This window comes from Streptomyces sp. NPDC007917, from assembly GCF_042959105.1.
Lineage (GTDB): Bacteria > Actinomycetota > Actinomycetes > Streptomycetales > Streptomycetaceae > Streptomyces.
Genome location: NZ_JBIBKK010000042.1, coordinates 1 through 54934, shown reverse-complemented (window position 1 = coordinate 54934; position 54934 = coordinate 1). Strand labels below are relative to the sequence as shown.

General features: G+C 67.3%; 57 protein-coding genes and 12 pseudogenes (1 of these 69 cut by a window edge). 37 read left to right on the top strand and 32 right to left on the bottom strand.

Annotation, left to right across the window (positions count from 1 at the left end):
- Both ACFZDL_RS44750 and ACFZDL_RS44745 read left to right on the top strand, forming a co-directional pair.
- Positions 1–248 carry the 3' end of a hypothetical protein gene (locus ACFZDL_RS44750; RefSeq protein WP_353596909.1) on the top strand. The gene continues 481 nt to the left of window position 1, outside the view, so only the last 248 of its 729 coding nucleotides appear in the window; the start codon falls outside the window, past its left edge; the stop codon is at positions 246–248.
- Positions 249–407: 159 nt separating this feature from the next.
- Positions 408–809, top strand: a complete 402-nt coding sequence (locus ACFZDL_RS44745; protein WP_391194314.1) for an IS5 family transposase — start codon at positions 408–410, stop codon at positions 807–809.
- Positions 810–933: 124 nt separating this feature from the next.
- Here the strand turns inward: ACFZDL_RS44745 and ACFZDL_RS44740 are convergent, their stop codons facing one another.
- The 3 genes from ACFZDL_RS44740 to ACFZDL_RS44730 all read right to left on the bottom strand — a co-directional run bounded on the left by ACFZDL_RS44740 (position 934) and on the right by ACFZDL_RS44730 (position 4603).
- Entirely contained in the window at positions 934–2304 is a 1371-nt protein-coding gene (locus ACFZDL_RS44740; RefSeq protein WP_353596920.1) for an FAD-linked oxidase C-terminal domain-containing protein, read from the bottom strand.
- A 221-nt stretch (positions 2305–2525) separates the two neighbouring features.
- Positions 2526–3380, bottom strand: coding sequence for an alpha/beta hydrolase-fold protein (locus tag ACFZDL_RS44735; protein WP_353596908.1), 855 nt, complete (start codon positions 3378–3380; stop codon positions 2526–2528).
- Positions 3377–4603, bottom strand: coding sequence for an amidohydrolase family protein (locus tag ACFZDL_RS44730; RefSeq protein ID WP_353596907.1), 1227 nt, complete (start codon positions 4601–4603; stop codon positions 3377–3379). The genes ACFZDL_RS44735 and ACFZDL_RS44730 overlap by 4 nt, the downstream gene beginning before the upstream one ends.
- Before the next feature lie 84 nt (positions 4604–4687).
- On the opposite strand from ACFZDL_RS44730, the gene ACFZDL_RS44725 reads away from it, so the two are divergent.
- The 5 genes and pseudogenes from ACFZDL_RS44725 to ACFZDL_RS44705 all read left to right on the top strand — a co-directional run bounded on the left by ACFZDL_RS44725 (position 4688) and on the right by ACFZDL_RS44705 (position 8165).
- Positions 4688–5290, top strand: a complete 603-nt coding sequence (locus tag ACFZDL_RS44725; RefSeq protein WP_353596906.1) for a TetR/AcrR family transcriptional regulator — start codon at positions 4688–4690, stop codon at positions 5288–5290.
- Between the two features lie 165 nt (positions 5291–5455).
- Positions 5456–5674, top strand: coding sequence for a hypothetical protein (locus ACFZDL_RS44720; RefSeq protein ID WP_353596905.1), 219 nt, complete (start codon positions 5456–5458; stop codon positions 5672–5674).
- A gap of 42 nt (positions 5675–5716) precedes the next feature.
- Complete coding sequence (locus ACFZDL_RS44715) at positions 5717–6805, top strand: integrase core domain-containing protein (protein WP_353596904.1); 1089 nt, start codon at positions 5717–5719, stop codon at positions 6803–6805.
- Positions 6806–6835: 30 nt separating this feature from the next.
- Positions 6836–7609: pseudogene (locus ACFZDL_RS44710) on the top strand (transposase); the annotation flags it as partial.
- Positions 7610–7655: 46 nt separating this feature from the next.
- On the top strand, positions 7656–8165 hold the full coding sequence (locus ACFZDL_RS44705; protein WP_353596903.1) for a hypothetical protein: 510 nt from the start codon (positions 7656–7658) through the stop codon (positions 8163–8165).
- A 477-nt stretch (positions 8166–8642) separates the two neighbouring features.
- On the opposite strand, the gene ACFZDL_RS44700 is transcribed toward ACFZDL_RS44705, so the two are convergent.
- Complete coding sequence (locus ACFZDL_RS44700; protein WP_353596919.1) at positions 8643–10379, bottom strand: helicase-related protein; 1737 nt, start codon at positions 10377–10379, stop codon at positions 8643–8645.
- Positions 10380–10469: 90 nt separating this feature from the next.
- On the opposite strand from ACFZDL_RS44700, the gene ACFZDL_RS44695 reads away from it, so the two are divergent.
- Positions 10470–10631 (top strand): hypothetical protein, encoded by a 162-nt coding sequence (locus ACFZDL_RS44695; RefSeq protein ID WP_353596902.1) that lies wholly within the window; start codon positions 10470–10472, stop codon positions 10629–10631.
- Between the two features lie 1044 nt (positions 10632–11675).
- On the opposite strand, the gene ACFZDL_RS44690 is transcribed toward ACFZDL_RS44695, so the two are convergent.
- Complete coding sequence (locus ACFZDL_RS44690) at positions 11676–11978, bottom strand: peptidase inhibitor family I36 protein (RefSeq protein WP_353596918.1); 303 nt, start codon at positions 11976–11978, stop codon at positions 11676–11678.
- A 355-nt stretch (positions 11979–12333) separates the two neighbouring features.
- On the opposite strand from ACFZDL_RS44690, the gene ACFZDL_RS44685 reads away from it, so the two are divergent.
- The 7 genes from ACFZDL_RS44685 (at position 12334) to ACFZDL_RS44655 (ending at position 15762) form a co-directional block, all read left to right on the top strand.
- On the top strand, positions 12334–12900 hold the full coding sequence (locus ACFZDL_RS44685) for a DUF1524 domain-containing protein (protein ID WP_353596901.1): 567 nt from the start codon (positions 12334–12336) through the stop codon (positions 12898–12900).
- A 219-nt stretch (positions 12901–13119) separates the two neighbouring features.
- Positions 13120–14370 (top strand): helix-turn-helix transcriptional regulator, encoded by a 1251-nt coding sequence (locus ACFZDL_RS44680; protein ID WP_353596900.1) that lies wholly within the window; start codon positions 13120–13122, stop codon positions 14368–14370.
- A gap of 95 nt (positions 14371–14465) precedes the next feature.
- A complete protein-coding gene (locus ACFZDL_RS44675) occupies positions 14466–14906 on the top strand; it encodes a hypothetical protein (RefSeq protein WP_353596899.1) in 441 nt (146 codons plus the stop codon).
- Positions 14903–15100 carry a hypothetical protein gene (locus ACFZDL_RS44670; RefSeq protein WP_353596898.1) on the top strand — a complete coding sequence of 66 codons (198 nt, stop codon included), beginning with the start codon at positions 14903–14905 and terminating at the stop codon, positions 15098–15100. Before ACFZDL_RS44675 ends, ACFZDL_RS44670 begins: the two co-directional genes overlap by 4 nt.
- On the top strand, positions 15097–15264 hold the full coding sequence (locus tag ACFZDL_RS44665; protein WP_353596897.1) for a hypothetical protein: 168 nt from the start codon (positions 15097–15099) through the stop codon (positions 15262–15264). Before ACFZDL_RS44670 ends, ACFZDL_RS44665 begins: the two co-directional genes overlap by 4 nt.
- Positions 15261–15404 carry a hypothetical protein gene (locus tag ACFZDL_RS44660; protein ID WP_353596896.1) on the top strand — a complete coding sequence of 48 codons (144 nt, stop codon included), beginning with the start codon at positions 15261–15263 and terminating at the stop codon, positions 15402–15404. The genes ACFZDL_RS44665 and ACFZDL_RS44660 overlap by 4 nt, the downstream gene beginning before the upstream one ends.
- Positions 15405–15588: 184 nt before the next feature.
- Positions 15589–15762: a hypothetical protein gene (locus ACFZDL_RS44655; RefSeq protein WP_353596922.1), complete on the top strand. Its 174-nt coding sequence runs from the start codon at positions 15589–15591 to the stop codon at positions 15760–15762.
- An 884-nt stretch (positions 15763–16646) separates the two neighbouring features.
- Here ACFZDL_RS44655 and ACFZDL_RS44650 read toward each other — a convergent pair.
- Positions 16647–17726 (bottom strand): annotated as a pseudogene (locus ACFZDL_RS44650) (DUF3223 domain-containing protein); the annotation flags it as partial.
- Between ACFZDL_RS44650 and ACFZDL_RS44645 the strand changes: the two are divergent.
- Both ACFZDL_RS44645 and ACFZDL_RS44640 read left to right on the top strand, forming a co-directional pair.
- A complete protein-coding gene (locus ACFZDL_RS44645) occupies positions 17707–18306 on the top strand; it encodes a hypothetical protein (protein WP_353596895.1) in 600 nt (199 codons plus the stop codon). The pseudogene ACFZDL_RS44650 and the gene ACFZDL_RS44645 sit on opposite strands and share 20 nt — an antisense overlap.
- Positions 18307–18484: 178 nt before the next feature.
- Positions 18485–18946 (top strand): annotated as a pseudogene (locus tag ACFZDL_RS44640) (ATP-binding protein); the annotation flags it as partial.
- Between the two features lie 28 nt (positions 18947–18974).
- On the opposite strand, the gene ACFZDL_RS44635 reads toward ACFZDL_RS44640, so the two are convergent.
- Positions 18975–20045, bottom strand: a complete 1071-nt coding sequence (locus ACFZDL_RS44635; protein ID WP_353596917.1) for a M20 family metallopeptidase — start codon at positions 20043–20045, stop codon at positions 18975–18977.
- Between the two features lie 656 nt (positions 20046–20701).
- Complete coding sequence (locus tag ACFZDL_RS44630; RefSeq protein ID WP_353596894.1) at positions 20702–22057, bottom strand: caspase family protein; 1356 nt, start codon at positions 22055–22057, stop codon at positions 20702–20704.
- An 850-nt stretch (positions 22058–22907) separates the two neighbouring features.
- On the opposite strand from ACFZDL_RS44630, the gene ACFZDL_RS44625 reads away from it, so the two are divergent.
- Positions 22908–23999, top strand: coding sequence for an integrase core domain-containing protein (locus ACFZDL_RS44625; protein WP_353596893.1), 1092 nt, complete (start codon positions 22908–22910; stop codon positions 23997–23999).
- Between the two features lie 278 nt (positions 24000–24277).
- Here ACFZDL_RS44625 and ACFZDL_RS44620 read toward each other — a convergent pair whose 3' ends face one another.
- Both ACFZDL_RS44620 and ACFZDL_RS44615 read right to left on the bottom strand, forming a co-directional pair.
- A complete protein-coding gene (locus ACFZDL_RS44620) occupies positions 24278–24463 on the bottom strand; it encodes a hypothetical protein (protein ID WP_353596892.1) in 186 nt (61 codons plus the stop codon).
- A complete protein-coding gene (locus tag ACFZDL_RS44615; protein WP_353596891.1) occupies positions 24460–24831 on the bottom strand; it encodes a VOC family protein in 372 nt (123 codons plus the stop codon). The genes ACFZDL_RS44620 and ACFZDL_RS44615 overlap by 4 nt, the downstream gene beginning before the upstream one ends.
- 81 nt (positions 24832–24912) lie before the next feature.
- Here ACFZDL_RS44615 and ACFZDL_RS44610 point away from each other — a divergent pair.
- Positions 24913–25251 (top strand): annotated as a pseudogene (locus ACFZDL_RS44610) (transposase family protein); the annotation flags it as partial.
- Positions 25252–25275: 24 nt separating this feature from the next.
- Here the strand turns inward: ACFZDL_RS44610 and ACFZDL_RS44605 are convergent.
- The 9 genes and pseudogenes from ACFZDL_RS44605 to ACFZDL_RS44565 form a co-directional block, all read right to left on the bottom strand.
- Positions 25276–26364: an integrase core domain-containing protein gene (locus tag ACFZDL_RS44605; protein WP_391194295.1), complete on the bottom strand. Its 1089-nt coding sequence runs from the start codon at positions 26362–26364 to the stop codon at positions 25276–25278.
- Positions 26365–26462: 98 nt separating this feature from the next.
- Positions 26463–26714: pseudogene (locus tag ACFZDL_RS44600) on the bottom strand (transposase); the annotation flags it as partial.
- 40 nt (positions 26715–26754) lie between these two features.
- Positions 26755–27660, bottom strand: a complete 906-nt coding sequence (locus tag ACFZDL_RS44595) for a hypothetical protein (protein ID WP_353597294.1) — start codon at positions 27658–27660, stop codon at positions 26755–26757.
- 99 nt (positions 27661–27759) lie between these two features.
- The gene (locus ACFZDL_RS44590; protein WP_353597295.1) at positions 27760–28692 is read right to left on the bottom strand and encodes a hypothetical protein; all 933 of its coding nucleotides are present in this window, start codon (positions 28690–28692) and stop codon (positions 27760–27762) included.
- Positions 28693–28794: 102 nt separating this feature from the next.
- Positions 28795–28983 (bottom strand): hypothetical protein, encoded by a 189-nt coding sequence (locus ACFZDL_RS44585; RefSeq protein ID WP_353597296.1) that lies wholly within the window; start codon positions 28981–28983, stop codon positions 28795–28797.
- 32 nt (positions 28984–29015) lie between these two features.
- Positions 29016–29441: a hypothetical protein gene (locus ACFZDL_RS44580; protein ID WP_353597297.1), complete on the bottom strand. Its 426-nt coding sequence runs from the start codon at positions 29439–29441 to the stop codon at positions 29016–29018.
- Between the two features lie 58 nt (positions 29442–29499).
- Complete coding sequence (locus ACFZDL_RS44575; RefSeq protein WP_353597298.1) at positions 29500–29913, bottom strand: hypothetical protein; 414 nt, start codon at positions 29911–29913, stop codon at positions 29500–29502.
- 294 nt (positions 29914–30207) lie between these two features.
- Positions 30208–30780: a transposase gene (locus ACFZDL_RS44570; protein ID WP_353597299.1), complete on the bottom strand. Its 573-nt coding sequence runs from the start codon at positions 30778–30780 to the stop codon at positions 30208–30210.
- 40 nt (positions 30781–30820) lie between these two features.
- Positions 30821–31027 (bottom strand): annotated as a pseudogene (locus ACFZDL_RS44565) (winged helix-turn-helix domain-containing protein); the annotation flags it as partial.
- Positions 31028–31321: 294 nt separating this feature from the next.
- On the opposite strand from ACFZDL_RS44565, the pseudogene ACFZDL_RS44560 reads away from it, so the two are divergent.
- Positions 31322–32171: pseudogene (locus ACFZDL_RS44560) on the top strand (IS5 family transposase).
- Here the strand turns inward: ACFZDL_RS44560 and ACFZDL_RS44555 are convergent.
- Positions 32129–32539 carry an Imm10 family immunity protein gene (locus ACFZDL_RS44555; protein ID WP_353597172.1) on the bottom strand — a complete coding sequence of 137 codons (411 nt, stop codon included), beginning with the start codon at positions 32537–32539 and terminating at the stop codon, positions 32129–32131. The pseudogene ACFZDL_RS44560 and the gene ACFZDL_RS44555 overlap by 43 nt on opposite strands.
- A gap of 61 nt (positions 32540–32600) precedes the next feature.
- Between ACFZDL_RS44555 and ACFZDL_RS44550 the strand changes: the two are divergent.
- Positions 32601–32894: pseudogene (locus ACFZDL_RS44550) on the top strand (hypothetical protein); the annotation flags it as partial.
- Positions 32895–32947: 53 nt separating this feature from the next.
- On the top strand, positions 32948–33508 hold the full coding sequence (locus tag ACFZDL_RS44545) for a hypothetical protein (RefSeq protein ID WP_353597171.1): 561 nt from the start codon (positions 32948–32950) through the stop codon (positions 33506–33508).
- 2 nt (positions 33509–33510) lie between these two features.
- Here the strand turns inward: ACFZDL_RS44545 and ACFZDL_RS44540 are convergent, their stop codons facing one another.
- The 4 genes and pseudogenes from ACFZDL_RS44540 to ACFZDL_RS44525 form a co-directional block, all read right to left on the bottom strand.
- The gene (locus ACFZDL_RS44540; RefSeq protein WP_353597170.1) at positions 33511–33891 is read right to left on the bottom strand and encodes a GNAT family N-acetyltransferase; all 381 of its coding nucleotides are present in this window, start codon (positions 33889–33891) and stop codon (positions 33511–33513) included.
- A 64-nt stretch (positions 33892–33955) separates the two neighbouring features.
- Positions 33956–34210, bottom strand: a complete 255-nt coding sequence (locus tag ACFZDL_RS44535) for a hypothetical protein (RefSeq protein ID WP_353597169.1) — start codon at positions 34208–34210, stop codon at positions 33956–33958.
- Positions 34211–34588: 378 nt separating this feature from the next.
- Positions 34589–35065: pseudogene (locus tag ACFZDL_RS44530) on the bottom strand (IS5 family transposase); the annotation flags it as partial.
- Between the two features lie 865 nt (positions 35066–35930).
- Positions 35931–38312, bottom strand: a complete 2382-nt coding sequence (locus tag ACFZDL_RS44525; RefSeq protein ID WP_353597168.1) for a hypothetical protein — start codon at positions 38310–38312, stop codon at positions 35931–35933.
- Positions 38313–38629: 317 nt separating this feature from the next.
- Here ACFZDL_RS44525 and ACFZDL_RS44520 point away from each other — a divergent pair, with 317 nt between their 5' ends.
- Positions 38630–40111: a hypothetical protein gene (locus ACFZDL_RS44520; RefSeq protein WP_353597167.1), complete on the top strand. Its 1482-nt coding sequence runs from the start codon at positions 38630–38632 to the stop codon at positions 40109–40111.
- Positions 40112–40149: 38 nt separating this feature from the next.
- Here ACFZDL_RS44520 and ACFZDL_RS44515 read toward each other — a convergent pair whose 3' ends face one another.
- The 3 genes from ACFZDL_RS44515 to ACFZDL_RS44505 form a co-directional block, all read right to left on the bottom strand.
- On the bottom strand, positions 40150–41235 hold the full coding sequence (locus ACFZDL_RS44515) for a hypothetical protein (protein WP_353597166.1): 1086 nt from the start codon (positions 41233–41235) through the stop codon (positions 40150–40152).
- Positions 41236–42604: 1369 nt separating this feature from the next.
- Positions 42605–44083, bottom strand: a complete 1479-nt coding sequence (locus ACFZDL_RS44510) for an ATP-binding protein (protein ID WP_353597165.1) — start codon at positions 44081–44083, stop codon at positions 42605–42607.
- A 308-nt stretch (positions 44084–44391) separates the two neighbouring features.
- Positions 44392–44661 carry a hypothetical protein gene (locus ACFZDL_RS44505; protein WP_353597164.1) on the bottom strand — a complete coding sequence of 90 codons (270 nt, stop codon included), beginning with the start codon at positions 44659–44661 and terminating at the stop codon, positions 44392–44394.
- A gap of 185 nt (positions 44662–44846) precedes the next feature.
- Between ACFZDL_RS44505 and ACFZDL_RS44500 the strand changes: the two genes are divergently transcribed.
- The gene (locus tag ACFZDL_RS44500) at positions 44847–45482 is read left to right on the top strand and encodes an integrase core domain-containing protein (protein WP_353597163.1); all 636 of its coding nucleotides are present in this window, start codon (positions 44847–44849) and stop codon (positions 45480–45482) included.
- A gap of 23 nt (positions 45483–45505) precedes the next feature.
- Positions 45506–45637 (top strand): annotated as a pseudogene (locus ACFZDL_RS44495) (integrase); the annotation flags it as partial.
- Positions 45638–45683: 46 nt separating this feature from the next.
- On the opposite strand, the gene ACFZDL_RS44490 reads toward ACFZDL_RS44495, so the two are convergent.
- The 3 genes from ACFZDL_RS44490 to ACFZDL_RS44480 all read right to left on the bottom strand — a co-directional run bounded on the left by ACFZDL_RS44490 (position 45684) and on the right by ACFZDL_RS44480 (position 47068).
- On the bottom strand, positions 45684–45875 hold the full coding sequence (locus tag ACFZDL_RS44490) for an acyl carrier protein (protein ID WP_353597162.1): 192 nt from the start codon (positions 45873–45875) through the stop codon (positions 45684–45686).
- 201 nt (positions 45876–46076) lie between these two features.
- Entirely contained in the window at positions 46077–46535 is a 459-nt protein-coding gene (locus ACFZDL_RS44485) for a hypothetical protein (protein ID WP_353597161.1), read from the bottom strand.
- The gene (locus tag ACFZDL_RS44480) at positions 46526–47068 is read right to left on the bottom strand and encodes a sigma-70 family RNA polymerase sigma factor (protein WP_353597160.1); all 543 of its coding nucleotides are present in this window, start codon (positions 47066–47068) and stop codon (positions 46526–46528) included. Before ACFZDL_RS44480 ends, ACFZDL_RS44485 begins: the two co-directional genes overlap by 10 nt.
- 152 nt (positions 47069–47220) lie before the next feature.
- Here ACFZDL_RS44480 and ACFZDL_RS44475 point away from each other — a divergent pair, with 152 nt between their 5' ends.
- The 7 genes from ACFZDL_RS44475 (at position 47221) to ACFZDL_RS44445 (ending at position 50878) form a co-directional block, all read left to right on the top strand.
- The gene (locus ACFZDL_RS44475; RefSeq protein ID WP_391194309.1) at positions 47221–47691 is read left to right on the top strand and encodes an Asp23/Gls24 family envelope stress response protein; all 471 of its coding nucleotides are present in this window, start codon (positions 47221–47223) and stop codon (positions 47689–47691) included.
- Entirely contained in the window at positions 47688–48041 is a 354-nt protein-coding gene (locus tag ACFZDL_RS44470; protein ID WP_353597158.1) for a hypothetical protein, read from the top strand. The genes ACFZDL_RS44475 and ACFZDL_RS44470 overlap by 4 nt, the downstream gene beginning before the upstream one ends.
- Positions 48038–48280, top strand: coding sequence for a hypothetical protein (locus ACFZDL_RS44465; protein ID WP_353597157.1), 243 nt, complete (start codon positions 48038–48040; stop codon positions 48278–48280). The genes ACFZDL_RS44470 and ACFZDL_RS44465 overlap by 4 nt, the downstream gene beginning before the upstream one ends.
- 43 nt (positions 48281–48323) lie before the next feature.
- Complete coding sequence (locus ACFZDL_RS44460; protein ID WP_353597156.1) at positions 48324–48515, top strand: hypothetical protein; 192 nt, start codon at positions 48324–48326, stop codon at positions 48513–48515.
- Entirely contained in the window at positions 48512–49504 is a 993-nt protein-coding gene (locus ACFZDL_RS44455; protein WP_353597155.1) for a DUF6286 domain-containing Asp23/Gls24 family envelope stress response protein, read from the top strand. Before ACFZDL_RS44460 ends, ACFZDL_RS44455 begins: the two co-directional genes overlap by 4 nt.
- Positions 49505–49508: 4 nt before the next feature.
- Positions 49509–50075 (top strand): hypothetical protein, encoded by a 567-nt coding sequence (locus tag ACFZDL_RS44450; protein WP_353597154.1) that lies wholly within the window; start codon positions 49509–49511, stop codon positions 50073–50075.
- A 659-nt stretch (positions 50076–50734) separates the two neighbouring features.
- Positions 50735–50878 (top strand): hypothetical protein, encoded by a 144-nt coding sequence (locus tag ACFZDL_RS44445; RefSeq protein WP_353597153.1) that lies wholly within the window; start codon positions 50735–50737, stop codon positions 50876–50878.
- 168 nt (positions 50879–51046) lie between these two features.
- Here the strand turns inward: ACFZDL_RS44445 and ACFZDL_RS44440 are convergent, their stop codons facing one another.
- Complete coding sequence (locus ACFZDL_RS44440; RefSeq protein ID WP_353597152.1) at positions 51047–51220, bottom strand: CsbD family protein; 174 nt, start codon at positions 51218–51220, stop codon at positions 51047–51049.
- 198 nt (positions 51221–51418) lie between these two features.
- Between ACFZDL_RS44440 and ACFZDL_RS44435 the strand changes: the two genes are divergently transcribed.
- Positions 51419–51574, top strand: coding sequence for a DUF6131 family protein (locus ACFZDL_RS44435; protein WP_353597151.1), 156 nt, complete (start codon positions 51419–51421; stop codon positions 51572–51574).
- A gap of 234 nt (positions 51575–51808) precedes the next feature.
- Positions 51809–52143: pseudogene (locus ACFZDL_RS44430) on the top strand (FAD-dependent oxidoreductase); the annotation flags it as partial.
- Positions 52144–52313: 170 nt separating this feature from the next.
- Here the strand turns inward: ACFZDL_RS44430 and ACFZDL_RS44425 are convergent.
- Positions 52314–53202 (bottom strand): annotated as a pseudogene (locus ACFZDL_RS44425) (integrase core domain-containing protein).
- 225 nt (positions 53203–53427) lie between these two features.
- Here ACFZDL_RS44425 and ACFZDL_RS44420 point away from each other — a divergent pair.
- From ACFZDL_RS44420 to ACFZDL_RS44410, 3 genes are all read left to right on the top strand, one after another.
- On the top strand, positions 53428–53850 hold the full coding sequence (locus tag ACFZDL_RS44420) for a hypothetical protein (RefSeq protein WP_353597150.1): 423 nt from the start codon (positions 53428–53430) through the stop codon (positions 53848–53850).
- A 154-nt stretch (positions 53851–54004) separates the two neighbouring features.
- On the top strand, positions 54005–54334 hold the full coding sequence (locus ACFZDL_RS44415; RefSeq protein ID WP_353597149.1) for a hypothetical protein: 330 nt from the start codon (positions 54005–54007) through the stop codon (positions 54332–54334).
- Positions 54335–54597: 263 nt separating this feature from the next.
- Complete coding sequence (locus ACFZDL_RS44410; RefSeq protein WP_391194278.1) at positions 54598–54843, top strand: transposase; 246 nt, start codon at positions 54598–54600, stop codon at positions 54841–54843.
- The last annotated feature ends 91 nt before the right edge of the window (positions 54844–54934 follow it).

Sequence of the window (54934 nt, the reverse complement as noted above, 5' to 3'; positions counted from 1 at the left end):
TCACGCCACAGGCGCTGCCCAGCACCGAGCGCCGCGCCCGTTACTACGTCGATGTTGCCGCCGCCTACGCCCGGTGGGGACGCCGCCAGCAATGCCTTGATGCCCTGCTGGCTGCGGAGTACCACGCTCCCCAGGAGGTCTATGGGCGTCCTGCGGTTCGCAGGCTCGTCTCGGGCCTGCTGGTCTGCGGCCGCACCACGTCAGAACTCCGGGGCCTGGCCGCACGAACCGGCATCCTCATCCGGTAGGGGCGCCGCGCGGCGCACACGCGGCAGGCAGTCGCCCACGGGTCCAGGTAGTGGGCAGTGCTGACCGGCTCGGGTCGGGCAGCCTCCAGGGCGGCCAGCAGGTCCCTTATCGGCTAGTGGGGGAGGCGGTGGCGGCGGCCTCGGCCAGCGCGTTGCGTACTGATCACCGAGCGGACCGGTCTGCCCATCTCCGTCGGGATGTCCGGCGCTAACGTTCACGACAGCCAGGCCCCGTTCCCTCTGGTGAAGGGCATACCTCCGATTCGATCCCGCCGTGGACCTCGCCGCCGCAAGCCCGGCAAGCTCCACGCCGACAAGGGCTACGACTACTGCCACCTGCGGCAATGGCTCTGCGGCCGAGGCATCCGACACCGTATCGCCCGCAAAGGCATCGAGACCTCACAGCGCCTCGGCCGACATCGCTGGACCATCGAACGCACGATGGCCTGGCTCGCGGGATGCCGTCGACTCCACCGCCGCTACGAACGCAAGGCCGAACACTTCCTCGCCTTCACCAGCATCGCCTGCACCCTCATCTGCTACCGCAGACTCGCCACATGAGGTGGCCCTTAAGCTGGAACCCTCCGACGCGCAAGGCACGTCGCTGACGCGGGAGTACCGTGCGTGGAACTCCGGCTCTGGGAGCTCTGTCGTGCGCGGCCCGGTCTTGTACTTGGCCAAGGGGTCATGCCTGCCCGAAAACTTTGCCAGGGTTGAGAATCCCGGCCGGGTCGAGAGCACGCTTCACCGCGCGATGCATCTCCAGGACGGCCGGGCCGAGTTCACGGGTGAGGCCGGGCCGCTTGAGCAGTCCCACACCGTGCTCACCAGTCACCGTCCCACCCAATTCGAGGGCGTCCGCGATGATGTCGTCGAACGCCGCGCGGGCCCGGACCTGAGCCGCCGCGTCACCGCGTTCCGTCACCAGCAGCGGATGCAAGTTGCCGTCGCCGACGTGCGCGATGTTAGCGATCGTGATCCGGTGCCTCTCCGCGGTCCGGTCGATGCGGGCCAGCATCTCCGCCACCGCCCCGATGGGCACACAGACGTCCTCCGTGAGTACCGGCCCCAGCCGCTCGAGCGCGGGGAAGGCCAGCCGGCGGGCCGCGAAGAGCATCTTGGCCTCTTCCTCTGTCTCCGACCGGTCCGCCCAAGTAGAGCCAGCCCCGCGGAAGCAGTCGACCATCCGGCGGGCGCCTTCCTCGGCGGCGCGGCCGTCATCGTCGAAACGGGCCAGGAGGACCACGTTCGCCTCGGCGGAGAGTCCCATGTTCTTCCAGGCGTCGACCGCGCGCAGACAGTGCCGGTCGACGAGTTCCAGCGCGGCCGGCCGCAGCCCGGCGGCAGCCGTCGCACGCACCGCGTCACCGGCCTGCCCGACGCTGTCGAAGTAGCCGACGGCGGTCACGCCGACCGGAGGCAGGCGTCGCAGCCGGACCGTGATCTCGGTGACGACACCAAGAGTGCCCTCGGCACCCACCATGAGGCCCACAAGGTCGTAGCCGGCGACCCCCTTCGACGTACGGCGCCCGAGCCGGACCACCTCGCCCGTGCCGGTCACGACCTCCAAACCGAGGACATAGTCGCGAGTGACGCCGTACTTGACGCAGCACACTCCGCCGGCGTTCGTCGCGACATTTCCTCCAATGGTCGACCAGGGCGAACTAGCGGGGTCAGGCGGGTACCACAGGCCGAGCGTCGCTACGTGGGCGCGCAGGTCGTCGTTGACCACACCGGGCTGCACGACGGCCAGGCGCTCCAGCTCGTCGACCTCCAGCACCCGATCCATGTCGTCCAGCGCGAGGATCACGCCGCCTTCGACGGCATTGGCGCCCCCCGACAATCCAGTACCGGCGCCGCGTGCGACCAACGGGACTCCTTGCTCCAGGCACGCACGAACCACGGTCCGGACCTCGTCGGTGCTCTTGGCGCGCACGACGGCCACCGCTCGGCCAACAGACGCCCACACCGCTTGGTCGTGGGAGAGACCGGCGACGATGTCCGGATCAGTCACCACCCGGCAGGCGGGCAGCCGTCGCCTGAGTACTTCGGCGATACCCACGGCAGGGGGCGTCGTGCTGACGAAGTCCCGCTCGGCCACCCACACACCTCCAGAGAAGTTGACTCACATATGAATGCGACACAGATGGCACCACGCCACCGGGCAGCGGGTTCATGGTCGGGTGCGGCGTGTGGTGCCAGGCACTCGGGGCGGCGGCACTGGCCAGGAGCGCTGCCGCCCGGCGCGGCGGTCAGGCAGAGCCGCGGCGTCCAGGCTTACTGGGCACGGCAGGTCCTGAGGTAGCTGAGGAACGATGCCTGTAGCCCGGTCACGTGCGTTTCGTGCATGAGTGCGCTGGTGACGGATCCGCTGCGTGAGGTGAGGCGGTGAAGGAACGTGGCCGCGTTCTTCGCGAGATTCTGGTAGACCGCCAGGTCCCCGAGCAGCTCTCGGTCGTTGAAGGTCACGTGAAGCTTGGTAGCAGGCAGCGTGTCACCCATTGCTTGAAGACGAGCGAAGACCTGACTGTCTGCATTGACAATGCCGGGGCTGCCCGCGCCGATGCTCTCGAAGAAGGTGCTACTGGTGAGCCAGGCGTAGAGACTGAAGAGTCCGCCGTAGGAGTAGCCGAAGAGGCCGTGACCGCTCGGGGCTGTGCCGTAGTCGCGTTCGATCCGCGGGTGCAGGTCGTCGGTAAGGAAGTTCAGGAACATATCCCCGCGGCTGTCGCTCAATTCAGCGAGGTAGGCGTCGGCTTGCTCGCGAGTCATCGTCCCCGCTTCGATTCCCATCTCCACCGCATCGATGTACTCCTGCGCGATGGGTTCGCCGGGGGGCACGAGGTCGCGGTTGCGCAACCGCGACCAGTGCTCTGCTTCCTCGCCTGCGTAACCCACGCTGACTTGGACGTAGGGCTGAATCGACTGCATGGGGTCCAGTTGCGTGACGATGAGTGGGGCGGTCATGCCCACGGCCCAGTTGCCGTCGAGCACGTACACGACAGGCGCTTGCGCCGCGGCAGGGTCGTAGCCCGGTGGCGTGGTGACCCAGACGCCGTAGTCGTGCCCACCGCTGGAGCGCATCTCGAAGTAGTCGGTGTGGGGGAGGCAGCCCTGCCACATGGTGCTCATCTGAGGTCCTTTACGATTCGGCCAGCCTGGATCACGAGGACGGCGTTGGTGGGGTCGGAGAACAGTTCCGGGTCTTCGAGCGGGTTGCCGTTCCACAGAACGAGGTCTGCCTGCGCGCCGGGAGTGATGACGCCCACCTGGCCGGACAGGCCGAGGATCTCGGCGTTGGTCCGGGTCGCCGCCACGAGCGCTTCCATCGGCGTCTCGAGGGCTGCGCGCAGGCTGAGTTCTTTGCCGCGACGGTCCTGGGCCGGGCCGATGAGATCGGAACCCAGCCCGATCCGTACTCCTGCGTGCTTGGCGGCAGCGAGCGCCTTCGTCATCTGCTCGTGTACGCCCTTGGCTCGGTCGCGGGTCGACTCGGCGAGACCGGCTCCGGCGGTGTCGTGCAGCAGTTGCTCGACAACAGCGAACGTGGGCACGAAGGCGACCTCGCGAGCGGCCATCAGGGTCGCTGTGGATTCGTCGAGGCTGATGCCGTGCTCGACACAGCGCACCCCGGCCTCGACCGCGTTTCGTATGCCCTCGTTGTTGTGGGCGTGGACTGTCACGTAGGTGTTCCGTGCCGCAGCTTCTTGAACGGCGACAGCGATCTCTTCGACGGTGAACTGGGTGTCGGTCAGTCGATCATGTGCGCCCACCACTCCGCCGGTCACGCAAAGCTTCAGGAAGGAGGCTCCGCGACGGAAGGCTTCGCGGACGTTGTGCCGCAGCTCGTCCGCGTTGCCCGCCATCATGGAGAGGGCGCACAGGCCCGGGATGTGGTGGCTGCTCCACAGCTCGGTGGGTTCCCATTCGGCTCCGTAGTAGCCGTGCCCGCCGATCTGGCACTGAACAGGTCCGCACGACAGGACGCGCGGCCCTCTGACCTTGCCCTTCGCGATCGCGGTGACAACACCGCCGTCGATCCCGCCGGTGTCGCGAACGGTGGTGAAGCCGGCGTCGAGCGTCGCGCCGGCCGTGGCGAAGATGTCCGCCGCGATCTCGGCGGCGCTTATCTGGAACGAGAAGTGCGGCTGGATCGGGCTCGACAGGCCCAGGTGGACGTGAGCGTCGATCAGGCCGGGCGTCATCGTCAATCCCTCGGCATCGAGACGCTCGCCGTGCGCGCTGGAGGCACCGAGTTGGGTGATGCGGCCGTTCTCAATAGTGATGTCGAGGTTGCTGGGATCGCGCCCCGATCCGTCGATGACCGCCGCGCCGACTACATGAGCAGGTCCCATAGTCGATCCTCCGCCGTTGCGAGCTGACTGCGATCATGTGTGAAGCAACACGGAACCGCGTCTTTCTTTTCCAATGGATAAACTGTGGGAGTGATCCTGTCAACCTCGGAACGCAAGGGCAGCGCGCGCGAGCGACTCCTGGCACGGCTTCTCGACGCCTTCGGCGAGGCCCTTCCCCCGCCGGAGATGTCGCTCCGTGAGATCGCCGCCCGGATCGAGACCAGCCACGCCCTGTTGCGATACCACTTCGGATCACTCCCGGGCGTCTTGGCCGCCATGCTCAAGGCGCAGCGATCGCGTGACAACGAGGCACTTTTGGAGGCCGCCCAGCAGGGCACCTTCAACGATTTCGTTGTGGCGATCTGGCGTGCGTACACCCGGCCGGAGCAGCTGTCGCGTGTCCGCGGCTTCTTCTACGTCGTCGGACTGGCCGCGTACGGCCCCGAGGACTTCGCGGAGTTCGTAGAGTCGATCGGCGACCTGACCGTGATGCTGTCCTCACTCGCGGAACGCGAAGGGCTCGAACCGAAGGAAGCGCGGGAGGTGGCCACCGTCACCGTTGCCGCGATTCGCGGCCTCCTCTTGCAGGAAGTCCTGACTCCCGGAACCCGCTCGGAGGATGCGGTCACCTTGATCCTGCGCATGAGAGAGGGCCGATCCGTTCCACGATCACGTCCGGAGCATTGAGCAGGCCCTCGGCCCTTGCCGCCGCCTCACCTGATCCCTCGGACCCTGTCTGCGGACGCGCTGACAAGCAGGATCGACCATTGGTTGCTTTACCTTTCCACGTGCTAACCGAATCTTCGGTTTGCGCGAAGGGAGGGCTGCTCGTCATAGCTACAGGGCGGCAGTATGTGCGACGAGGACCGTGCTTCGCGACTGCTCGGAATTGACATGCTGGACGTGGGTAAGGCCAGCGCACAGCTGCACATGACCATGACGGCGAGCGTGATCAACAACCCTGGGATGGCGCACGGCGGCTACATCTTCCTGCTGGCAGAGTCGGTCTTCGCTCACGCCTGCGACAGCCACGGCCTGTGCCGTTCAGAAATGCGTCGCTGCAGGTCGTAGGCGGTCTGGCGGGATCTGAGGGCTCGTTGGGACCATGTGCAGGTGATCGTCTCATTGGTGTATCAGGTCACGCGGAAGCTTCTGTCGGTCCCAGCGGTGCTGCTGCGTCGGCGGATGGCCACGGACACTGAGTTGCTCGTGCTCCGGCATGAGAACGCGGTGCTGCGCAGGCAACTTTCGAGTCCGGTGCGGTATGAGTGGGCGGACCGGTTGTGGTTCGCGGCGTTGTCTTCGCTGATACCTCGGCGTCGCTGGGCGCAGGTGTTCCCCGTGACACCGGGGACCTTGCTCGGCTGGCATCGGCGTCTTGTTGCACGCAGGTGGGACTACAGTGCGTGCCGGAGCAAGCCGGGTCGGCCAGCGACGGCGGAAGTTGTGAAGGAGTTGGTGCTGCGGCTGGCGCGGGAGAACCCGCGCTGGGGCTGCCGCAGGATCCAGGGGGAGATCGCCCGGCTGGGCCACAGGATCGGCGCGTCCACGGTCTGGAAGATCTTGACGGCAGCCGGAGTCGACCCTGCTCCCCGCCGCGGCGGGCCTACATGGCGTGAGTTCCTGACATCCCAGGCCGAGGCCATCATCGCCTGCGACTTCCTGCACATCGATCTGGTGGATCTTCGCCGCGTCTATGCACTGATCTTCCTCGAGCACGGCACACGCCGCCTCCACATCGCCGGGGTGACCGCGCATCCGACCGCACAGTGGACGACCCAACAGGCCCGCAACCTTGCGCTTGAAGTGGGCGTGCGCCTGGAGTCGTTGTGCTTTGTGATCCGCGACCGGGACGACAAATACACCGACTCCTTCGACGCGGTTTTCGAAGCTGAGGGCATCAAAACCCTCAAGACCGCCCCGCAGTCCCCGCGGATGAACGCACACTGCGAGAGAGTTATCGGGACGCTACGGCGCGAGGCCCTCGACCACCTGTTGCTCTGGAGCGAGCGCCACGCTCTCCACGTTCTCAGCACCTACGCCGGACACTACAACGGGCATCGACCGCATCAGGCCCGAGAGCAACTACCTCCACTCGCCGATCACCACACTGCACCGCTGAGCGACTTGAAAACCCCAGGACGGCTACTCCAGACCCGTATCCTTGGTGGCCTGATCAATGAGTACAGATACGCGGCATGACCAGCAGTGACGCGTTTCTGAACGGCACACGGCCGTCCGCCCAAGCACGGCAGCGAGTTCGTCTTCGGCGACCCGGCCACCTGGGGTGATGAGCAGGTCGTGACGGTCACCGGCACCCGTCTCTACGGAAAGGTCATCGCGCAGGCGTGGGACCGGCTGCACCCGCGGCTAACCCGACGGGCGGCCTGGAGCGACTACGAGGGGCCGCTGCCCATCATCGAGGGAACCGTCATCCGCCTGGTCGTCGAGCACCTGCCGTCGGGCGGGGTGAACAAGCCGGTGTGGCTGTGGTGGTCGGGCACGGACGCCACCATGGCCGATGTCGACCGCTGCTGGCAGTCCTTCCTCCGGCGCTTCGACGTCGAGCACACATTTCGCCTGTTCAAACAGACGCTGGGCTGGACGAAGCCGCGGCTGCGGAGCTCGCAGGCGGCCGACCGCTGGACCTGGCTGGTGATCGTCGCGCACACCCAGCTCCGGCTCGCCCGTCCACTCGCCGTCGACCTACGGCGGCCCTGGGAGAAGGCGACCGAGCCGAACAAGCTCACGCCCGCTCGGGTCCGCCGGGGGTTCCGGAACCTGTGGACGAAGGCCGGCTCTCCGGCTGGTGCACCGAAACCCTCTCGGCCCGGGCCTGGAAGGCCACAAGGCTCGAAGAACCGCCGTCCGGCCACCCGTCACGACGTGGGTCGCGTCCTCGCCACCGGCGAGGTCTACAGCCGTCCCGCCCACCACAAGAAGGGCACCAAACCCCGACGTACCAGCGGTCTGGTGCTTGACAGTGAGGCAGCGAGCAGTGGGTGATGTGACGGCAAGCGGCTTCGAGGGGGGATCTGTGGATCTTGGCTCTGTGATCATCGCGGTGGCAGGTGTGGCCGGAACACTGGGGGGATCGTTCCTCACCCAACGCGCCTCCGAACGGGCAAAACGTCGCGAGATAGAGCTTCTTCGGGACCAAGAGGAGGTTCGCGAGAACCTGCTCCTCCGACGCACTTGCTACGTGGAACTCAACCGGGATGCACGTCAGTTCACAACAGCGCTCAATCGCCATCTGCACGTCATGCGAGAACGCAGTGTCGAGGAGACCGACAGCGAGGCACTCGATGAGGCAAAAGGAGCCCATCGCGACAGATACTCCGAAGCGCAGATGATCGCCCCCGACGAGGTGCTCGCACGCGCGAGTGAAGTCAATCAGGCCCTGAACAAGGTCTATGGCCAGGTCAAACGCCTTGAGCGACAAGAACCCGAACCTGGGGAGACGGTGGCCACCGCTGTCCAGGCCCAGGCAGAGATCTGGGACATGCTCCGGGTCATGAGGACCGCGATGCGCCATGATCTCGGGGTGACCGCCCAAGAGTGATGACGCGTCGATGGATAGCACCACCCAGCCGGCCGTGCATCGAAGCAGACGTTAAATCACAAGCTAACAGGTCGTAGAGATCATCGGGTGGTTTCCGTTCCATATCGCCTCCTCAGACGCGTGAGTGGATAGCCTTCGACGCGGCAGGACCCCGCTGACGCGGGGGTGAGCCATGGGAGGTGGGCAAAGGTCCCGCTCAAAGGCACCTGCTCTCCCCGCGCAAGCGGGGGCCCGAGTCGTCCCGTCCCGAGCTCGCGGGCGGGACGGCCATGCTGAACATTAGAAGTGGGAAGTGGGTAAAACAGACCGGTCGCGGAGATTGACCACTATCGCTCACTGATGCCGAGATCAATGAGCAGCAATGACCGATCGCCGACCGAACACGACCACTCTCCGCCCGTCCCGAGACGGAATCGCAACACCACCAACGACGCCAGCATCGGCCGGCCAGACCACGCGTCCAACGCGGCATGCCGCTCATCCCGCCCCACCAGCCACCGCTCGGGCAGCGGCAACCGTATGCCGCATCACCTCAGCCACCTGCTCAACAGACAACCGCCGCCGATCCGCCCCAGGCAGCCTCCGCACCCCCTCCGGATCCAGCGTCAACAACCCATCAGGCTGCTCGTATACACACACCGCGCGCTCAGAATCGGCACCCAGCCGCGTCGTCACCAACGCCTCATCCACCAGCTCCCCAGTACCGCTGAGGAGCGACAGGTCTCGCAGCGACGAGGCATACGGCGACGGGACGGCCGTCAGATTCGCCAATTGCTTCTCCGCCGCCTCGCCCGCGACCCGCCGGACATCCCGGCGTATCAGTTCCTCCCGGGCCGCCTGGTCCAGCCGCTCACCGAAATCCTCCGCATAGACCTCATCCACGACCTGCTGCACGTCACCGGGAACCGCGATCCCCTCCCCCGCCCGCTCAACCAGCAGCTGACGCGTCCGAATCAGCAGCGACGCGTCATACACCTCACCCCAACTCCGCGGCGGCTCCATACCGCCCTCCCCAAGCGGATCCAGCACCACCAACCGCGGATCAGCCCCCACCCACCCCGGCCGCCCACCACGCTCATGACGCAAACACCGACCAGCCCGCTGCAGCAACTGCGCCAACGGCGCCAAATCACTCACCACAAGATCGAAATCCAAATCCAGCGACTGCTCCACCACCTGCGTCGCCACCAAAACCGAACGCACCGGCCGCCCCACCCCAACACCCCCCGGCTTCCCGAACGCCCTCTCACACTCCCCCGTAATCTCCTCACGCCGCCACGCCGGAAACCGCGCATGCAACAACCGCAGCCCACCCTCCTCCCCCGCCAGATCAGGAAACGCCGACCGCAGAAAACGAAACGTACGCTGCGCCTCATCCACCGTGGTGCAGCACACCAGCACACAGCCGCCCCGCTCCACCACCGGCGTCAGATACTCGACCAGGGCCGCGCGACGAGAGCCCACCACCACACGGGCGCCCGCCGGCTCTCGCACATCCCACGACACCGGCTCAACCACCACCCGCAACGTCCGCGGCCGATCACTGCCCACCGCCCGAGGCCGCGAGACCTCACCAGACGCCGCATCCACAAACAGCCAGCCCGGATAACACGACTCCACCCCCACCGGCTCCCGAAACCCACACCCCCGCCGATACGCCTCCACCAGCGACGACGCCACCCGCCCCGACAACGTCGCCGACAACAACACCACCGGCACCCGCAACGCCCCCAGCCACTCCAGCAAACGCACCAGCAATGTATGCATCCACGGCCCATACGCATGCGCCTCATCCACCACCAACACCTTGTTCGCCAACCCCAGCAACCGCAGCACGTTGAACCGCACCGGCAACACACCCGTCAGCACCTGATCCACCGTCCCCACCCCCAGCGGCGCCAACAACCCCCGACGCCCACCGCTCAGCCACCGCCCCGCCTCCAGACTCGTCACCCCATCAGCGACCACGGCACCGCGATCACCCTCATCAGACCCACCATGGCGGCTCAACCAAGCCATGCTGTGCAACAACACCAACGCCCGATCCCCACCCACATTCACCCGGGCAAACTCCTCCACCCGCGACAACATCGCATCCGCCGTCGCCATCGTCGGCAACGCCACAAACACACCCCCCACCCCCGACACCCGCCCCAACACCGACGCCGCATGCAACGCCGCCTCCGTCTTCCCATCCCCCGTCGGCGCCGTCACCAGCAGCAACCCCGAACCCCGCTCCCCCACCAACCCCGGCAAACCCCGCTCCAAACTCGTCTGCAGCGCATTCGCCGAGAACGTGCCGCGGTGGCCACGATCGCCTCGGCCGTCGCCGCATTCGGGTACGAGGCGGCGCCGACGCACGTGGCCGCGATCAACGCGGCGATGCTCAGCATGCTGATGTTCGTGACCCGCGGGCAGGTCTCCCCAGCCCTGCCCGGTCGCCCGGCCGGACCGACTGCTGTCTGATCTCTGAGGGGTGATTCATGGCTGACGAGCCGACGCTGGGCGAGGTGCAGCGACGCATGGAACAGGGGTTCATCGACCTCAAGGACGACATGCGGGAGCTCGGCGCACGGCTCGACAGCAAGGTCGACCAGCAGGTATACGACCTGCGGCATGAGGCGCTCGCCCAGCGCGTGGCCACTCTGGAGACGCTGCGAGAGAAAGACGCCGAGCGCATCGTCGCCACGCGCAGATGGCTGATCGGAGCGGTGGTGGTGCCGTTGATCGGCGTGCTGCTTCCCATCGTCCTCATGCTCACGCGGGGGGGGTGGGGTCATGAAGCGCGGGCAGCTGCGCACGGAGGAGCGGCGCCGCCGGCGCGGGGATGCCCTTGCGGTGGCGGGAGCCCTGCTGCTGGGCGCTGTGTTGGCGTGGATCGTGCTCACGGTGCAGCAGCAAGGCGCCGATCTACGGGCGTCCAACAAGGATCGAGACGCGTTGGCTCGCCAGGTGCAGGACCTGGGTGGCACGCCCGTGGCTGGCAGGCCGGGTAGCCGCGGCGATGTCGGGCCCTCCGGGCCGCCTGGCCCTCGAGGCAGGCCCGGCTCGCCGGGGCCGACCGGACCACCGGGTGAGGATGGAACGGACGGGAAGCCGGGCAAGGCGGGGAAGTCCGGCCCGTCGGGGTCTCCGGGTCCGACCGGTGCGGCCGGGAGTGCTGGCCCGGCTGGCGAGCAGGGGGCGCAGGGTGAGCCTGGTCCGGCTGGCCCGCAGGGACCGGCCGGACCGCCGGGTGCGGACGGGCAGGACGGCCGGGATGGGGTCGATGGCCGGGACGGCCAGACCTGCCCGGATGGATACTCCTTGCAGGCGCCGAGCTGGGACCCTGACGCGCTGGTGTGCCGCCGCGACGGTGCGCCCCAGCCGAGCGAGCCGACGCCAACGCCGACGACGCCAGCCGTGTTGGCGCCGGACCGCCGTCGCCCCTGAGCGGCCGGAACTCAGACACTCGGAGGCTGTTCCACAGGTTCCGCCTACGGAACCTGCAGCAGGGCTGCCCTTATGGCATCAGCGCGCCTTGTAACTGTGAGCCACATAGCCATGGGTCGTGGCATCCGCAGACGACCCCTTGCTCACGAAGTACCGCCCCGTGCAATTCGAGCCTTCGTAGAACGCATAGAACACAGGGGTACTCACCTTGAATGAGCGAATGGTAAGACCGTGGTAGCACACCCCAGGATTGCCTCCCGAGACGCTTAGTGTCCCCTCGTAGTTCTTCTGCGTCCACGTGCAGACATTGGGGTTACTTATCGGGCAGTCGGCCTTGTCGGACGTCGACACAGGTGCAGCAGTTGCGGGAGCAATGCACATTCCCATGAGCACGGCAGACACGGCAGCCGCACCGGCGGCCCTACGAAATTTGAACGCTCGCACTTCTCTCCTTCCTGAGCTTCTTCCTTCCTCGATCCTGGCGGACCTTGGGAGGCGTGTCGTTGACCCTGAGTGGCCTAATCTTTGACGTTCCGTCTCCATCGGTTGCAGGTGGTTGAGTCGTTCGAGAGCGCCGTTTGGCGTGGCAGGTGACGATGTCACCCAATGGCTGTCGCGGCTGGGTCATATGTCCGGTCTTCGAAGACTCGCGTGTACGTCGGTCGAGTGGTCCTCGGGTGGCGGCCGCTACGGTGCCGGTCCCCTACGGAGGAGCGGCATAAGACTGAAGGCACTGATGGTCGGCGGCGTGGTAGTGGCGGCTCTCGTCGGCTCGGTTCCGTCAGCGTCGGCGGCGCCGGGTGACACGGTGACAACGACGCTCACCCAGGCGATCACCGACCTGCCCGTCGCGGACGAGTCCCGGGATGGCTACGACCGGAGCAAGTTCAAACACTGGGTGGACGCCGACCACGATGGATGCAGCACCCGATCTGAGGTGCTTCTGGCCGAGGCCGTCGAGCCGCCCACCGTGAGCGCCGGGTGCAGGCTTTCCGGAGGGAGGTGGCTGTCGTGGTACGACGGCAAGCCGGTGGATGGTCCCTCCGGTCTGGACATTGATCACAAGGTGCCTCTGGCTGAGGCATGGGACTCGGGAGCGGGAGCCTGGACCGCCCAGGAACGGCAGGACTACGCGAACGACTTGGACGACCCGCGGGCGTTGGATGCGGTGACTGCGCAGCAGAACAGGCAGAAGGCCGACAAAGATGTGTCGGAGTGGCTGCCAGCAGACGCCGGGGTCCACTGCTTGCCGGTATATCGCGGACTGGGCTGTGGTGAAGACCCGGTGGCAGCTGTCGGCTGACGCGGCCGAGGTGGCGGCGCTCCGGCGGGTCGCGGCTGGTTGTCCCGATATGGAGATCACGGTCGTGCTGGCTCGCTGACGCTCTACCCGGCGCCCCCTCGTCTGGCCTCCGGGCCGGGCGAGGGGGCTTTCGTCATGCTCGGGAGTGAACGCCCTCACATGACAAGGACCCTGCCCCATACCCTGGCAGTGACGAGCTGGACAGAGAGGGGCAAGGCCATGCCATCTGATGCTACCCCGGACCCACAGGAGCACCCGCTGGTCTTCGGCCAGCGCATGGAAGTCCTCCGCCTCCGGCGGGGAATGAGCCGTACGGTCCTCGCCGGACTCCTTGGCAAGTCCCCGAGCTGGGTGAAGCAGATCGAAAACGGCACCCTCCACACCCCCGGACTCCCAATGATCTTGCGTATCGCCGAGGTCCTACGCGTCCGTAACCTCGGCGAGCTCACTGGCGACCAAACCATGCACATCGACCTCTTCATCGGCCCAGGACACGCCAAGCTGCCCGCGGTGCGGGCAGCGATCGATACATTCCCTTTGGCCGCTGATCGCGAGGCCCCATCCGCGGCGCATCTGAGCGCACGTCTCGAAAGCGCCTGGTCCGCCCGTCATTCCGCACCCAACCACCGCGAGGTGATCGGCAGTCTCCTGCCAAACCTCATCCTGGACGCACAGCTCGCGGTACGGCAGGCGGACCGCGCTGCCGACCGGCGAGCAGCGCAAGCGGTGCTGTCCGAGGTCTACAGCCTCAGCCAGTTCTTCATCGCCTACCAGCCCGACTCCGCTCTCTTGTGGCGCGTGGCCGAACGTGGCATGGTCGCCGCCCAGGAGAGCGAGGACCCGCACGCCATCGGCGTAGCCGCATGGCTCACCGCTCAAGCCCACCGCGACAGCGGCCCCGGCCACTACGACGCAGCCGACGCGATCACCATGGAAACACTGCGCTACCTCACTCCGCTGCTCCCTGACGCGCCGGATGACGTTCGAGCAATCGCCGGTGCCCTGCAGTTCGAAGCCGGATACACCGCCGCCCGCCGCGGCGACACTGGCACCGCCTGGGGCTACTGGGACACCGCCCGCAAGATGGCCAAGAAGCTGCCTGCCGACTACTACCACCCCGTGACCTCGTTCTCCCGAGCCATCATGGGCGCGCATGCGGTCACGGTCGCCGTCGAGCTGCACGCGGGCGGGGAGTCGGTACGGCAGGCTGCGAAGGCGGACGCCAAGACGATTCCGTCACGGCCTCGACGTGCCCGGCACCGGATCGAGGAGGCCCGGGGCTATCAGTTGAACGGACAGTCAGAGACTGCACTGGCGACGTTGGATAAGGCGTACGAGGCAGCGCCGGAGACGATCCGCTACAACGGCTATGCGCGCCGCATCATCTTGGAAGAGACGGAGTCGAAGTCTCCTGAGCATCGACGACGCGCCGCCGAACTGGCGGTGAAGATCGGAGTATTGGCCGGCTGAACCGGCGTTCGAGGGGCAGAATCTCTGCCCCTTCTCTACCCCCGGTGTTTTTACGGTCAGTTGTCATCTGACCACCGAGGACATCGGGGGCTCCCTTGGAGACGACTAACGACACCCGCGCCGCCCTGCCGTGGACGCCGCCCGCCGGCCGTAGCGCGGAGCTGCAGCCCGCGGGCAAATCGTGGGACGTCGTGCGCGTCCCCTTCTCCATCGGCATCGGAAAACGCACCCTCGACCTCCTGGGCGAGGCGACGGGCGCGGTCATCGAGAACCCGATCGACAGGGTGCTCTACTGGCTCATCGCACCGGGCGCCGCTGCCGAGTGGGACATGGGCCTGCTGCCCTCCGTCCAGGTGTGGGGCGCGACCGCCTACGTCGAAGTGCCCCCTGTGGGGTGCGAGACGGGTCCGGGCGTGCGCTGGCGCGTACCGCTCAGGAACGGCGGCCAGCACCTGACCAACCCCGCGGCCCTCTTCGCCGCGCTGGAGACCGCGACCCGCGAAGCGCTCGGCCCCCGCGCGGAGGTCCAGCGGTGACCTCCCAGATCTGCGCCCGCTGCGACAAACCCACCAGCGAGCCGGTCGTCGTCGCGATCGAGCACGGGGCGAGCGCCGGCGGCCGCACTGCCTACGCCTGCCCCGGCTGCGCGCCCAGCTTCCCGAAGCAGCGCGACATCCTCGCCGAGCTCGCGGCCATGCGCCGCGCCCGACAGCAGGGCTGGGTCCGGTGACGCCCCCCGACTCGGGCGCCGAGGCGAAGTGGCGCGCTGCCATCGAGCACGCCGCGGGCTGCCTGGCCTGCAAGACGCCCGGCGGCGCTTGCAGTCAGGGAGAGCAGCTGCTGCTGGCCTACGAGGCGACCACGCGGCAGATCCATGCGGAGGAGGCCGGATGAGGCATCGCCGACCGTCCTCGACCGAGCGGGCCGCCTGGTGCGCCTTCCGGGTTGTCCGCTCCGGTCTGGTCCTCACCGTGGCAGCCGCGCTCCTGGCAATGACCGTCGCCCTGTGCGTACTGGGCGGCCCTGCCCGATAGACCGGTGGGTCGCTGGCGTCCGGTCCCTCCGTGCCGGACAGCAGCCGCGAGCCAGCGGCCCACCCTCTCAGCCCCTCTGGTCGGCTACTCGGACGTCGGCCACACGGAGGCGGGACTTCGGCACCGGCCAGGCATCCGCGCCGGAGCCCCGCCGAAACGCACCACACCATCGAGAAAGGCACGCATGACCAGCAGGCGACACACCATCTCCGCGGCCACGAACAGCAGGGATGTGCGCCCGTCCAGCGACGCGGCGACCCGCCAGGGGGACCTGGCCGACCGGCACGTACGGCAGACCACGCACGTCTGCGACGACATGTGCGAAGCCCCCTGCATCCACCTCGACGGCAACCCGTAAGCCCCCACCCCGGCCGCCCATAGGGTGAGGACAGTGCTCTCCGCGCAGGCGGAGGTGAGCCGCAGGCCGCGCAGCAGCGTTACCGCCGGTTGGGGTGCTCTCCGCGAGAGCGGAGGTGAGCCGCTGGACGGCATGCCGACGGTCCCGTCCCACCTCGCGCGAGCGGAGATGAGCCGGGCGTCGACATGGCCGCCGCCTTCCTCACCGGGTGCGCTCCGCACGAGTGGAGGTGACCCGCGGCAGATCAAGGTCACATGCCTTGAAGGCAAGGGCTCTCCGCGCGAGCGGAGGTGAGCCGGACCAGGGAGTCCGCGCGAGCGCCGGTCCGACACCGAGGTGTCGGGTTCGGTGCCGGGCTGGCCAGGGCCGCGGGCAGCAGGGATACGGATCGCCGGGCTCCTCATCCGCGACCATGCGATTGGAGCGAACTTGGAGTCGCGGACAGGGCATGGGAGTTTCACCTGCGAGGGCGGCGCTGGTTCTCCTGCGACGACAGAAGTCCGAGCACGGCGCGCTCCTGGTGGGTGGCTGAACCATCGTTCGGCCAGGTCGCGGTCCTTGAACCTTCCGAGTCCAGGCTCTGTCGACGGAGTCAGTTCGATCGCTTCCCATCCGCCGACTGTCTTGGCGAATTCCTCGGCGATTCCCACGAACGAGGGTCCCCGGAAGTAGCTGACGGCGGTGTTGCTGCTGTTCAGCGGCGTACAGGACTGGTCCGAGACCAGGGAGCCGACCGCCCTCCGAGACTCGAAGTAGGCGTTGATGGCCGACTTGACCTCGTCCCGCATCACGTTCATGACCTGCTGGCGGTAGGTCGGCGGCTTCAGGCATGTCTGGTAGGAAAAATCTATGCGACTCCCGTCCGTGCGGATCACCTCGAAGCCGGGGTACGGCCCGCGCTGTGGCGGGGCGATCGCAAAGACTGCAACGCCCGGGCCGATCTTGTCGTCCGCTTCATGGTGCATGTCGAGGAGGTCCAGCAGGAGCAGATGGTCGTCTTCCTGGTCCACGATGCTCCCCACGGTGTACCGGTACAGCACCTCGCGTACAGCCTCTTTCGCCTCACCCTTCGTCCGGTACCGACGATGTCCAATCCAGAACTCAGTCACGAACCATTCCTTCCGTTCGGTCTTCCCGGCCCCGCTGCCCGACGCTGCGCCGACCAGGATGGCGCGGCCCGCCTCGGTGTGTTGCTGGGCAGGGTGCCCGACGCGCGAAGCTTCCGAACCAGACGATGTCGGCAACACCGTGGGAGACAACGTGGGCGGTGTCCGTGCTCTCCGCGCGAGCGGAGGTGAGCCGACGGCACTTGGGGAACGCTCGCTTCTAACGTCCTCTCCGCGCGCGGAGGTGAGCCGGGGCTCAAGAAGACCGGTGCCACGTCGACCACGTCCTCTCCGCTCGAGCGGAGGTGAGCCGGCGATGAACAGCCGGTCGATGCTGCCGCCGGTGTGCTCTCTGCGCAAGCGGAGGTGAGCCGCGGTTGGACACCGTCGAGCTGGAAGAGGCGACGTCCTCTCTGCGTGAGCAGAGGTGAGCCGTCCTTGAACCCGCTCCCCATGTCCCGCGCGGCGCCCTCTCCGCGCGAGCGGAGGTGAGCCGCCTGCCCGGCCGCAGCGGTGGTCATCGGACCGGTGCTCTTCAGCGCGAGCGGAGGTGAGCTGGCTGTGTCGGTGATGTCCCGTCTCAAAGGGTCTGGTTCCCAGTACAGGCTGTGACCTGCGGTGACCAGATCGTTTGAGACGCGCTGCGAGTCGACTTCTCAGACGATATGGGTCGGCGGCGGATGCTCGTCCTCGTCTCAGCAGATCTGGTTCGGCTCGGACGTGCTGAACTGAACCAGCTCTGGGTGGCCAGCCGCTCTTGGTCAGCCGCGGAAGATCACGGCGAGACGTCTCCAGCGATCTGGTCGACTCAGGCCAGGGCGGCCCATACCCTCTCGATGTGTCCGCATCCCGAAGCATCGACTCCTGGCAGCAGGTGGAGTCCCGGCAGGACTTCGCTGCCTACCTCCGCTTCTTGGCCTTCGACTGCGAGCAGGCGTGCAGCGGCCAGGACGCAGAGCCGCCGACGGTCAACCGTTGGACCAACCAGACCATCAACGGTCTCCTGTGGGGGTGGGTCCGCCTGCTCGGTGACCGCCTCGACGGCACCGACCTGCTTCACGAAGAAGCACCCGGTCGACCCGGCTGGCAAGGACTGGCATACCAACTGGACACCGTTCGCACCACATCGCCGGGCTTCGACTGCATGCTCACGGCCCCCGGAACTGAGCCGGACGAGGTCGACACACCCCGCGACCTGCGGAGGTACGTGGCGACGCTCGCCACTGACTTCGCTCGGGACGAAAAGGAGAGCCAGGCAAAGTTCGACCGTGGTCAATGGGCAGGCGATGGAGGCAGCTGGGCGCACAGCACCCTTTACGACTGGCTCGACGCCTGGGCCGCGTGGGTGGGTGCCAACTCGCCATTCCACGCGCAACTCGAACCCGTCACCTGGAGATCCGTAGCCCTACAACTCTCAGCCGCGCGGATCTACGAGTAGGCCGTGCTCTCCGCGTAGGCGGAGGTGAGCCGCAACCGGGAGCGAGGAGAAAGCGTACATGGCCGTGCTCTCCTCAGTTCATGGGAAGGCTTGCAGGCTGCCGCGTTCAGGAGAAGACCATGGGGGCCCCTTCGCGCACACAGACCTCAAGGACCGCCACCAGACTCGAGGCATCCTCGAGGAGATCGTCCTGATCGGCGACTCCGGCACCGGCAAGTCCCACCTGCTGATCGCGCTCGGCACTGAAGCCGCGATGCACGGCTTCCGCGTCCGCTACGTGCTGGCCACCAAACTCGTCAACGAACTCGTCGAGGCGGCCGACGAGAAGCAGCTGACGAAGACGATCGCCCGCTACGGCCGTGTCGATCTTTTGTGCATTGATGAGCTCGGCTACATGGAGCTTGACCGAAGGGGCGCTGAGCTGCTGTTTCAGGTTCTGACTGAGCGCGAGGAGAAGAACAGCGTCGCCATCGCTTCGAACGAAAGTTTCAGCGGGTGGACGAAGACTTTCACCGATCCGCGGCTCTGCGCGGCCATCGTCGACCGGCTGACCTTCAACGGCGCCATCATCCAGACCGGCACAGAGTCCTACCGCCTCGCCCACACCAAGGCCCAGGCCGAGCAAACCAAGGTGAGCTGAGTGACTAGGCTCAGGTGGGGAACGCGCGTCAAGGTTTATGCTGCGTCCGGATCGCACTCACCAGGCCCGCGACAAGACTTGCTCGCTCGGCCATGGTCTCGACGAGAAGGTATTCGTGGTCCGCGTGGGCACCTCCTCCAACGGCCCCGAGGCCGTCGAGCGTCGGCACGCCTAGAGCGGCCGTAAAGTTGCCATCACTTCCACCACCGACTGCCCTGCCCTCGATGCCCGGCTGCAGGCTCCGTGCAAGGGCCATGAGCTGCATCGACGCCGACTCGGGCATGGGGGGGCGACCGACACTTCCCTGTACGGAGATGACGGCTCCGTCGACATGGGGGGTCAGGGCGGCGAACGCCGACTCGACGCGCTCCTTTTCCTCGGGCGACTCAACGCGGACATCCACGAACACGGTCGCCCCAGCGGGAACGACGTTGTCCTGGGTGCCAGCAGAAGCGACGGTCGGCGTGACGGTCGTACCGATCTCGGGCCGCGATAGGGCCACGATGTCCAGTACCTGATGCGCCACTTCGACCAGGGCATTCACACCAGCTGCGGGTTCCAGACCCGCGTGCGAGGCCCGCCCGGTGATGGAGACCTCGAAGGTGCCGCAGCCCTTTCGGCCCGTCTTCAGGGCCCCTCCGTCGGCCGCCCCCTCGAACACCAGCACGACACCGCAGGCGAGAGCACGCTCCTCGATCAGGGCCCGCGAGGCCCGGGAGCCGACCTCCTCGTCGGCGGTCACCAGGATCTCCACGCCCGACAAATCGTCGAGCAGCGCCAGTCCGTGGATGGCCTGCACCAGACCACCCAGCATGTCGAACACACCCGGGCCGGTCACCCGGCCGTCCTCCACCCTGAAGGGGCGGCGCTCCAGGGTGCCGAGCGGAAAGACAGTGTCGTGGTGCCCGAGGATCAGCACCTTCGGTTCCCCGCCGCCCGACCAGTGCACATGCGGCCCGGCCTCGCTCGGGACGAGCACGGCCCTGCCCCCCAAGCGGTTCTCGATGACACCGGCGACTGCTCGGGCCGACGCGTCCAGCGCATCGAGATGGCGGGAGGGCGACTCTGTCTCGACAAGTGTCCTTAGGTCGTCGAGCATCGCGTCGACACTGGGGACGGTCGTGTACGTGATCACAGGAAAAGCCTAGTCGCCGCCCGCTCCGTGAAAGCACAAGGCTAAGGGGGGCGGCCCACAGCTCCAGAGCGACATCAAAAGTCACTGACATTGATCTTGAAGCTCACCGCAGAACGACTCCCGAAGTCACACCGAAACGACTCCCTCAGAAACCGACACAGCCACGGGCCTGAACCTGGAGGCCGACGATCTGTTTCAGACGTCCTCGGGCACCTTCTACCCCTTGGAGCTGGTCAGAGCCATCACGGTGACGTGGCTCTTCTCCGGCCTCAGAAGTCCGCTCGCCCTCGACGAAGCAGCAATCAGGCATGAACCCTCATGCCGCCCTCTCAGAGGTCGCTCAAGTCCGCAGCATGTGCAGTTCGTTTGCGGTGTCATGCAGTATGCGCATTCCCAACCCTGGCAAGTCCGGTATCCGCACGGCTGTCGTCTCCGTGCTGGCAGCCAGGGTCTTGGCGGCCGTGGTGGCGGCCGCCTGGGCATGGCCAGGCCAGGAGCTACCCCGTTGGTTTTTCGGCGGGTACTACTGGGAGCCGGTACCGGGAATCACGCTGTGGGCGTTCACCGTGGAGCTGGGCGAGCCGCCCGCATAAGCGGGTCGTGCCCAGGCGGCGTTCGCGTCAGGCCAGGGCGCTGAGGCGTGGATCGAGGTCGAGGAGTTGGCTGTTGGTGCGATAGCGGGCAGGGGCGAAGCCGAGCACGGCCTCACGCAGGAGGACCGGGTCGGCGTCGAACTCGTTCAGGGTGCCAAGCGCGTGGTAGCCCAGGTTGTCGAGCTCTCCTCTGCCCAGCGACGACACCAGCCACAGGGAGGCGCCTGGCCGCGGCCTCACCAGCAGGATGTTCTCGTACGTCTTCTTACCGTCCCCGTAGCCCAGCTCGGCACGGTGGAGGAGTCCGACATACATGACATCTTCCCAGGGGATGTCGGTGCGGTCCCCCGTAGCCGGATCGGAGGAGAGAGACAGCCCGGTGGCGTTCACCGTCAGGTGTGGGCGGTGGTCGAGGGTGGTGTGGCAAACGCCCGCCATGAGCAGCGTGAACAGGGGGATGATCAGGGCGTATGGCCCACCCTTCAGCGGCACCCACGCGGCGTAGGTCATCGGAGGAGTGGCCGCCACCAGCCCCCCGGCAAGCAGCCTGCACAGCCGTCGGACCCAGTGCCTGACCGGTGGCCTGCCGAAGGCGGCCTCCCCCGGAACAGCGAGCTCGGGCGCCCCGGCCGCCGGCTCCACAGCCGTCCGTACGGGCGCGCGGACCAGCGTCAAGGTGCCGGCCGCGTTCACCGCCCGGCGCTGCGGGCGGGGCAGGCCCCGGCCGGCCAACTCGGCGTCGATGAACGCGTGGATCCCATCGAGCGTGAGCGGCTCCGGGCCGGTCAGCGCTCGCAGCAACGCGCCCGTAAACGCGGTGTGCGGCTCCCCGGGCGGGGCGAACGACGGCGCCGTGTGCGTGGTGGAGGTCAGCGTGTACGTACCCGAGAGCTCCAATTGACCAGCGACGATACTGCGCCGCGACGCCATCGCCGCCACCGCCCGCCCGGAGAAACAGCAGTCCAGAATGAGCACCCGCGCCTTCGCCCGAGCCCGCCCGACGAGACGCAGGATCAGCTCCACAGGGATGGCGCTGAAGCCGACATTGTCGGGGTCGGTGTCGGTCAGCGACAGGTACAGCCGCCCGTCCTCGTCGAGGAGGCCATGGCCCGCGTAATAGACCAGCAGCAGGTCAGTGGCCTCCTGCGCCGCAGTGGCCAGGGCAGCACCGACAGCGGGTGTGGCCACCGGCTCACCGTCGCCCAACACGCGGCAGTGCGACGGGAGGAGGAGGCCACGATCCGGGTCGGTGAGCGCGGCGCGAAGCCCTGCGAGATTGCCACGCACGGCAGGGAGCGAGGTCAACTCGGCGGACTGGTACTCGGCGGTCCCGAGGAGCACAACGCGCGATAACTCGCCGTCCGGCCACCAGACGTCCGTCACGCCGATCATCCTGCCACAGGGCGATGAACCGGCGGAAGGCCACAGCGGCCCGCTGCTCGCCCCCCCCCAGCCGGTCGCCACCCGCATCCGGCTGTGCCGCACAGCCGGGCAAATGGCGGGTATGACCGCGATCGTGCTCCATGACCTCAGCGGCCGACGACAAGCCCGCGCCTGGTTCGCCACGGCCACCCGCGCGGCTCGCGAATCCAGAGACTGCCAGCTGCACGCCTGGATCCTCGCTCGCGAAGCGATGGTGCCCCTGAACTACGGCGCGCCCCAAGCGGCGGCCGACCTCGCCGAGCAAGCCCGCCGCGACTCTGGCAGCAGCCATCGTCGCCCGCGCCTACGCCCTTGCCCGCCAACCCGACCAGGCCCACAACGCGCTGGCGGACGCAGATCGGCTCACGGAACAGCTCAGCGGCGACCAGCGTGCCGACACGTGGTTCGGGCACTGCGAGGGCGAGGTCGGTGCGGCCGGCGCGCAGGGCGAGCAGGCACAGCAGGTCGAGGGCTGCTCGGTCGGCGAAGCCCGCCTCGGTCGCCCACCGCTCCGGGCAGGCGTCGGCGGCCTCCTGAACGCGCCAGACCATGGCGATGATGTCGCCGATCAGATGGGCGGGCAGGGCCGGGCGCCCACAAGGGAGCTCGAAGGTGCGAGTGTCACCACCTGGTGATAAACGTCGACCCGCACCCGAACGAAGCCTTCACCGGCCGCGGCCCTGCGGGAACTGTGCGGGTGCCGATAAATCATCCACGCAGGTCGGGAGACTGATCACGGATCTTCGGTTCTCCTCGACGTTCACCCCAGGGTCTTCACCTGCGCAGGACCCCGGCGGCATCATGATCTGTCGTGCTGCTGCGTCTGGCCTACCTCGCCGCGACCAACGCCCTGGCGTTCCTACGTCTCCTGCCGATGAGCGACAGAGAAAAGGATGTCGAGATCCTGGTACTCCGGCACCAGCTGCTGATCCTGCAACGCCGGGTCGGCAAGCCGACCTTCACCGCCACAGACCGTGCCATCCTCGCCGGGCTGCTCCACCACCTCCCCAAAGACAGACTGCGGCACCTTCTGCTGCTGGTCCGCCCCGACACGGTCCTGCGCTGGCATCGTGAACTGCCCAGGCGGCGCCATGCCGCGACCTGCGTACCCAGACGATGCGGACGCCCACGCACCATCCGGTCGATCCGCGCCCTGGTCCTGCGCCTGGCCAGGGAGAACGCCTCGTGGGGGTATCGCCGGATCCACGGCGAACTCGCAGCCCTGGGGATCAAGATCGCCGCCTCCACCGTCTGGGAAATCCTCCGCCAGCACGGCATCCCTCCCGCACCCGAACGGCAGAGCACCACCTGGGCCAACTTCCTCCGCAGCCAGGCCAAAGCTCTACTCGCCTGCGATCTCTTCGAAGTCCGCACGCTGACCGGTGCGCGCCTGTACGCCTTCGCCGCCATCGAGCACACCACCAGGCGCATCCGGATCCTCGGCGCCACCCCACACCCCACCGCGGACTGGATCATGCAGCTCGGGCGCAACCTCCTCATGCACCTCGATGACGCAGACAGCAAGGCGAAGTTCCTGATCCGAGACCGCGACTCGAAGTTCACAGCCGCCTTCGACACCCTGATGGCCGATGCCGGCGTGAAGGTCGTCACCACCGGCATTCGCATACCGCGGATGAACTCGCTCATGGAGCGCTGGATACAGACCTGCCGCACCGAACTCCTGGACCGGACCCTGATCTGGAACCAGAGCCACCTCATGCACACCCTGCGCGAGTACGAGACCTTCTACAACGAACACCGCCCGCACAGGGCACTCGAACAAGCCGCCCCATGCCGCCCGCTACCCGCACCCATCACCCAACAAGCCCAACTCACCCACCTCGAAGTCAGCCGCAGAGACCGACTCGGCGGAGTCCTCCACCAGTACCAGCACGCCGCCTGAGCTGCGCAGATGATTTGTCGGCACCCGCACTGTCAGCCGGCGGGCACCAGCGCGGTGTCGTACTGCTCGACGGCCCAGGTGCGGGTCGAGCGTGCCCGTGATCATCCGGGTGAGGCGGCCGAGGATCTGCTGGAACTGCTTCTTCTCATACTCAATCCAGTCCGCGGGATCCTCGGAGAACATGTATCCGTGCCGGCGGTGCCAGATGATCGGTGTGAGGTGCTCGGCGGCCCCGACGTCCCGCAGGTGCCGGATGCCTCGGGTGACCTGCCACTTGGTCAGGCGGGTCGCGGCGCCATGAAAACCGCACCGGTCAGGAAAACCAATCCCATGACCAGCAGCAGCCAGTTCGACAGCAACGCCCTAATCAGGTACCATCCTTCTTGCGGATACATGATCTTCGGCTTGTGAGCTAAAGGTTGTCCCGCAATGAGCGAGCCGAGGTGCAGGGAACCGGTCGTCACGCGTCCTGGTAGAGGTTGACGATGTTGCCGTCGGGGTCGCGCAGCCACACCGAGCGGCGTCCCCAGGGCTGGGTTATCGGCGGCTTGAGGATCTCGATGCCCCGAGCCCGCAGCCGTTCGTGGCGTGCGTCCACGTCGGCGACCTGGAACTCCAGGGTGAAGCCTCCGCTCGCAGCGGCGGCCATCGATCCGGGCACCATCGACTCCATGCCCTGGGTGGAGAAGAACGACAGGGCGGCACCGGGGACCGTCACGCGGGCGAAGGGGGCGCTGCCTTCGACATCTGCGTCCAGGAGCGCGGCATAGAAGGCGGCGAGGGCCGGGACGTCGTCGGTGATCAGGGCGGTACCGGTGAAGTGTGGCTGCATCCGGGCATCGTAGGTCGAGGGTCGGACATCGGGCCCTGCAAGGAGAAGAAGCCTGCCGGTCATGGGTGACATGATCTTGTCGTGTCTGGTGTGATCACGGCGTCGGAGCCTTCCTGGACAGCCCCGTTCACCGGGCTGAGCCCACGCCAGTTCGGCAAGCTCATCACCGCGCTGCGTCGCGAAGGCGCGGACCCGGTTCGCAAGGGCCGGCCGTGGAGTCTGCCGCTGGAGGACCGGGTCCTGCTGGTCGCCGCGTACTGGCGCACCAACCTCACGCTGCGGCAGCTGGCACCGCTGTTCGGGGTGTCGAAGTCGGCCGCCGACCGCATCATCGACCACATCGGCCCTTCGCTCGCGCTCCAGCAGCGCAAACGCTTCCGCAAGGACACCGTCCTGATCGTGGACGGAACTCTGATCCCTGTGGGTGCCGGAAACGCTGTCAACCTATGCAACCTGCTTGTATTCGCGGATGAGGCCACCAAGTCGATCACGCCGGCAGACCGATGTGGAGGCGCTGGCTGGCCGCGGTTCAGGTGTGATCAGCGGGTCTGGTGGCCGTTGGCCGAGGGATCGGTGTGGCCGGTGTCTGTTGTAGTGCTCCGCGTACTCATTGACGACGAGGCGGAGATGTCGCTGTCCGGTGATCAGGATGCGGTCGGTGGCCTCGCGGCGACATGATCCGATCCAACGTTCTGCGATTGAGTTCATCCGGGGTGCCTGGGGCAGTGTCGGGAGGACCCGCACGCCGACCGCTTGGAAGACGGCGTCGAAGCTGTCGGTGAAGTACGCGCCGCGGTCCCGGATGAGGAACCTGATCGACTCCGCGCGGTCGCCGAGGTCCATAAGGTAGTTGCATGCCTGCTGAGCTATCCACGGGCCGGTCGGGTGTCGGGTGATGCCGGCGATGTGCACCCGCCGGGTGCCGTGGTCGATGAAGAACAGCACGAACCAGCGCCGCAAGAAGGCGGTGTCGATGGGGAAGAGGTCGGTGGCCACGATCGCGGAGGCCTGGGCCTTGAGGAAGGTAGCCCAGGAGCGGTCCGTGCGCTGCGGCGACGGGTCGATCCCGGCCTCCTTCAGGATCGACCAGACGGTCGAGGCGGCGACTTTGCGTCCCAGGCCGAGGAGTTCTCCTTGGATGCGGCGGTATCCCCATGCGGGGTTCTCCCGCGCCAAACGCACGACCAACTGCCGCAGCGCCTCTGGTTTCGGTGGTCGACCGGGACGACGGGAGGGATAGGTCCATTTCCAGGCGATGAGCCGTGCGTGCCAGCGCAGAACCGATCGCGGAGTGACCAGCAAGGCCACCTGGGTACGCCGTTCCTTGCTCACGATCCGGAGCAGAGCTGCCATGACGGCCCTGTCGCTCCAGGAGAACCGAGGCCGAAGCCGGTTGCGCTGCGCGATGGCGAGCTGATGCCGGAGCATCAAGATCTCGACATCCTTCGCCGCACTCGAGCGGGCCAGGAGGACAAGCCATCGGAACGTCTGACAGGCGAGCAGGTAGATCAGCCGTATCACCACGCCCCGCATGTTGCCCCAGAACAGCCTGCAGCCACCCGAGCTCTGGCAAACTCGAACCAGCAGGTCAACCTGGGTGACATACTTTCCGGCACCCACACGGTGGAGCCGGCCCACACACGGTCCCGGCTCCACTGGGCGAAACGTCGGTAGACGGTGGGCCAGGCAGGGCCGAAGACCGGCGGCAGCTGTCGCCAGGTACAGCCCGAGGTAGCCACGAAGATGATCGCGGCCAATGCTTCGCGGTCACCTGCTCGAGCTCGCCCACCGCCCTGAGGGCGCTTGACCTCTGAAGGCGGCACTACCCGCCGGAACAGCACCCACAACTCGTCTGGAACCAACCGCTCAACCAGCTCTCCCACGAAGCATTCAACGACCCGCAGGCACCAAAAGAAACGGCGTCTAAACGCCGGTGATCGTTATGAGCCGAGGAGATGTACTGCTCTGAAATGGGCTCCTCGCGCCGGAAGCCTTCACCTCGTCCAGCCCTGTCAGGTACAGATCGCAAAGATTGCAGTGCAGGATGTCCATGCTGGTGGGGACGGTGCCCTTCTCGGAGGGTAGGAGCCGGACCGTGGCGGGACCCCTGCATGCGGGGCAGTCGACTGTGGCCACGTGGTAGTAATGACCACCTGTGGGAAGTTCGTCCAGCCACCTCGTGTCCAGACTTGGATCGAACCTTGAAAGGTGCAGCTCAGACGCTGTCAGCACTTGCGTCATAGCGTCTTCGGGCAGGTCCTTGAATCTGTCCTCGAAGAAATGCCGGGCCTGCTTGATCCGAATCTCGACGTCCCGCTGGATCTTGTCCCGCTGCTTGTCGACCGCCACGTTCACGGCGCTTGTCCAACGCCACCAGAACTGCTCGATGGACAAGCCGACGTCGTTCAGCAGGATCGCGATGGTCTCGGCGAGTGTAGGCAGGAGCGCCTTGGCCTCGTCACCGCCACTCGTGTGAGCGGTGCCGTTGCGGAGTTCAATCAGCTTGTCGAGCTGAGAGCTTGAGGGGAGAACCTTCAGGGTGCGTAGCCGCTTGACGGCGTCCCTGGCGCCCACCGTTTTGATCTTGTCCAGCTCCATGTCCAAGTGGCCACCGAAGTAGAGCAGCAGGTCAGGGTTCGTCCTGTTGCCCATCTCCAAGAGGTAGACCGGGTTTCTCTTGACCAGAGCGGCCTTGGCGAGCCGCTCTATGGCGACGCCTCCATGGAGGGCGAACTCGTCGTACTCGCGGCGCCCGTGATCCTCCATGGCCTTGAAGGCGGCCTTCTTGGCGCCCGCGAGGAAGCTCTCGAAGGAGAGGGAATCGTCCATGGTGGGACGGTAGCTGCCTCAGTACTACAGGGCGATCGGTTTCAGAGCCCCAAGCCCCGGCTCCCCGGCCGGGGCCTGGGAGCGGGTGTCGAAAGGGGGTCAATCCTCCGCTGTGCTTCCTTCACCTGTTGGATCGAAGTGCCAGCGAAGTTCCTCTTCCACGGTGAGCAGCGCATGGCCGAGTTCGTCCACCAGGCGCAAACTCTCAGGGATGCCCGCTGCTGAAAGCTCGTGGCGCTCCAAAGCGAACCGGCACACGAGGCAGAGGAAGCCTTCGGCGAAGGACTTTCCGGGTTCGTCACGCTTGATGTAGTACGGCGGTCCGGCGATGACGAGGGCCAGGTTCTCGCAGGCAGGACACAGCCTGGGCACGAAGACCTTGGGGCCGTGCTTCTCGGAGACCTGAAGCCCGTACTCCACGGACGGCCGCGTGTCCACGTAGCTGTCCAGTGCCTCTTCCGGGAGACCGTCGAAGCGCTTCTTGAGTAGACGCCGGGCCTGTTCGATACGACGTGCGACGTCCCGCTCCACCTTCTCCTGCGCATCGTTGAGCGTGATGCTGACGAGATTGGACCAGGAGCCCCAGTACAGATCCTGTTCTTGGACCAAGTGGTCCAAGAGCTGGTTGGTCACTCGGCAGAAGACGGTGAGACCGTCGAATGCTTCGTCGGCTGAGGCCATCAGATGGGCGACGCCGTTCCGCAGTTCGATCAACTGGTCAAGATCGGCGTCCTGCCGGGGCAGAACAGCCATGTCTCGTAGGCGACTGATGGCCTGGCTGGCGCCCACGGTTCTGAGCTTCGTCGCCTGGCGGACTCCGGTGAGGTGAAACAGCGTGTCGTCCTTGCCCTTCATCTCCATCAGAAGAAATGGGCTCTTCCTCACCAGCGCGGCCTTCGCCAGTCGCTCAATACTCACGCCAGCGTGGAGGAGGAAGACCTCCTCGTCCCCCAGGCCGTGCGCCTCGTGCGCAGACCACGCGAACTTGCGAGCACCGCGAAGGAGGCTCTCGAAGGAGAGCGAACCATCCATGCCAGGACGGTAACCTCCCCTGTATTACAGGGCGATGGAATTTAAGAAGACCCGGCCTCGGGACGAACCACACCCAGGAACTCCCGGAGCCGGGGGCTTGTGTCAGGAGCCGTGCATGTGGCCGTCCTCCGCGTCGTGCGGGTGCGTGTGGCCGTGCTCCTCGGCCGGGGCGAGCTGGGCCCGCAGGGAGGCGTTCTCGGCCTCCAGGGCCGCGATGTGGCGCCGGGCGAAGTGCAGGTCCAGGACGGTGTCCTTGAACTCCGCGATGAGCTGGTCAGGGGTCATCTGCATGACGTACTCCAGGGTGTGGTTCGGGGTGTGGATCAGGTGATGGAGCTGTAGATCGGCACGAAGCCGAGGCTCGCCCCAGAGGCGTCGAAGACCTCCATCTTGCGGACGAGCGTGCCGACCGACGTGGTGGCCGCCGCGCTGTTACCGACGCCGAGTCCGATGACGGTGATCAGCATGTCGTCGGTCTTCAGCTTGTTGGCGGCCGAGCGATAGAGGTTGGTATCCCGGCTGCCGACGCCATCACCCCACTCGGCCTTGCCGTCCGCGTACACAACCAGGCGCCGGTTGGCGTCGCCGGTGACGTTGGCCTGGAAGGCCCGGTCCGTGGCGGCCGTCATGACGGCGTCGAAGCCCGCAGCGGCGCCGGGAGAGGCAGTCGGCTGGGCAGAGAAGCCCTGGATGCCCGACGTACCCCACACGAGCGCGAGACGGGCGCTCTTGGCCGCCGTGGCGCCCATCGTGATCTGTCCGTCCGAGCGCTGGATGAACAGCGGGGTACCCAGCGTGCTGCCGTCGTCAGCGCAGCGGATGAGCTGGAAGTTCGAGCCTTTGATTGGACCCGGACTCGGTGTCCGTGTTGACGCGGATGATCCACCGGCGGCCGGAGTTCTGCATGTCCGAGGAGATGGACAGCAGGATGTCCTTGTTCACGGTGTTGTTGCCACCGACCCGCAGGGCCGTGTTCTGCCCTGCGTAGTCGCCAGTGGTGATGTTCTGCGCTCGGACGGAGAAGTCGGCCAGGTTGGTCCGGATGTTGGTGTACGCGATGCCGATCGTGGTGTCGACCGCGTTGCTCAGCTTCGACTGGTCGATGAACGGGATCTCCAGGCGCCCCTGAAGGGCCCCGGTGGCGTCCGCGACCTCCAGTTCCCAGTGGCCGTGGATCGAGCCGTGGTCGTTCGCCTCGTAGTGGGCGCCCTGCCAGACCACGGGCTTCCAGTTGATGCCGGTGGAGACAGGAAGTGCCGGATGTTCTCGCCGTACGAGCCGACGTTGGCGCGCTGGAACGAGTAGAGGTTGAGCCGGCTGGTGGAGTCGGTGCCCGTCCCGTCGTCGTCCCCGGCCGCATACGACGAGATCAGGTTGATCCCGGTGTGCAGGGCACCCGCCATGCCCAGCGGCGGAGGGGTAGAGCCGGAGGTCTGGTTCACCGTGAGCGGCCCGTTGACGGAGCCGCCGGACGCCAGGCTCAGGGAGTCGACGTATTGCTTACTGAGGTTTTCGTTAGTCCTGTGGGAGTGGGTGGATGGTGAGTCCGGTGTGGGCGAGGAAGGACCAGGGGAGTCGATCGTTCTGGTTGATGCGGTGGATGCCTTGTTCGGTGGCGTCGGCGACGTCTGCGAGGTGGTTGCCGGCGAGGTTGGCGAGTTCGCGTTTCTTGAGCGACGACCACAGCAGTTCCACCGGGTTGAGCTCAGGTGCATAAGCCGGTAATCGCTCCAGGGTCAGCCAGTCCTGTTCGCCGACCCAGGCCCGCATGGTCCGGCTCCAGTGGGCGGACAGTCCGTCCCAGACCAGCACCACCCGCTCTCCGCTGTAGAACACCTTGAGTTGTTCAAGGACCCCGATGAGGGCGGCGGTGTCATAGCTGCCGGGCTTGAGGTGAAAGCACAGGCGAGGCCCGCGGTCGGGGTCGGCGGCGTGGTAGCCGAGGGCTGCGGCCATCGAGGCGCGCTTCCAGTTCAGCCGGTGCCGCAGGAGCGGAGTGCGGCCGCGGGGTGCATAGGTGCGGCGGACCTGAGGCAGCAGCGAAACGCCTGATTCGTCGAGGAAGACGATCCAGGCACGTTTGTTCATCGCCCTTTTTGATGCGCGGCCACTCATGAGCGACCCAGCGGGCGATCTCGGACTCGTCCCGCTCCACCGCCCGACGCTCCGGCCGCTGCAGGCTCCATCCCAATCGACTGGTCAGCAGACGCCAGACCGACGCCCGCGACAGGACTACTCCCGTCACTCGCTCGACCACCAGACCGACCCGCTCCAGCGTCCACAGATCAGCCTCGAAGCCATGTGCCTGGGCGCCCCGCTCCAGCGCAATCCGCACCTGCTCGACCTGGGCATCCGCCGCACGCTCTCGTCGCTGACCCCCAGCATCCCTGCGATCTCGACATTCGAGCGTTCCTGCCCGAACAACTCGGCTGCCCGCACACGTCGGGCCTCGGCCAACTGCGGCCGCGTTAAAGGAGGAATAACAGTTCCGGAGGCAACAGGCGAAGGCTTGAAGGACACGACAACAGACTCTCACCAACAAGCCCGTCACCCCCACGGAACTAACGAAAAGATCAGTAGACGCCGTTTCTTTTGGTGCCTGCGGGTCGTTGAATGCTTCGTGGGAGAGCTGGTTGAGCGGTTGGTTCCAGACGAGTTGTGGGTGCTGTTCCGGCGGGTAGTGCCGCCTTCAGAGGTCAAGCGCCCTCAGGGCGGTGGGCGAGCTCGAGCAGGTGACCGCGAAGCATTGGCCGCGATCATCTTCGTGGCTACCTCGGGCTGTACCTGGCGACAGCTGCCGCCGGTCTTCGGCCCTGCCTGGCCCACCGTCTACCGACGTTTCGCCCAGTGGAGCCGGGACCGTGTGTGGGCCGGCTCCACCGCGTCCTCCTGGACGAGCTCGGCGCCCGCGGCGAATTGGACTGGTCGCGGTGCGCGATCGACTCCGTCAGCCTCAGAGCGGCAAAAGGGGGCCACTGACCGGACCGAATCCGACCGACCGAGGCAAGAGCGGATCGAAGGTCCATCTGATCACGGACCGAAACGGACTGCCCCTATCTCTGGGGATCTCCGCCGCTAACACCCACGACAGCCTGGGACTGATGCCTCTCGTCCGAGGCATCCCGCCCATCCGCTCCCACCGGGGGCCCCGGCGTCGACGGCCGGCCAAACTGCATGCAGACAAGGGATACGACTACGACCACCTGCGGGTATGGCTCCGCCAACGTGGTATCCGCCACCGCATCGCCCGCAAAGGCGTCGAGTCCTCACACCGCCTCGGCCGGCACCGCTGGGTGGTCGAGCGCACCGTGTCCTGGCTGGCCGGCTGCCGCCGGCTGCACCGCCGCTACGAACGCAAGCCCGAGCACTTCCTCGCCTTCGTCGGTATCGCTGCCGCCCTCATCTGCTACCGGCGCCTCGCTGTCGGCGCAGGTCATCAGACCTCAACGGGATCTGGACGTGCATCCTCCCGCCCGTAAGCCAGCACCTGGGGCAGGACCTCACGGAACCTGGCGATGTCCTCGGCTGGCGCTTCCAGCACCGCCTCGATCTCTGTGTCCTCCAAGCCCAGGGCCGGCAGTGCCGAGGGCTCCAGGGAGACTCGCAGGACGTTCCCGCTCAGCACTGCCGCTCGCACGCATCCGTACGCCGTGCCCTGATTGGCCGTGACCAAGCAATGAGTGTCCATCCCGAGGGATACCTCCTGGTCGTCCGGCTCCTTACCGTCGCACATGAACAGCATGACGAAGCCGCTGCCGTCCACGCCTTCTGCGACACCGGCCTCGATGAAGTCACCGTCGGGGTCTATCTCCGCGCCAGCCGCACGCGCAACGAACCGATAGGTCATGACGGAGTTCTACCAGCGCCTCACCATAAGAAATGGCTTCTAACTTGGCTGAGACGGGACACACGCCATCGCGCTCTTCCGAGGACGTGACACGTCGGCCGAGAGCAAGAGATCAGCAATCTTCAACCTCGCCCGCATCCTCGAGGAACGTCGTGCCCTGATCAAGGAGCACCTCAAGAAGGACGAAGGCGCCTTGTTCGAGATCGCCAACCGATTCAACCTGCGCCACCGCCGGGCCGACCAGCAAGGCGAGTACGACGAAGCGTTCCTCGACCAGATCTTCTGGTGGTATATGGCCACGGTGGAGCTCACCAACCGGCTGATCGCCTCCCGCAATCCCGACGCCGGAAGCTGAACCGCTGCCCTTACTGCGTCCCACCGCGCGGCCGCCGCCCCTACGATGCCGTCGTGCGGAACACAAAGGCATTCAAGGAAGCCGTTGCCCAGACGCTCACGGAGCTGGCTCACCGGGGCGTGACGCTCGCGCCGTCGACCGTTGAGGACACCATCGAGAAGAACATCAACACCGTGGCCGAGCGGCTCCGGATCCAGGTTCGCTCCGCCTGGCGATACTTTGACGCCAAGGCCACAGCCGACCACCTCGCGCAGAGCCTGTCCTCCTACGAGGAGAGCAGCAGCGAGAAGGGCGTGGGACAGGCCCCGATGCCGCCGCTCGACAACCCCGAACTCGCGCTGCTCCTCGCGGGTGTCCCAGACTCCCTGACACAGACCGGCGGCGACCTGTACGCGGTCATCCTCAACGTGGCGGTCAACGCGTGGATGGCCGGCCATATCCACGGCGAGGACGGCTGTGCCGGGTGCGACGGCAGCCGCGGCCCGGCCGGACACGACTGGGAAGCCCGGATGCGCACCATCACGGAGATGCAGCCGAACATCAGCAAGTGGTTCGACCGCGATGTATGGACCCGCGCAGTCAACGACGCGGGCTTCGCCGTCACCCGCCGCTGAAGTCAGCGCGCGGGTAGGGGAAGGATTCCTTGGATGACCAGTTGCCGGCCGTAGGGGGTGGGCATGGGCTGCATCTGGACGCCGGTCCGCAGCGGCTTCACCGAGTAGCGGTAGCCCTTGGTCGGGCCGTGGCAGATGAACCCCGCCGGCGTGGGGATGCCGATGCCGTCGGGGGAGAGAGTGAAGCCGAGCCCTGCGTAGAAGTCCGTCAGCTCCGGTTTGTGCGTGGCGGACAGGACGGCCGCGCCCAGCTTCCCCTCCGGGCGCGAGCCCATCGCCTTCTCCGCTTCGGCGACCAGGGCACGCGCGATGCCCTTCCCGCGCCACTCCTCGACCACCGCGAGGGAGTCCAGGCTGGCGACGAGACCGGCGATGAGGTGCACGTTGGGCGACCCCCATGAGCATGGGGTGGGTGAATGCCCACGCCGCCGGCAACGCGAGCATGCCTCAGACCAGCGCGCCTGACGACGTCTCCTCCACCACGCGTACGTGCGTGAGCTTCTCAGGATCGAGGCTCTGGCCGATCGTGGAAGGAAGCACCCGCCAGGAACCGTCGGGGTTGTCCGGGTCGGCCATCCGGATCACAGGCTCCAGCGGCGCCACGTCAGCTTGTGTCGCGTCCCGGATCACGATGCCGTCCGGCAGCGCCGGAACGCGCACAGGAATGACGGCACCCGGCTGCACCCCGCCCAGCTGCGGCATCGTACATGCGCTCACCCAGCTCGTTCCCCGAGTACAGGCGCTCCGCCTCCCGACGCGCCGGATTCCCAGACCGACGGGCGCCCTTGCGCGCACCATTCCGCTTCCCCACAGCGTCCCTCCCCTTGTCATCGCAAACCTCCCCCAGCCGGACCCCTCTTAACACCTGTGACTCCGGCCGACAGTTGGCGGCCGAGGCACGGATAGCCGCAGCGTGCCACGGAACTCCGGGAGCTTGGTGGCGGGTCTTCCGGCTTGTAGTTGGCGGGAACGCCCCCGCGATGGCGGCCGCGGGGCGACACGACATCGGCCGCGGCGACCGCGCCAAGGCGGTCGTCGCGGCCGAGACGGGCCGGGAAGGGTTAGGGGCTTTCGTTTGGATCACCGGGCGGACCACAGGAAGATGCCGGCGATGTGGAGTCCGGCCAGGTAGATGGTTGCCGTCTTCTCGTAGCGGGTGGCGATGCCGCGCCACTGCTTGAGGCGGTTGATGCACCGCTCGACGGTGTTGCGCTGCTTGTAGGTCTCGCGGTCGAAGGCCGGTGGCCTGCCGCCACGGCTGCCTCGTCGCAGCCGGTGGCCCCGCTGGTCTGCCGGGACCGGAATCACCGCCCGGATGCTGCGCTTGCGCAGGTGGTCGCGGATCGCACGGGATGAATAGGCCTTGTCCGCCAGGACCACGTCCGGCCTGGTGCGCGGCCGGCCACGCCGTCGGGGAACGCGCAGGCGAGCCATGACGTCGGTGAAGGCCGGTGCATCGCCGGCCTGGCCGACGGTGAGGACGAACGCGAGAGGTCGGCAGCGGGCATCGGCTGCGAGGTGGATCTTGGTCGTCAGCCCACCACGGGAGTCAGCCAGCACGCCGTAGATCATTTACGGGACAAGACTTAGGCGAGACCGAGACCTGCCCCGCGAGACCGGCTGGCCTCGAAGCCCGGCAGCGTGCTCCCGAAGCGAACGGGGACGCCCCGAAGCCGATGGCCGTGCCCTCGAAACACCACACAGGAATGCGCGGTTGCGCGGGCCGGCCCGGCGAGACACGAACGCGCAGAGTTGGGCGGCAGAATTCCCAACGAGATTGATCCCAGGTGCGGCTGGCCTGTTCCGCGGTGGAGTGTCCCGCTGGGCGAGGTGCAGCCCAAGGCCCCGAGGCGCGGGCATTCGGAGGGACTCTCCTTGGTGCTCTCCTGGCGCCTGGGGCAGTGAGCAGATGCCGGAGTGTCGGCTGCCCACCCGGCAGGAGTTCAGTGCGGGAGGAGCCTTCCCTGGCGATTCGTGCCAGCCGCTCGTCGCCCAACGGAGGGCACTCCGGCAGGGCTCCGCCACAGTCACGGACGGGGCAAAGCAGCCGAAGCCCTGGTGAGGAGGGGTGCACGGTTCCGCATCGGGCCGCCCCGCACCACACCCAGCAGCCGCTTCGGACGCGCCGGAGGTGATGTGGTGTTCGTCACATGGGCGAGAACGTCGTCGCGTCAGCTGCCGGGCTGGCGGCCACCACGCGGGAGGCCGACACGGCTCTGCGACTCCGCGTACGGCCCTAAGCGGAATCTCTGGCTGCCTGTTCTCCTGGGCGCCGCACCCGCGTGCGGGCCTGCCTTGGCTCCCGGCCCGGAGCTAAGAGGGCATGTGACCTAGGTGCATCCCGTACGCGATGGTGCAGGACGGAGTTGTACGCGACTGGGGACGTTCAGTGGTACGTCCCCCTTGCACCGGGCGGCACATGTCAGGAACGGTCGCGTACGACGGCTCGCCTTTGCTCGGCGTCCGGTCCGGGCTGTGGCACGATCCGCGGCAGGGCGGCGGGACGCAGGGCCCAGTGCACGCGGAACTGTTCCAGGATCTTTCGGGCGCTGTGCGGGGACACGGTCATCTCCAGGCGCGCCTCGGCAAGTCGCTGCAGGTCGCCGGGTGTCTTGTCGGGGCCGGTGTAGGCCGCTTTGCGGGCCGCGAAGTTGGGTCGCGCAAACACTTCGAGCAGGGTGCCGATGAAGTAGAGGTAGCAGGAGAACTCCTCCCACCGCTGGGCAGATTCGCCGACGGGGTCGGTGCCTTCGGCGTGGGGAGGGCGTACGGCGTGTGCCAGGTGCAGGACGCGCTGCTCGAGTTCGGGGTTGGCCCGACTGGAGTCGGCCTCGCGGATCAGGGTGATCAGGGTATGCAGGTCGTGCACGGTCTGCGCGGTGGCGGCTGAATCGTCGTGGCGGGCCAGTAGCGCGCGAAATCCGACGAGGGCTTGTGCGGCCTCCTCCCACAGCACTTCACGGGCCAGGGCCGCCAGTCCGGGCTGCCGGGTGCGCCGGTGGGTCTCTGTCACCTTGCGGGTGTAGCGGATGAGGTCGCGTGGGAGCCCGCCGGACAGCGCGTGGACGAGTGCGACGAAGGGGTCGGTGAATCCCGGGACCCGTATCTGCAGCAGCGCTCTGGACTCTTCCAGGGTGCGCGCCTCGATGACCAGGACGTCCTCCAGGGAACTGTCGGTGACGTCGCGGGTGGGCAGTCCGCGGCGGATGAAGGCCGACCCGATGTCCTCCGACACCGACAGCACGAAGTACACGCGCGGTACGTCGAAGATGGCCTTGATCTCGGCGAGGAACGCGCGTGCCTGCTCACTGGAGCCCAGCCGGTCGAGCTCGTCAATGCCGACGAAGACCTTCCAGTTGTCCTGGCGCTCGATGGCGCTGATGCGGGACAGCAGACTCCGGAACTCCCACACCAGCTCCGGGTAGGTGAAGGTGCGAGAACTGCTGCCGCTGGTACGGCCGAATCCCAGGGTGAGCGCGCGGGCCGACGCGCCGAGCGAGGTTGACGTGCCGACAGACTGGATGTGCTGCAGCAGATTCAGGTAGTTGTGGCAGTCGTGCACCAGGCGCCGCACCGGCCGCCCGGCGAGCCAGCTCCTCGGATCGGCCCACCACAGCAACAGCGCCCCCACCACGAGCAGCACCAGGCGGGAGATCACGGGATGCTCCTGCCATGCGGTCAGCGTCCACCCCCACAGACCCACCGTCCATCCCGCGGCGGCGGGGCGAGTGGACTGGTAGACGGCATCGACGAGATCGCGGACTTCCCTCTGGATCGCCAGGACGACCAGGCTGAGCCCGGCCAGGAGCTGGGCCCACCGGCGGGCCGAGTAGTACAGGCGCCGGGGGCGGTGTGCTGCGCGGGCCCGCGAGCGGAACAGAAACGGGGTACGCGGACGGCGGCCGTACAGTGCGAGGTAGTCCCGGCACACCGACTGGAACAGGGAGAGCAGGAACTCCTCGGGGCGGTAGTTGGCCGGCGTCTGGACGATGGTGTGGAAATGCAGTTCGGGAAAAGGACCGAGCCGGCCCTGGCAGGCCTTCTTCAGCAGGGTGCTCTTGCCGACGCCCCGTGGCCCGCAGATCGCGATCGCCCCACCGCTCATCTGATCGAGCTTGCGCTGCAGCGTGGCCTCGACCTGCGTCGATATCCAGTACCGGGAGTTGCCGGCGTCGATGAGACCGTCATGGCTGCGGGCCACCAGCAGTGACTCGTGATCAGGTCCGAGCAGCGCCGTCATCTCACGCCGCATGATCGGGTCCATTGTCTTCTTCAGCCTGACGAGCGCCCACCAGCCCAGGCGCACCTCGGCGTCGGCCGCGCATGCGGCCCACAGCACGCCGAATAGGGCGGTCCGTATTTGGTTGACAAAGTTGTTCCGGTTATCCGCGTTTCTGAACTCTTTGACGCCGCTGTAGCCCAGAGGCCAGATAAGGGCCGAGATACCCACCCACCAGGGCATCCCGACCATTGCATCCGCCAGCCAGTAGACGAGCGCCACCAAGAACACGAGCGACAGGAAGGGCGTGGTGCGGCATCGCTCCCGGGACTCGATGAGGCTTTGACGCAAGGAGTCGACGCGAGCCGCTCTGCGGCGCAGATCGAAGTAGGAGGGATCGGCCCGCAGCACTTCGGAGATGATCCGGGGCTGGTCGAAGGCCTGCCGCAAGTGCTCGTCCGTGATCTGGGGCCGGTCCAGGTCCAGATACGCCCGGATCTCTGGGTGCTCGGTTGACGCCGTAACGGCACGCTTGTACCAGGGCCGGATCCGCCGGGGCTCCAGGTGCCAGATTCCGCTCGGCATCCATGCCTTCCTCTGAGCAGCGAATGCATCCCGCGGCCCGACAGCGACGGGAAACCGTAAGGGGCTGACACCTTACGCCCCGTGCGGAACGCCTGGACCAGGGCAGCATCGTAGGAGCAACATGCTCAAAGGGCGCGGCAGGAAGAAAGTTGACGCAATGTCGCTGGTAGCAGCTGGCGGTCGCAGCATTTCATGGATGCGGCCCATCGAGGTCCGGTGGCGGACACGGCCGGCGTACGCGTGCCAGCGAGAAGCAACTGCACTAAGGAGAGGGCGACTTGGCCGGACGGAACATGGCGTACCTGCACAGGCACGAGGTGGAGAAGCTCCTCCACCTGGACAAAGGTGAGCTGGACCGACTGCTGGAGGAAGACGAAGACTTCCCTGAAGGGTCCCGGGATCATCACAACATGTTCGACCAGGCACTCGGCAAGGAGCCCTCCGTGACGTGGGACGGCGGCTCGGTCTACATCTGGGCCGCCCGCTCACGTCGGTTTCGTGAGCGAGGTGCTGTGCTGCTTGATCCTGCCCTGGACACACGGTCCGTCGCGCCCGGCAAGTGGCTCGGATTCCAGCCCACCTCGCAGGGCCCGGCCATGGACTGGGACACCGACCTCGGCATCGTGCGCATCGTCCACACCACTCGCCATGGCGCAGCCTGCGCTATGGCCGAAGAACTGGCCGAGGACTTCGGAGCCCAGGACGTGATCACCGTATGCGCCCTGTTCGGTGATATCGGATTCTCGGGACCGGCCTTGATCGCGGCCGACACCGCACAGCCGTTCCTGGAGTACGAGACCCAGTGGGGCCTTGTGACCCGGCTCGTCGGCCAGCCGCTGCCCTGGTGGCCCCGTGCGCTGCGACGCTCCGACGTGATCAGCCAGTGGTCGCCGGGCGCACCCGTCACCCTCGCCGAAGTCCTGCCCGACGAGCAGGAGACTACCCTGCGGCAGGCAGCCACCGTCCGATGGCCTGATGACGCCGCCAAGACGGCACTTGTGGACCTGGCCAACTCCCTGCGCAATCACGACATCGACAGCCTCGACAGCGAGATTCGCATCTTCGCCGAACACGGTGGGCACCCCCACGGCGACCCGCTCCTCATTGCGGCCCGACACCGCACCGAAGGCTACCCCCTGCCCCGCACCGATGACCGTGATCTGCTCGCTGCAGGCTGGCGCGCCATCGCTTCCAGCCAGCTCTTCGAAGCCTACGAACCCATGGAGATCGGCATGCACTACGCCGCCGATCTCCTGCCGTACGGCCCGCGCACCAAAGTGCGCCTGCGAGGCCCCGCCGCCCGCCGATGGGGGCAGCAGCTCACGGCGTGCACACCTACCGCCGTGCACGCCGTCCTCGCCGGTGACGCCCACGACGTGACCTTCTACACCGACCGCACCACCGGCATTCCCATCGTCCGCAAGGGATCCTCCCGCGACGGCACCTGGGTCTTCCTGGCCCCACTGCAGCTAGAGGACCAAGCTGCCCGGCTCGAGTCCGTGATCCTGGAAGACACGGTGTGGGTACAGACCGCGGACGGCCGGATCCATCCCGGGCCGTGTACCCCAGGCGACCACCTATGGTGGGGCCCTGGCGGAGGGGACCGGCCCACGGAAGCCGCCTGGGTCATCTCCCAGCTCATGGCCGACATCAGTACGCGAGTGAGCTTGGCCGACCACTGGCACCACGCCCCCGCCGGCCTGACGAAGCTCCTCAACGAAACCCGCGGGTACGGCACCGAACTCCCGAGGGCCGTGCTCGAGCATGCCCGGACGCAGCAGGTCGACGGCACTTCTTAGCCGACAGTCCACGCCGCCTCACCTTGATTCTCGCCGGGTTACGGGCCAGGGCGCACCGCGGCGGCCGTGGTCCGCGCCTTCGGCAGCACGATGCCCTGGGCCTGAGCCATTACCCCAGGCCGTAGCGTCCACGGCACCGGACTCGTCTCCATCAGCCACTCGTTCGACAGCAGTCGCCGCACGATGAAGCTACGTACTGAGCGGTACACGTCCCAACCCAGGCCCGAGCACAGTTGGTTGTAGGAGGGGCCGTGGCCGTGCTCGGCCCGGAAGACTACGGTGAACTCGGCCGCCTGCGGGCCACGGTCAGGGTGGGCCTCCTTCCACTCGCCGTAGGCATTCTTGATCCACTTGGGGATGAACTGCGGGTGGACCCGCTCCATGAATGCGGCAGCGACCTGTCCTGGTTCGCGCGCGCACACGGCGCAGTACTCGACGGCCTCGGCGTGCCGTCGCAGCGCGGGGGTCGCCGCGTTCTTCCACTGAATCCAGGCGGCGGCGTCGAACCGAGCCGCCGACCTTGCGGGGCGCTCGACCTGGCCTTCGGCTTTCGCGACCTCCGCCGTCCGCTCGCCTTCCAGGGGACGGCGCAGTCCCGACAAGTGGCGTACAGCAGGGTCGAGGCGGTATCGGTCCTTGGACACCTCCGCGACGAACCCTTTCCGTAGGAGGTCGGGCAGGGCGGCTCGGCAGGCTTCCGGGAAGTCGGGCGGAACCTGCCCGAGGAGCTTGGACGTGCTGTGTGCCGCGAGGAACAGGGCGGCCAGCCGTGCCGCAGGGGGAAGTCTCTTGACTGGCTTGGCGGACAGGGCGCGCGTGGTCCATCCGGACACCCGTAAGCGGACGTTCTTCCCGAAGGGCAGCGGGTGATTATCTGTCCGGGTCAGGTCGGGGACCGTGATCGGGACCGGGGTCGCGGGATCTTCGCCGAAGAGAGCGTCGCCGATCTGCCAGCCCAGGCCGCGAAGGGCGTCGACGGCTTCGCGTGCATCACCGAGCCGCAGAGCGGCCAGGTCCGCCCCGGTGAGGTTGCCGACGCCACCGCGTGCGGCCCGGATGGCCACCACCACGGCGACGAGCTGGGCGTCAGGGCCAGGCAGCGCGAGGGAGGACGCGTAACTCATCAGCGTTCACGCGGCTTCTCCTTGTTGGGAACTCAGCAAGAACGGCTGCGGCGTTGTTGCTGGGACGGCGCTGATATTGCTGGGGTCGGATGCATTCTTCGGCACGACGGCCCCAACGCGTATGGAAGGGGCTGGTCACTATCCATGCTCCATCTGGAGCAGACCAGAAAGCGAGTGCCCTGTTCTTGTCTGTGTGAGTAGTCCGAATCCTCGGCGCAGGCTGGACGGCACCACCTGGATGGGCGACCCACGCCAGAGTCCGCGCAGGCTCCAAGACTTCAACATGCTGAACTTGACAGAGAAGGCGATCGACTGAGTGACCGAAGTGAGGTGCTGGCGCTGCACCTGCGCCCACTTCGCGCGCCACCGCCCAGGCACGGCCTGGCCATCCCGCTGACCTTCCATCCCAAGGACGACCGGGCCGAAGCCTTGCCTCCCCCTTGCGGAGACCCCTCTGTGGTCAGCCCAGCAGCGCTTGGCACACTATTTAGTGTGCTAGGGCACCTGCCGACTGTCTCGCTACGGCGCTACAGAGCCCGATAGGGCGCTCACCTCCTGGGAGTGCCCCGTCTGCCGGCGGACGCCAAGGGGCATTACCTCGTCTTGACGCGGCAGATACCTTGCGGCCGGGACACCCGAGCACCGACTGCCTGCAGAAACACGCCTACCGAGGCCCTCAGCCCATAGCTTCCCCCTGTCGCATGGGGAGCACGACATCGTGCTCCCACCGCGAAAGGTGCTCGAGAGCCGACAAGGGGTTCTTATGCCTCTCGACGTAGAGAGCATCCAAATCGATCGAGTGACCCCGGGGGCCTGCAGTTGACGACGGCGCACAGGGACTCGGTACGGCGCGGTAGGTCTACCGGATCGGGTGACGGACGAATCGGGCACCGTTGACACGTCTGCGAGTTGGGAGCACGAGGGCTCCCAGAGGGCTCCCACTTGCTCCCAGCCCGGACATGGTTAAGGCCGCTTCCGCTACCCGCGGAAACGGCCTCCGACCTGCGATGATGCTGGTCGGGACGACAGGATTTGAACCTGCGACCCCTTGACCCCCAGCTCAAATGCGTCTGAGCGGCGTGCTCCAGTCCATTTATCGAGGTCACGGTCAAGCCAAATCAGCCGAGTAAAGGAGTCCGTGCTTTTCGGCCCCTGCACTCCTGGCAGATTGAGAATTGACAGCCTGACCATGCAGCACATACGTCCAGTTTACGCTTGCTGTGCCCGTAAAGGACAGGCCCGCCGGGCCAGCGCCAGCGAGCTCACACCGACAACTGCGGGCCTACGCGGCAACTGATTCCCCCTCGCCGCGGTCCGCACCAGGAGATCAGGCGACACGCGAGCACCTGCACGTCAGGGAAGGTGGGCATCAGTCTCCGTTATAGAGGCGGTACAGATCAACGAGTTGGACCGTGGGATCGCGGTGGGCGAGGTCGCGCAGGTCGCCGGTGAAGCCGGCGCCGCTGAAGCACAGCAGCCGGGTGCGCTCAGCATGCACACCGGCCCGGGCGCGCAGCAGGGTGCGGATGCGGTCGAGGCGTTGGAGGTGGCCGATGCCCATGGTCTCGTTCCATTTGGCTTCGCCGATGGCGAGCAGGATTTCGCGGCCGTCCTCGTCACGGCCGAAGGTTGCCAGGTCGACTTCGTGAGTGGTTTTGGCGGTTGAGTCGGGGACGGTGCCGGATTCCACGCGGGTGCGCTGTCCGCCGAGGGTGTCGGGGCTGGCGTACCAGCGGGTCCAGGTGCGGCAGAGCTGTTCGAAGTGGGGGCCGATGACTTTGCTGCGGAACGTGGCCTGCGAGCGCTCCCATACGGCGGCTGCCTGGCCGGGACGCTCCAGATCACTCCATTCGGGGCGCATGAGCGCGTGGTAGAAGGTCAGGATGGGTTCGGCGATGCGGTAGGCGGAGCGTTTGCCGTGGAAGGCGTCCGGCTCTCGGACGATCATGCCGGTGTCTTCCAGCACTGTCAGCGCGTGGCTGAGGTCCGTGGACTTGCGCTCCAGGAAGCCGGCGATGCCGCCGCGGGTGTGGTTGCCCTGGGCGATGGCGGCGAGCACGCCGTGGTAGAGGGCGGTGTCCCGCAGGTCGGGCTCCTCGGCCAGCAGGAAGCGGGCTTCCCGGAACAGCGGGCGCCCCGGGTTGAGGACGTTGCGCATCACCCACGGGCCGAAGTCGTCCAGACCGGCGGGGGTGTCGCCGAGGACGAACTCGCGCCGGTAGGCGGGGGTCCCGCCGACCACGGAGTTGACCAGCAGCGCCAGCCGGGGGTCGTCGGTCTGCTCCCAGAAGCGGGCGGCCTGGCGGAAGTCCAGGGTCGGCACCACCAGTTCCAGGCTGGACCGGCCCCGCAGAGGGGCAGTTCCGGCGAGCAGGCTTCCCATGAACGACAGTGCCGAGCCGCACAGCAGCAGGCGCACCGGACCGCTCTCGTGCCGGGCCTGTGGGCCCAGGGCCCGCTGCAGCAGCGAGGGCAGTTCCGGCGAAGCCTTGGCCAGGAAGGGAAACTCGTCCAGTACCACCACCAGGGGCGCACCGCCGGGTCCCGTCAGGGCCATCAGTTCGGAGACCGCCTCCTCCCAGTGCGCGAACCGGTAAGGCGCCCGACGCCCTTCAAACCGTGCCAGCGCCGCCCCGAACTGGCGCAGCGACTCCGCCTCAGTCGCCTCACTCGCCGCGAAGAAGAAACCACCAGCCGCCCGGCACACCCCATCCAGCAGGAACGTCTTACCCTGACGCCGCCGCCCCGAGACCACGCCAAGCGTCGCCTCCACCCCCGCATAGGAGGCGAACCGGACCAGCTCCTCCCACTCGAAATCCCGGTCGAACATCCCCACCGGCTTGTCCACCACACACCTCCAACCAATGATGAGCCAGTTTATTATATACGCGCTCATCACTAATCGCGTTACGTCCGAGGCCTGCGTCGAGGGGGCCACAGCCGGTGTCAAGATCGGCGGTGAGGCCGAAGAGCCGGGTGGTCGGCCGGGAAGCCGAGCCCGCGCCGTTCAGAAAGGGTGTCGTCGCAGGTCGTAGAGGGTCCGATGGGGGTCGCGCAGTGTCGCGGACGGTGTGGGTGCCGGAACTGTGTCACCCGAGGTGACCTGCGGGCTCGGATCTGCCGGAGCACAGGAAGCCGGCGAGTGGCTGTGCGGCATCATGCTGGGTCGTGGCGATACGTCTGATCTATCAGCTCGCGTGTCAGCTCTACCGATGGCTTGCGCTGCCGACCCGGTCGAGTGCGGCGAAAGACGTCGAGATCTTGATGCTCCGGCACCAGCTCACTGTCGCGCAGCGCATCCAGCCACGACCTCAATTTTCCTGGAGCGATCGGGCTGTCATGGCAGCGCTGCTCCGGATGGTGAACAAGCACCAGCGTGCACGGCTCGCGTTGCTGGTCACTCCACGGTCGGTCCTGCGCCGGCACACACGCCTCGTCGCCCGGAAGTGGACCATCCACGCCGCCGTCCAGGCCGACCGCCGACGCCGGAAGCACTGCGGCAGCCGGTCCTGCGCCTCGCACGGGAGAACCCGGGGTGGGGATACCGACGGATCCACGGCGAACTGCTCGGCCTGGGACGCAAAGTCGGCGCCTCGACCGTCTGGGAAATCTTGCAGAAGGCCGGGATCGACCCCGCACCCCAGCGCACCAACCAGTCCTGGCCCGTCTTCCTCAAAGCCCAGGCCTCCGCCATCGTGGCCACCGACCTCTTCCACATCGACACGGTCTTCCTGCGGCGCTGGTTCGTGCTGTTCTTCATCGACCACGGCACCCGCCGCGTGCACATCGCCGGCGTCACCCGGCAGCCGACCGGCCCCTGGATCACCCAGCAAGCACGGAACTACCTCATGGACCTCGGTGACCGCGCAGAGTCGATCAGATTCCTCATCCGGGACCGCGGCGCCTACTTCACCGCCAGCTTCGACGCCGCCTTCCAGGCGGAAGGCATACGCGTGATACCCACCCTGCCCGCTGTGCCACGGATGAACGCCATCGCCGAACGCTGGATCGGATCATGCCGACGCGAGGCAACCGACCGCATCCTGATCACCGGAGAACGCCACCTGCGTCTCGTCGGCGGCGAGTACGCGAAGCACCACAACAGACACCGGCCGCACCGATCCCTCGGACAACGGCCACCAGACCAACTCACCAGCCCCGAGCCACCCATCGCCAGGGACAACACTCGCATTCGTCGACGCGACCGACTCGGCGGCCTTATCCACGAATACTCGCAGGTCGCATAGGGTGACACAGATTCCGGCACCCACAGGCCGGCATCGACCCAGCACCCGAGCGGAACTCCAGTACCTGGGCCACCTTCCTTCGCGGCCAAGCTGATGCCCTGCTGGCCTGCGACTTCATGGAAACAGTCACCCTGTCGGGGGTACGGATGTACGTGAGCACGCCCAGCTCGGCGGGGACCCGCATTGCCAGACAGCCGATTCTCAAGAATCGGGCGACAGAGTCCGGCAGTGTTCGCGCATCCTTCGGCGCAGCTGCACCGCCGTGAACGATTCCAGACCCAGAGCTGTCAGCGTGGTCTCCGGGGCGATCTGGTCCGGTTGAGTGCCGAGGCCTTCGGCGATGCAGTCGGTGACGTGCTCGAGGGCGGGTTTGGTACGTGCAGGCTGGCTCATCCGGTCTCCGTTGCCGCTGGAGGAGTGGACTCGGGATGTCCGGCCAGCGGAGGGCCAGCCGGTGCTCGGCGAGCTCCGGGGCCAGCTCCGACTCGTCCAGCACCCACCTGTCGTACTGCACCGTCACTACGGACAGTCAGGGTCGGGCACCTGTCGGTGGACGGCGGCTGCGTCCGCTTCTGCTTCACCAGGCGCTGGTGGTCAGAGACGTGGGTGGACGTCATCGATGGTGATGTCGATGCGGATGAGGCGAAGACCGAGCTGGGTGGCTGCGGCTGTGTGCAGGGTGGTGCGTATCCGGTGGGCGGTGGTGGAGGCGTGCTGGCCGTAGCGGAGGCTGATGCTGACGGCCACGTGGGTGGGGTCTCCAGGGGTGGGGAAGCGGCAGCCTCGGCCGGTGGTGCCGGGGACGCTGCTGGTGGCGGCGGACAGGAGAGTAGCGGCGGCGTGTTCGGTGATGGACAGACGGTGCGGAGGTTCTGCGGGGAGCGGCAGCTTGCGGAAGTGGCGCGGTTCTTGGCGGATCCGGGCCATGACACATGCCACGAAGCCCGGGGGGCGCTCGACCGGTTCGGTGGTCAGCGCGGCGGTCGCCTCACGGAGTGTGTCGATGGCGGTGCCGCTCGGCAACTGGTCAGCAGTTGGATGGTTCATCGCCATGGCGTGAGCTCCTGAGCAAGCCGGGCGCGAGCGCGGTGGACGCGACCACGGACGGCATCTGGGCTGGTGTGGACGGTGCGGGCGATTTCGTTGGTGGACATGCCTTCCAGTTCTCTCAGCACCCAGCATGCGCGCTGCTCCGGGGTGAGCCGTCTGAGGGCACAGGTCAGCGCGGCACGTAGTTCGGCGGCCACGGCCTGCTGTGCGGGGCCTGCTGCACGGGATGGCGGCAGGGCCTCCTCTTCGAGGCTGATCTCGGGGCGTCGGGTGCGGGCGACGTTGACGGCGCGGGTCGCGGCGATGCGGTACAGCCAGGCGGCGAACGCCTGCTCCGCATGGATTTCGTGCAGGCAGCGCCAGGCGGTGATGAAGGAATCCTGGGCGGCGTCCTCCGCGGTGTCGGCGTCTCCCACGATGCGCAGCGCAATCCGGTATACGCGAGTGGCGTAGCGGCGCACCAGGTCCTCGAAGGCTGCGGTGTCACCGTCACGGGCGCGGGCGACAAGAATGCCGTCCTCCGCCTCGGAGGTCACCTTGTGCGAGTGCCCCGGCGGGAGGCTACGAACCACATTCGCGTGAGGTACATCCCATGACGGGCGTGAGGATCCCCGGGTCGGCTGTGTCTTCTTTAGTGATGCGGGTAATGAGCTCGCACGGAACGGAGAACGGCGCGGTGAACACACAGATGAAAGAGACGACGGTCAAGTCGAGTGAGCAGTCCGAAGGGGCCCGTTCCGTGACGGCGCGGGGGTCCGCGGAGCTGGTGAGCGAGCAGGGCAAGACATCGGTCGCGGATGTGGTCGTGGCCAAGATCGCGGGGATGGCGACCCGTGAGGTGCCGGGCGTGTACGCGATGGGCGCCGGCGTGTCCCGTGCGCTGGGCGCGATGCGCGAGCGTCTGCCCGGAGTGGTCGGCCCAAGCATCACTCAGGGGGTCGCGGTCGAGGTGGGTGAACGCCAGGCCGCGGTCGACCTCGATGTGATCGTCGATTATGGGGTGTCCATCCCGGACCTGGCCGCGGGGGTTCGCCGCAACGTGGTCACCGCGGTGGAGAAGATGTGCGGATTGGAGGTCACCGAGGCCAACATCACTGTCGGCGACATCCACATGCCCGGTGATGAATCGGCCGAGGCGGCGGAGTCCCGCGTCCAATGACACATCCGGCACATCGCACACATCCGACACGTCCAGCCTCCGGCCGGGATGCGGGCGAGGTCGGCCGACTGGCCGGCCGGATCGCCACCGCGGTGGCCGACTGCCCGGCGGTAGCGGCCCTGGCCGACGGGCCGGTTGCCACTTACCTGCCGGGCAGCACCGTGGCCGGGGTCGCCGTCCGCGACACCGAGGTGAAGGTCGCGGTGGTCGCGGTCTTCGGTACGCCGGTGACCGAGGTCGCCGCACAAGTACGGGCCGCGGTCCACGGGCTGATGCCCGGCACACAGGTGGAGGTGTGCATCGACGACATCGAACTCCCCGGCAGCGCCGCTCGGGAGACGCTCAGGTGAGCGCACACCCCACACCGCAGCGGCAGGCGTTCCGGGCCTGGGTGCGCCTGCACCACCCGGACGTCGGCGGTGATCCAGAGGAGTTCATCGCGGGGTTGAGCCGCTGGCGCACCGCTGTCGCGGCCCCGCGCTGTTCCGAGGTGGTGCGGGTGCGTGTGTTCCGCCGCCGGGGCGGACTCTGGCTGGCCGCCCGGTGGTGGCGGCGCCACCGGCGCCGTCGAGCGCGGCGCGTGCGCTGACGTGATGCGGCACAAGTTCAGACGAGGGAAATGAGTGAGTGACATGGACGGAACGCAGTGGGCTACAGCGATCGGCCTGGGATTCGGGACCGCGCTGGGCTTCGCCGGAGCCTTCGGCGGCTTCACCGCTTTCTTGATCGTGCTCGTTCTCGGCGCCGTCGGACTCCTCGCGGGCCGGGCCGTGGCCGGTGAACACGATCTGAGCGGCCGGCTGGGCGGCCGGAGGCGGTCGTGACCACGGATCTGGTGCCGACGCCACCGGCGGCGCTCGGGCCGCCGGAGACCCGCGGGCACACTGAGATCGCCAAGCGGGTGCTGGAACGGATCGCCGTGCGCGCCGTCACCGAAGTGGACCAGGCCGGCGGGGCGCCGCGGCGGCTGCTCGGGGTACCGCTCGGGCGTGCCAAGGCCCCGCCCGCTCCCCAGGTCACGGCCCACGTCGACGGGCACCTGGCCACCGTGGCGATGACGGTGTCGGTGGCATACCCGGCGCCGATCCGCCAGGTCAGCCGCCGCGTGCGGGAGCGCGTCGCTGCCCGCATCGGCGAGCTGACCGGCCTGGACGTGCGCGAAGTCGACATCGACGTCGCCCGCCTCACCCACACGGCCGCTCCCCGCACCACCGTGGACCACGAAGCGCCGTCCGCGCCCCCGCGGGCGGTCGACCGACAGCGCCGACGAGCAGCGATACGTGCCTTCCGGCCCAGGCGGACCCTCCCGGCCGTCCTGGTCGCAGCCCTGCTGGCCGCCGTCGCGCTCCTGGCCACCATCCAGGTCGTCGCGAGCCTGATCAACCGCGACGCACAGGTGCTGCCGGTGACATGGCTGACCCGGGCAGGCCGCGATCTGCGGTGGGACGATCCCGCCGTGCTCGCCGCAGCCGCCGCGATCCTCGCCGTCGGGGTACTGCTGGTCGCGCTGGCGCTGGCGCCCGGCCGTCCCCGGGTGATCGCCTTGCGGTCCGAGGATCCCCAGACAACGGTCGGCATCACCCGCGCCGGGCTGCGCCGCTGTCTGACCGCCGCAGTCGGCGGCGTGGACGGCATCGACCGCGCATATGTACGACTGCGCCGGAGGCGGGTACACGTGAACGCCGACAGCCCGCTGCACGACGTCGGCGACCTTCCCCAGCGGGTCCGGCAGGCCGTCACCGACCGCCTCGACGAACTGTCACCCATGAGACCACTTCACGTCCGCACCACCGTACGAGGGCGAGAGGAGTGAGCCGATGCGCCGCCCCACCGCCCGCGCCAACCGCATCGCGCTCCTCGCGGTCGGCCTCGTGCTCACCGCGGGCGGCGCCGCCGCACTCGCCCGCGGCCTCGACCTTCGCCCCGGGCTGCTGGGGGCATCCCACACTCCACTGATCGACGAGCAGGCTCGCCGCTTCGCCGCGGACCAGTGGTGGTTCTGGGCCGCCGTCGCCACGTGCGCCGCCCTGCTCGCACTCCTCGCACTGTGGTGGCTCGCCGCCCAGGCCCACACCACCGCCATCCACCACATCAATGCCGAGCCCGACCCTCGCCACGGCGCCACGCACCTGTCCGCCCGGGCCGCCACCGAAGCACTCGAGGAGGACCTGACCGCCAGCCCCTACGTGCGACGGGCCAAGGCCACCCTCACCGGCGCCGCCACCGTTCCACGACTGACACTGACCGTCACCCTCACCGCCGACACCGACCCAGGCGCCGCGAACCGGCACATCCACCAGGCACTGGCTCAACTCCGTCACGCCCTCGAAAGCGACCGCCTCACTGCCACCACCCGCATCCACATCGCCCCAGCCCGCCACTGAGTACCAGCCCTCGCCCGCGATGCGGGCCGGTTGCCTTAGGCGCGGTCACGTATCGGCTTCAGAGTTCGTCCGTCTGGGTGCGGTCGTCCGCGGAGGATCGGCTGGCCGCCGGCCAGGATCACGCCGGCTCTACCGCGATGGAGGCGGGCTGGTCGACCACCACGAGCACGGTGCCCTGGTTTGACTGGAGCTTGGGGGTGCGAGCAGTTCCGCATGAGCGGCTCGGCTGACGGCTGTGCGCGCGCCACGTGCGGGCCAGCCGCCGTTGACGCCCAGGTGAGCCAGGCCTTCCACGGACAGTTTGCGCCAGAGCCTTGCCGCCCCACCGGTGTCTACCAGCGATTCGGCTGCTCCCGGCCGACCGGCTACCGCTCCGTAGGGTGGCACGTGTCGTGGCCTCGTTCACACTGTCCGGGAGGCTCGTGACGTTCGACCACTTCGGCGAGCCGACTGGGCACTGCGGTGGCGTAGTTGCATCAGAGCGTCCACAACCGCGTCCACCACCGCGTTGTGTAGCTTCCCGGCGACCCCGATGCCGCGCCACTCCTCGAATCCAACAAGCCGAAGACCTCCGAATCCAGTGGCAGGAGATCCAGCAAGGCTTCGTCGACGACCCACAGGACTCCGTACGCGCGGCGGACGGGCTCGTCGCCGAGGTCATGCAGCTGCTCGCCACCACATTCGCCGACCACGAACACGGGCTCGAAGGCCAATGGCACCGCGGCGAGGACGTCGCCACCGAGGACCTGCGCATAGCCCTCCAGCAATATCGGTCCTTCTTCGACCGCCTGCTCAACACCTGACCGCCGGCCCCGCCGCGCACTCCGAAGCCGCAGCCCCGGGCTCGCTCTGGCCGCCGCCCGCGCAGACTTCCAGCGCGGACGGCGGCCGCCAGCAGGCCCGCCGGGCCAGAGGCCGGTCCGGCATCGCCTCCGGCAGCCTCTGGCCGACCGGGGATCCGGAGTGCTCTTTCAGCGCTTGAAAGCGCCCTTGATGTTCTGCGCGGCCTGCTTGAGGCCGCCCTTGGCCTGCTCGCCTTTCCCCTTGGTCTCCAGGGAACGGTCGCCGACGGCCTTTCCGGTCTTTTTCTTGACCTTTCCCTTTTCCTTTTCCGCGGAATGCGCGGTCTTCTTGCCCAGCCTCATGACCAGTCCTCTCAGCGGCTCTCACGGGCACCGTATCTAGGGTCCTTTGTTCATATATGTTCCACCCTGGGTGCCGGTCCAACCGCGTGAGGACCGAGCAGCGGCGCCAGGAGGTCAGCTGATCCGCGAGCGGTTGCCGTGGGGACAGCCGAGGATCATGGTGGAAGGGAGGGTATTCGTGCGAGATCGGAGGATGCCATGATCGTCCTGGGGGTCATTCTTCTCGTCATTGGGTTCCTGGCCGGGATCTCCATTTTGTGGACCATCGGGATCGCCTTGGTCGTGATTGGAGCGATCTTGTGGGTCATGGGCTCTGTGGGGCATGCGGTCGGCGGGCGACGGCACTACTGGTAGCCGAAGATGTGCCCCGGTGCCCCGCGCGACCGCCGGGCACCCGCGGGGCCCCTGGCCCCGACGTGCTACCCGCCTCTCTGCAGCCACAAGCAGGCCCGCGGAGCAGGTGGTGTCCGGGCCGCCACCACCACAATCCGGGCGTTCGCCTCGTTCGTCCTGAGGCGACGGTGGAGAACGGTGCCAACGCTCGGGAGCTGCCTCAGAGGTGGAGGACGGGCCGGTGGGCGGCCGCCCACCCTGGTATACGACCACCTGCGCCGCCCCCGCGGCCCCGAAGGCGCACGCCTGTGCGCACGCTCCCAGACCGCGGCGGTCCGGCACGCCTCCGAGATCGTCGACGAACTCGGCATCGACTGCGAGTGGCAGGAGGCGGCGGCCTGCACCTATGCCGAGGATCCGCAGCGCACCGGCGAGCTGCGGCGGAGGCCGAAGCCGCACGTGAGGCGGGTCTTCCGGCCGAGTGCGTCACCGATACCGAACTGCCCTTCGCGGTCGCCGGCGCGGTCCGGGTGAGCGGGCAGGCGCGGTTCCATCCCCGCAAGTACCTGCTGGCGCTCACCGACGACCTGCGCCCGTATCGGGTCGTGATCAATCTGTCGATTCGCCTTCGTGGTGAGGCCTGAACCGGTAGATGTTCTTCCGTGACGCGACTGCAACTGATGGACCTGGAGTGGGAGTTCATCGGGCCCGTACCTGCCGATCGGCGAGTACGGTCCCTTGAAGGGTGTCTTTATTCCAATCAGGCTGCTGAGCTGGGCGTTTCCTGTGGATGATGCGGCAGCCGGGGTGGCATGGTGTGGTACTCGTTGAGCAGTCCGCCAAGTACCGGCTGGCGCCTGACCCCGGCAGAGGACAGGGGGACGACGTTCGGGTCGTCGTCGGGTGCTCGTAGGTCGAGGCTGCGGTGGGCTCGTCCCCGTTGTAGTGCTCCGCGTACGTGGTAAGGACCGTGCGCAGGTGCCGTTCGCCGGTGATGAGAAGGCGGTCGGTGCATTCGGTGCGGGCTGTGCGTATCCATCGTTCGGCAAACGCGCTTGACCGGGGGCTTTGCGGCGGCGTCTGAGGAAGACGGTCTCTACGTGCATGAAATCGCAAGCGAGCAGTGTGTGGGCCTGGGCTCGGAGGAAGGAGCGCCAGGTCTGCTGGGAGGCGCGCTGCGGTGCGGGGGGGGGTAGACCGGAGCGGCGCAGAACGCGTCGGACAGTCGCAGCGGCGACCCGATGACCAAGCCGACGCAACTCCCCCTGGATCCTGACGTACCCCCAGGTCGGGTTCTCTCTGGCCAGGCGCTGGATGAGCGCGACCGTCTCTTCCGGCAACGGTGGACGACCGGGTCTGACCGGTGCTTGGCGCCACTTCCAGCGCACCAGACGGAGGTGCCAGGTCAGCAGTGTGCCCGGGGTGACCAGTCGATGGCGGCGTAAGACGGGTGGCAGATGCCGTGCGAGAGCGGAGAGCACGGCACGATCAGCCCATGAGAGCCGCGGCCGCTGGACCTGCCGACGACCCACAGCGACCTCATGACGAAGAGCAAGGATCTCGGCGTTGTTCGCGGCGGTCGAGCGGCCCATCAACAGGAAGCAGCCCAGTAGTCGACAGAAGATCAGGTAAAGCGGTCGCAGACCCACGATCACTGATCATGCCCACACTTGAGCGATCGAAAAGCCCCAGGTCAACCACCATACGGCAATAAAGACACCCTTCAGCCACCAATAGCCGCACTCCTGCCGCGGTCGTGAGGGCGACCGTGCCCGCGCTGATGCGCAGTGAGACTCCACAACCGCTGCGCGATCTCGTGCGTCCTACTCTTGAGCGCCGACAGGAGCCGGCCACGGGGAGACGGGACGCGGGCCATGCAGAAGTACACGGTCGTCCAGCACATCAAGCGCTTCTTCTGGATCCCGCGTAGTGCGAGACGGCGGCAACCCACACCCTGCTGGCGGGTGATAGGGCTCTGCCTGTCGGTGCTCGCCTTCGGGGCTGGGGTCACCGCGGTGGGTTGGGACGATGAATTCGGCGGCTCCTACATCATGGCGATGATGCTCCTCTTGAATGTCGTCGACGACATCATCAAAGGGGTACGGCACCGCTGGCCGGCCGCACTGGCCGCACTGGCGATCTTGTCTGGCGCGAGCTGGCTCACCAGCGCCGTCCTGCCCGGCTCCCTCGGCGCGGCTTGGGCAAATACCATCGCCGCCGCCGTCGGCGTCACACTCGGGTTCGCCGTGGCCGCCGGGATCACGCGGCTCCCGGAGCGCCTGGCGGCGGCCCGGTGAAGGGTTCCCGGGTTCGTGTGACGTGACACTGCCCTTGCCAGGAACCTCATCCGCCCTGGTAGGGGCCGGTGAATCGGGTTTCCCGAAATCTGGCTGCGGTCGTCTGAGCCGACGCTCTCGCGCAGCTGCCGTCAGCACGTCATGATGATCGATCGTGCTGCTGCGACTGGCTTACCTGGGTGTGTCGAACGCGTTTGCGATGCTTCGCCTGCTGCCGATGACCGACCGGGACAAGGACGCTGAGATCCTCGCCCTGCGCCACCAGATCACCGTGCTGGAACGCCAAATCGGCAAGGAAAAGATCCGGTTCACCCCGAGCGACCGGGCATTCCTGGCAGCGCTCCTACACCGGCTGCCACGGCACGTCCTGCGAAGGTCACGGCTGCTCGTACGCCCCGACACGGTACTGCGTTGGCACCGCAACCTCGTCGCACGCCGCCACGCCTGTGCCGCTCGAAAAGTCATCGCTGCTCTACCTTCTTGATCGGGTTGATCGAGCCATTCGTAGGGTCCTACCTTCTTGATCGGGTTGATCAAGGCCACTTGTAGGGTCTGGAGGCCCAGAGACGGCGGGTATGGCTTTCGTAGGGTTGCCCGCGATGGTTCAGCCAACCTGGCCGCCCGGTGTCTCACGACGGCCTGACTGCTGATTAGGAGACGCGAGTACCTCGTCGTACATCGCTGAGTAGGACCACGCCGGCAAGGTCGTCCGGAACCGCATCGCACTTCGAACGACCGGAGGAGCCCGTGGCCCAGATCTGGGCGGGTACGGACATCGGCAAGACGCACCACCATTGCGTGGTCCTGGATGCGGAGGGCAAACGGCTGCTGCCGCGCCGCGTCCCGAACGACGAGCCGGACCTCCTGCTCCTGCTTGCCGATGTCCTCGCCATCGACGAGGACGTGGTATGGGCGGTCGACGTCGCCGACGGCATGGCTGCTTTGCTCGTCAACCTGCTGCTCAACCATGGCCAGCACCTCGTCTACATATGAGGTTCCCCCGAGATGCGGGGAGAGGTGACAGCGGGTCAGATGGGTCTCAGGAGAGGAGACCAGACGATGCCTGCCCCGAGGAAGTACCCGC

Excerpts from the sequence above, each read along its gene's own strand:
- ACFZDL_RS44585 (WP_353597296.1), bottom strand. The coding sequence starts at position 28,983 with ATGCAGATGACCCCTGACCAGCTCATCGCGGAGTTCAAGGACACCGTC.
- ACFZDL_RS44420 (WP_353597150.1), top strand. The coding sequence starts at position 53,428 with ATGCAGAAGTACACGGTCGTCCAGCACATCAAGCGCTTCTTCTGGATC.
- ACFZDL_RS44460 (WP_353597156.1), top strand. The coding sequence starts at position 48,324 with ATGGACGGAACGCAGTGGGCTACAGCGATCGGCCTGGGATTCGGGACC.
- ACFZDL_RS44470 (WP_353597158.1), top strand. The coding sequence starts at position 47,688 with ATGACACATCCGGCACATCGCACACATCCGACACGTCCAGCCTCCGGC.
- ACFZDL_RS44515 (WP_353597166.1), bottom strand. The coding sequence starts at position 41,235 with ATGAGTTACGCGTCCTCCCTCGCGCTGCCTGGCCCTGACGCCCAGCTC.
- ACFZDL_RS44685 (WP_353596901.1), top strand. The coding sequence starts at position 12,334 with ATGGTCGGCGGCGTGGTAGTGGCGGCTCTCGTCGGCTCGGTTCCGTCA.
- ACFZDL_RS44475 (WP_391194309.1), top strand. The coding sequence starts at position 47,221 with ATGAAAGAGACGACGGTCAAGTCGAGTGAGCAGTCCGAAGGGGCCCGT.
- ACFZDL_RS44635 (WP_353596917.1), bottom strand. The coding sequence starts at position 20,045 with ATGCTCGACGACCTAAGGACACTTGTCGAGACAGAGTCGCCCTCCCGC.
- ACFZDL_RS44720 (WP_353596905.1), top strand. The coding sequence starts at position 5,456 with ATGTGCGACGAGGACCGTGCTTCGCGACTGCTCGGAATTGACATGCTG.
- ACFZDL_RS44730 (WP_353596907.1), bottom strand. The coding sequence starts at position 4,603 with ATGGGACCTGCTCATGTAGTCGGCGCGGCGGTCATCGACGGATCGGGG.
- ACFZDL_RS44525 (WP_353597168.1), bottom strand. The coding sequence starts at position 38,312 with ATGCCGAGCGGAATCTGGCACCTGGAGCCCCGGCGGATCCGGCCCTGG.
- ACFZDL_RS44445 (WP_353597153.1), top strand. The coding sequence starts at position 50,735 with ATGCAGCTGCTCGCCACCACATTCGCCGACCACGAACACGGGCTCGAA.
- ACFZDL_RS44735 (WP_353596908.1), bottom strand. The coding sequence starts at position 3,380 with ATGAGCACCATGTGGCAGGGCTGCCTCCCCCACACCGACTACTTCGAG.
- ACFZDL_RS44490 (WP_353597162.1), bottom strand. The coding sequence starts at position 45,875 with ATGAGCCAGCCTGCACGTACCAAACCCGCCCTCGAGCACGTCACCGAC.
- ACFZDL_RS44615 (WP_353596891.1), bottom strand. The coding sequence starts at position 24,831 with ATGCAGCCACACTTCACCGGTACCGCCCTGATCACCGACGACGTCCCG.
- ACFZDL_RS44435 (WP_353597151.1), top strand. The coding sequence starts at position 51,419 with ATGATCGTCCTGGGGGTCATTCTTCTCGTCATTGGGTTCCTGGCCGGG.
- ACFZDL_RS44570 (WP_353597299.1), bottom strand. The coding sequence starts at position 30,780 with ATGAACAAACGTGCCTGGATCGTCTTCCTCGACGAATCAGGCGTTTCG.
- ACFZDL_RS44555 (WP_353597172.1), bottom strand. The coding sequence starts at position 32,539 with ATGACCTATCGGTTCGTTGCGCGTGCGGCTGGCGCGGAGATAGACCCC.
- ACFZDL_RS44440 (WP_353597152.1), bottom strand. The coding sequence starts at position 51,220 with ATGAGGCTGGGCAAGAAGACCGCGCATTCCGCGGAAAAGGAAAAGGGA.
- ACFZDL_RS44485 (WP_353597161.1), bottom strand. The coding sequence starts at position 46,535 with ATGGCGATGAACCATCCAACTGCTGACCAGTTGCCGAGCGGCACCGCC.
- ACFZDL_RS44535 (WP_353597169.1), bottom strand. The coding sequence starts at position 34,210 with ATGCCGCAGCTGGGCGGGGTGCAGCCGGGTGCCGTCATTCCTGTGCGC.
- ACFZDL_RS44655 (WP_353596922.1), top strand. The coding sequence starts at position 15,589 with ATGACCAGCAGGCGACACACCATCTCCGCGGCCACGAACAGCAGGGAT.
- ACFZDL_RS44590 (WP_353597295.1), bottom strand. The coding sequence starts at position 28,692 with ATGGATGGTTCGCTCTCCTTCGAGAGCCTCCTTCGCGGTGCTCGCAAG.
- ACFZDL_RS44660 (WP_353596896.1), top strand. The coding sequence starts at position 15,261 with ATGAGGCATCGCCGACCGTCCTCGACCGAGCGGGCCGCCTGGTGCGCC.
- ACFZDL_RS44680 (WP_353596900.1), top strand. The coding sequence starts at position 13,120 with ATGCCATCTGATGCTACCCCGGACCCACAGGAGCACCCGCTGGTCTTC.
- ACFZDL_RS44595 (WP_353597294.1), bottom strand. The coding sequence starts at position 27,660 with ATGGACGATTCCCTCTCCTTCGAGAGCTTCCTCGCGGGCGCCAAGAAG.
- ACFZDL_RS44690 (WP_353596918.1), bottom strand. The coding sequence starts at position 11,978 with ATGTGCATTGCTCCCGCAACTGCTGCACCTGTGTCGACGTCCGACAAG.
- ACFZDL_RS44450 (WP_353597154.1), top strand. The coding sequence starts at position 49,509 with ATGCGCCGCCCCACCGCCCGCGCCAACCGCATCGCGCTCCTCGCGGTC.
- ACFZDL_RS44580 (WP_353597297.1), bottom strand. The coding sequence starts at position 29,441 with ATGGGCGCCACGGCGGCCAAGAGCGCCCGTCTCGCGCTCGTGTGGGGT.
- ACFZDL_RS44605 (WP_391194295.1), bottom strand. The coding sequence starts at position 26,364 with ATGCGGGGCGTGGTGATACGGCTGATCTACCTGCTCGCCTGTCAGACG.